This window comes from Pseudomonas haemolytica (genome assembly GCF_009659625.1).
Taxonomy (GTDB): domain Bacteria; phylum Pseudomonadota; class Gammaproteobacteria; order Pseudomonadales; family Pseudomonadaceae; genus Aquipseudomonas; species Aquipseudomonas haemolytica.
Genome location: NZ_VOIW01000008.1, coordinates 1 through 54,754, shown reverse-complemented (window position 1 = coordinate 54,754; position 54,754 = coordinate 1). Strand labels below are relative to the sequence as shown.

The 54,754-nt window shown below is 59.8% G+C and carries 59 protein-coding genes (1 of these 59 cut by a window edge); 26 read left to right on the top strand and 33 right to left on the bottom strand.

Features of this window, described 5'->3' with window-relative positions; all coding sequences use genetic code 11:
• Positions 1-15, bottom strand: partial view of a hypothetical protein gene (locus FRT59_RS24070; RefSeq protein ID WP_153872573.1) — the 5' portion only. Its footprint begins 303 nt before the window's first position; 15 of the gene's 318 nt are visible here — the first part of the coding sequence; the start codon lies at positions 13-15; its stop codon lies beyond the left edge, outside the window.
• A 261-nt stretch (positions 16-276) separates the two neighbouring features.
• Here FRT59_RS24070 and leuS point away from each other — a divergent pair, with 261 nt between their 5' ends.
• The 5 genes from leuS (at position 277) to FRT59_RS24045 (ending at position 6,368) form a co-directional block, all read left to right on the top strand.
• Complete coding sequence (leuS, locus tag FRT59_RS24065) at positions 277-2,883, top strand: leucine--tRNA ligase (RefSeq protein WP_153872572.1); 2,607 nt, start codon at positions 277-279, stop codon at positions 2,881-2,883.
• Positions 2,884-2,972: 89 nt separating this feature from the next.
• Positions 2,973-3,578 carry an LPS-assembly lipoprotein LptE gene (locus FRT59_RS24060; protein ID WP_034117743.1) on the top strand — a complete coding sequence of 202 codons (606 nt, stop codon included), beginning with the start codon at positions 2,973-2,975 and terminating at the stop codon, positions 3,576-3,578.
• Positions 3,579-3,617: 39 nt separating this feature from the next.
• On the top strand, positions 3,618-4,655 hold the full coding sequence (gene holA, locus FRT59_RS24055; protein ID WP_034117742.1) for a DNA polymerase III subunit delta: 1,038 nt from the start codon (positions 3,618-3,620) through the stop codon (positions 4,653-4,655).
• A gap of 161 nt (positions 4,656-4,816) precedes the next feature.
• A complete protein-coding gene (gene arfA / locus FRT59_RS24050) occupies positions 4,817-4,981 on the top strand; it encodes an alternative ribosome rescue factor ArfA (RefSeq protein WP_003176285.1) in 165 nt (54 codons plus the stop codon).
• Between the two features lie 61 nt (positions 4,982-5,042).
• Positions 5,043-6,368 (top strand): lytic murein transglycosylase, encoded by a 1,326-nt coding sequence (locus FRT59_RS24045; RefSeq protein WP_153872571.1) that lies wholly within the window; start codon positions 5,043-5,045, stop codon positions 6,366-6,368.
• A 110-nt stretch (positions 6,369-6,478) separates the two neighbouring features.
• Here FRT59_RS24045 and FRT59_RS24040 read toward each other — a convergent pair whose 3' ends face one another.
• From FRT59_RS24040 to FRT59_RS23980, 13 genes are all read right to left on the bottom strand, one after another.
• Positions 6,479-7,408 carry a S66 peptidase family protein gene (locus FRT59_RS24040; protein WP_153872570.1) on the bottom strand — a complete coding sequence of 310 codons (930 nt, stop codon included), beginning with the start codon at positions 7,406-7,408 and terminating at the stop codon, positions 6,479-6,481.
• Between the two features lie 118 nt (positions 7,409-7,526).
• On the bottom strand, positions 7,527-8,528 hold the full coding sequence (gene lipA / locus FRT59_RS24035; protein ID WP_161793250.1) for a lipoyl synthase: 1,002 nt from the start codon (positions 8,526-8,528) through the stop codon (positions 7,527-7,529).
• A gap of 25 nt (positions 8,529-8,553) precedes the next feature.
• Positions 8,554-9,201, bottom strand: a complete 648-nt coding sequence (gene lipB, locus FRT59_RS24030; protein WP_153839459.1) for a lipoyl(octanoyl) transferase LipB — start codon at positions 9,199-9,201, stop codon at positions 8,554-8,556.
• A complete protein-coding gene (locus FRT59_RS24025; protein ID WP_034117737.1) occupies positions 9,201-9,476 on the bottom strand; it encodes a DUF493 domain-containing protein in 276 nt (91 codons plus the stop codon). Before FRT59_RS24025 ends, lipB begins: the two co-directional genes overlap by 1 nt.
• An 85-nt stretch (positions 9,477-9,561) precedes the next feature.
• Positions 9,562-10,719, bottom strand: coding sequence for a D-alanyl-D-alanine carboxypeptidase family protein (locus FRT59_RS24020; RefSeq protein WP_034117736.1), 1,158 nt, complete (start codon positions 10,717-10,719; stop codon positions 9,562-9,564).
• 182 nt (positions 10,720-10,901) lie between these two features.
• Positions 10,902-11,906, bottom strand: a complete 1,005-nt coding sequence (locus FRT59_RS24015) for a septal ring lytic transglycosylase RlpA family protein (protein ID WP_153872569.1) — start codon at positions 11,904-11,906, stop codon at positions 10,902-10,904.
• Positions 11,906-12,916, bottom strand: a complete 1,011-nt coding sequence (gene mltB, locus FRT59_RS24010) for a lytic murein transglycosylase B (RefSeq protein ID WP_153872568.1) — start codon at positions 12,914-12,916, stop codon at positions 11,906-11,908. Before mltB ends, FRT59_RS24015 begins: the two co-directional genes overlap by 1 nt.
• A 17-nt stretch (positions 12,917-12,933) precedes the next feature.
• Positions 12,934-14,037 carry a rod shape-determining protein RodA gene (rodA, locus tag FRT59_RS24005; RefSeq protein ID WP_052224527.1) on the bottom strand — a complete coding sequence of 368 codons (1,104 nt, stop codon included), beginning with the start codon at positions 14,035-14,037 and terminating at the stop codon, positions 12,934-12,936.
• A gap of 31 nt (positions 14,038-14,068) precedes the next feature.
• Positions 14,069-15,967: a penicillin-binding protein 2 gene (gene mrdA / locus FRT59_RS24000; protein WP_153872567.1), complete on the bottom strand. Its 1,899-nt coding sequence runs from the start codon at positions 15,965-15,967 to the stop codon at positions 14,069-14,071.
• Positions 15,968-15,982: 15 nt separating this feature from the next.
• On the bottom strand, positions 15,983-16,450 hold the full coding sequence (gene rlmH / locus FRT59_RS23995) for a 23S rRNA (pseudouridine(1915)-N(3))-methyltransferase RlmH (RefSeq protein ID WP_003176297.1): 468 nt from the start codon (positions 16,448-16,450) through the stop codon (positions 15,983-15,985).
• Between the two features lie 9 nt (positions 16,451-16,459).
• A complete protein-coding gene (gene rsfS / locus FRT59_RS23990) occupies positions 16,460-16,954 on the bottom strand; it encodes a ribosome silencing factor (RefSeq protein WP_003176298.1) in 495 nt (164 codons plus the stop codon).
• A 66-nt stretch (positions 16,955-17,020) separates the two neighbouring features.
• A complete protein-coding gene (nadD, locus tag FRT59_RS23985; protein WP_034117731.1) occupies positions 17,021-17,665 on the bottom strand; it encodes a nicotinate-nucleotide adenylyltransferase in 645 nt (214 codons plus the stop codon).
• Positions 17,665-18,930 (bottom strand): glutamate-5-semialdehyde dehydrogenase, encoded by a 1,266-nt coding sequence (locus FRT59_RS23980; RefSeq protein ID WP_034117730.1) that lies wholly within the window; start codon positions 18,928-18,930, stop codon positions 17,665-17,667. The genes nadD and FRT59_RS23980 overlap by 1 nt, the downstream gene beginning before the upstream one ends.
• 174 nt (positions 18,931-19,104) lie before the next feature.
• Between FRT59_RS23980 and FRT59_RS23975 the strand changes: the two genes are divergently transcribed.
• On the top strand, positions 19,105-19,788 hold the full coding sequence (locus FRT59_RS23975) for a DNA-3-methyladenine glycosylase (RefSeq protein WP_153839461.1): 684 nt from the start codon (positions 19,105-19,107) through the stop codon (positions 19,786-19,788).
• A 75-nt stretch (positions 19,789-19,863) separates the two neighbouring features.
• Complete coding sequence (locus FRT59_RS23970; RefSeq protein ID WP_153872566.1) at positions 19,864-21,180, top strand: bifunctional DedA family/phosphatase PAP2 family protein; 1,317 nt, start codon at positions 19,864-19,866, stop codon at positions 21,178-21,180.
• Here FRT59_RS23970 and FRT59_RS23965 read toward each other — a convergent pair.
• The 4 genes from FRT59_RS23965 to FRT59_RS23950 form a co-directional block, all read right to left on the bottom strand.
• Positions 21,174-21,389 carry a hypothetical protein gene (locus FRT59_RS23965; RefSeq protein WP_034117926.1) on the bottom strand — a complete coding sequence of 72 codons (216 nt, stop codon included), beginning with the start codon at positions 21,387-21,389 and terminating at the stop codon, positions 21,174-21,176. The two genes, FRT59_RS23970 and FRT59_RS23965, sit on opposite strands and share 7 nt — an antisense overlap.
• A gap of 99 nt (positions 21,390-21,488) precedes the next feature.
• Positions 21,489-22,079: an LON peptidase substrate-binding domain-containing protein gene (locus tag FRT59_RS23960; RefSeq protein ID WP_034117727.1), complete on the bottom strand. Its 591-nt coding sequence runs from the start codon at positions 22,077-22,079 to the stop codon at positions 21,489-21,491.
• A gap of 21 nt (positions 22,080-22,100) precedes the next feature.
• A complete protein-coding gene (locus FRT59_RS23955) occupies positions 22,101-22,817 on the bottom strand; it encodes an LrgB family protein (protein WP_034117726.1) in 717 nt (238 codons plus the stop codon).
• A complete protein-coding gene (locus FRT59_RS23950) occupies positions 22,814-23,167 on the bottom strand; it encodes a CidA/LrgA family protein (RefSeq protein WP_153839463.1) in 354 nt (117 codons plus the stop codon). Before FRT59_RS23950 ends, FRT59_RS23955 begins: the two co-directional genes overlap by 4 nt.
• Before the next feature lie 185 nt (positions 23,168-23,352).
• Here FRT59_RS23950 and FRT59_RS23945 point away from each other — a divergent pair, with 185 nt between their 5' ends.
• The 3 genes from FRT59_RS23945 to FRT59_RS23935 all read left to right on the top strand — a co-directional run bounded on the left by FRT59_RS23945 (position 23,353) and on the right by FRT59_RS23935 (position 26,303).
• On the top strand, positions 23,353-23,808 hold the full coding sequence (locus tag FRT59_RS23945) for a MaoC family dehydratase (RefSeq protein ID WP_034117724.1): 456 nt from the start codon (positions 23,353-23,355) through the stop codon (positions 23,806-23,808).
• A 105-nt stretch (positions 23,809-23,913) separates the two neighbouring features.
• Positions 23,914-25,632, top strand: coding sequence for a C13 family peptidase (locus tag FRT59_RS23940; protein ID WP_153872565.1), 1,719 nt, complete (start codon positions 23,914-23,916; stop codon positions 25,630-25,632).
• 29 nt (positions 25,633-25,661) lie between these two features.
• A complete protein-coding gene (locus FRT59_RS23935; RefSeq protein ID WP_153872564.1) occupies positions 25,662-26,303 on the top strand; it encodes an oxidoreductase in 642 nt (213 codons plus the stop codon).
• A 68-nt stretch (positions 26,304-26,371) separates the two neighbouring features.
• On the opposite strand, the gene FRT59_RS23930 is transcribed toward FRT59_RS23935, so the two are convergent.
• The 5 genes from FRT59_RS23930 to FRT59_RS23910 form a co-directional block, all read right to left on the bottom strand.
• Positions 26,372-26,656 (bottom strand): YceK/YidQ family lipoprotein, encoded by a 285-nt coding sequence (locus FRT59_RS23930; RefSeq protein WP_034117721.1) that lies wholly within the window; start codon positions 26,654-26,656, stop codon positions 26,372-26,374.
• Positions 26,649-27,278, bottom strand: a complete 630-nt coding sequence (gene ubiX / locus FRT59_RS23925) for a flavin prenyltransferase UbiX (RefSeq protein WP_034117720.1) — start codon at positions 27,276-27,278, stop codon at positions 26,649-26,651. Before ubiX ends, FRT59_RS23930 begins: the two co-directional genes overlap by 8 nt.
• Entirely contained in the window at positions 27,275-28,624 is a 1,350-nt protein-coding gene (mpl, locus tag FRT59_RS23920; protein WP_034117719.1) for a UDP-N-acetylmuramate:L-alanyl-gamma-D-glutamyl-meso-diaminopimelate ligase, read from the bottom strand. The genes ubiX and mpl overlap by 4 nt, the downstream gene beginning before the upstream one ends.
• A gap of 246 nt (positions 28,625-28,870) precedes the next feature.
• Positions 28,871-29,965, bottom strand: a complete 1,095-nt coding sequence (locus FRT59_RS27320; protein ID WP_233094245.1) for a hypothetical protein — start codon at positions 29,963-29,965, stop codon at positions 28,871-28,873.
• A gap of 340 nt (positions 29,966-30,305) precedes the next feature.
• Positions 30,306-32,219, bottom strand: a complete 1,914-nt coding sequence (locus FRT59_RS23910; RefSeq protein ID WP_153872563.1) for a sigma-54-dependent Fis family transcriptional regulator — start codon at positions 32,217-32,219, stop codon at positions 30,306-30,308.
• 272 nt (positions 32,220-32,491) lie between these two features.
• Between FRT59_RS23910 and exaC the strand changes: the two genes are divergently transcribed.
• From exaC to FRT59_RS23865, 9 genes are all read left to right on the top strand, one after another.
• Positions 32,492-34,012: an acetaldehyde dehydrogenase ExaC gene (exaC, locus tag FRT59_RS23905; protein WP_034117717.1), complete on the top strand. Its 1,521-nt coding sequence runs from the start codon at positions 32,492-32,494 to the stop codon at positions 34,010-34,012.
• 142 nt (positions 34,013-34,154) lie between these two features.
• Complete coding sequence (gene eat, locus FRT59_RS23900) at positions 34,155-35,588, top strand: ethanolamine permease (RefSeq protein ID WP_153872562.1); 1,434 nt, start codon at positions 34,155-34,157, stop codon at positions 35,586-35,588.
• A 64-nt stretch (positions 35,589-35,652) separates the two neighbouring features.
• A complete protein-coding gene (locus tag FRT59_RS23895) occupies positions 35,653-37,047 on the top strand; it encodes an ethanolamine ammonia-lyase subunit EutB (protein ID WP_153839467.1) in 1,395 nt (464 codons plus the stop codon).
• The gene (gene eutC / locus FRT59_RS23890) at positions 37,044-37,880 is read left to right on the top strand and encodes an ethanolamine ammonia-lyase subunit EutC (RefSeq protein ID WP_153839468.1); all 837 of its coding nucleotides are present in this window, start codon (positions 37,044-37,046) and stop codon (positions 37,878-37,880) included. The genes FRT59_RS23895 and eutC overlap by 4 nt, the downstream gene beginning before the upstream one ends.
• Positions 37,881-37,969: 89 nt before the next feature.
• Positions 37,970-38,428: a GNAT family N-acetyltransferase gene (locus FRT59_RS23885; protein ID WP_034117713.1), complete on the top strand. Its 459-nt coding sequence runs from the start codon at positions 37,970-37,972 to the stop codon at positions 38,426-38,428.
• 306 nt (positions 38,429-38,734) lie between these two features.
• Entirely contained in the window at positions 38,735-39,391 is a 657-nt protein-coding gene (locus FRT59_RS23880; protein WP_003194521.1) for a DedA family protein, read from the top strand.
• Positions 39,392-39,397: 6 nt separating this feature from the next.
• On the top strand, positions 39,398-40,213 hold the full coding sequence (locus FRT59_RS23875; protein WP_153872561.1) for a M90 family metallopeptidase: 816 nt from the start codon (positions 39,398-39,400) through the stop codon (positions 40,211-40,213).
• 108 nt (positions 40,214-40,321) lie between these two features.
• Positions 40,322-40,849: an inorganic diphosphatase gene (ppa, locus tag FRT59_RS23870; protein WP_003176323.1), complete on the top strand. Its 528-nt coding sequence runs from the start codon at positions 40,322-40,324 to the stop codon at positions 40,847-40,849.
• Between the two features lie 213 nt (positions 40,850-41,062).
• Entirely contained in the window at positions 41,063-41,836 is a 774-nt protein-coding gene (locus tag FRT59_RS23865; protein ID WP_153872560.1) for a LexA family transcriptional regulator, read from the top strand.
• Between the two features lie 300 nt (positions 41,837-42,136).
• Here FRT59_RS23865 and FRT59_RS23860 read toward each other — a convergent pair whose 3' ends face one another.
• Positions 42,137-42,373: a hypothetical protein gene (locus tag FRT59_RS23860; protein WP_153872559.1), complete on the bottom strand. Its 237-nt coding sequence runs from the start codon at positions 42,371-42,373 to the stop codon at positions 42,137-42,139.
• A gap of 347 nt (positions 42,374-42,720) precedes the next feature.
• On the opposite strand from FRT59_RS23860, the gene FRT59_RS23855 reads away from it, so the two are divergent.
• From FRT59_RS23855 to darG, 3 genes are read left to right on the top strand one after another with little or no spacing between them, the layout of a single operon-like run.
• Positions 42,721-43,293: a DarT ssDNA thymidine ADP-ribosyltransferase family protein gene (locus FRT59_RS23855; protein ID WP_153872558.1), complete on the top strand. Its 573-nt coding sequence runs from the start codon at positions 42,721-42,723 to the stop codon at positions 43,291-43,293.
• Positions 43,290-43,934, top strand: coding sequence for a type II toxin-antitoxin system toxin DNA ADP-ribosyl transferase DarT (gene darT, locus FRT59_RS23850; protein WP_153872557.1), 645 nt, complete (start codon positions 43,290-43,292; stop codon positions 43,932-43,934). Before FRT59_RS23855 ends, darT begins: the two co-directional genes overlap by 4 nt.
• Positions 43,931-45,019: a type II toxin-antitoxin system antitoxin DNA ADP-ribosyl glycohydrolase DarG gene (gene darG, locus FRT59_RS23845; RefSeq protein ID WP_153872556.1), complete on the top strand. Its 1,089-nt coding sequence runs from the start codon at positions 43,931-43,933 to the stop codon at positions 45,017-45,019. The genes darT and darG overlap by 4 nt, the downstream gene beginning before the upstream one ends.
• 89 nt (positions 45,020-45,108) lie before the next feature.
• Here darG and FRT59_RS23840 read toward each other — a convergent pair whose 3' ends face one another.
• The 8 genes from FRT59_RS23840 to FRT59_RS23805 all read right to left on the bottom strand — a co-directional run bounded on the left by FRT59_RS23840 (position 45,109) and on the right by FRT59_RS23805 (position 51,139).
• Complete coding sequence (locus tag FRT59_RS23840) at positions 45,109-46,266, bottom strand: glutathionylspermidine synthase family protein (RefSeq protein ID WP_153872555.1); 1,158 nt, start codon at positions 46,264-46,266, stop codon at positions 45,109-45,111.
• An 11-nt stretch (positions 46,267-46,277) separates the two neighbouring features.
• On the bottom strand, positions 46,278-46,991 hold the full coding sequence (locus FRT59_RS23835) for a DUF1190 domain-containing protein (RefSeq protein WP_153872554.1): 714 nt from the start codon (positions 46,989-46,991) through the stop codon (positions 46,278-46,280).
• An 18-nt stretch (positions 46,992-47,009) separates the two neighbouring features.
• The gene (locus FRT59_RS23830) at positions 47,010-47,438 is read right to left on the bottom strand and encodes a DUF350 domain-containing protein (protein ID WP_034117708.1); all 429 of its coding nucleotides are present in this window, start codon (positions 47,436-47,438) and stop codon (positions 47,010-47,012) included.
• A 15-nt stretch (positions 47,439-47,453) separates the two neighbouring features.
• Complete coding sequence (locus FRT59_RS23825; protein WP_153872553.1) at positions 47,454-48,128, bottom strand: DUF2491 family protein; 675 nt, start codon at positions 48,126-48,128, stop codon at positions 47,454-47,456.
• Positions 48,115-49,149, bottom strand: a complete 1,035-nt coding sequence (locus tag FRT59_RS23820; protein WP_153872642.1) for an ion channel — start codon at positions 49,147-49,149, stop codon at positions 48,115-48,117. Before FRT59_RS23820 ends, FRT59_RS23825 begins: the two co-directional genes overlap by 14 nt.
• Before the next feature lie 72 nt (positions 49,150-49,221).
• A complete protein-coding gene (locus tag FRT59_RS23815) occupies positions 49,222-49,734 on the bottom strand; it encodes a rhomboid family intramembrane serine protease (protein ID WP_052224538.1) in 513 nt (170 codons plus the stop codon).
• Between the two features lie 107 nt (positions 49,735-49,841).
• Positions 49,842-50,540, bottom strand: a complete 699-nt coding sequence (locus FRT59_RS23810; protein WP_034117704.1) for a PspA/IM30 family protein — start codon at positions 50,538-50,540, stop codon at positions 49,842-49,844.
• 17 nt (positions 50,541-50,557) lie between these two features.
• On the bottom strand, positions 50,558-51,139 hold the full coding sequence (locus tag FRT59_RS23805; RefSeq protein WP_153839485.1) for a YjfI family protein: 582 nt from the start codon (positions 51,137-51,139) through the stop codon (positions 50,558-50,560).
• A 367-nt stretch (positions 51,140-51,506) separates the two neighbouring features.
• Between FRT59_RS23805 and ycaC the strand changes: the two genes are divergently transcribed.
• Positions 51,507-52,139 carry an isochorismate family cysteine hydrolase YcaC gene (ycaC, locus tag FRT59_RS23800; RefSeq protein WP_034117703.1) on the top strand — a complete coding sequence of 211 codons (633 nt, stop codon included), beginning with the start codon at positions 51,507-51,509 and terminating at the stop codon, positions 52,137-52,139.
• Between the two features lie 61 nt (positions 52,140-52,200).
• Here the strand turns inward: ycaC and FRT59_RS23795 are convergent, their stop codons facing one another.
• The gene (locus FRT59_RS23795; RefSeq protein ID WP_153872552.1) at positions 52,201-53,232 is read right to left on the bottom strand and encodes a PDDEXK nuclease domain-containing protein; all 1,032 of its coding nucleotides are present in this window, start codon (positions 53,230-53,232) and stop codon (positions 52,201-52,203) included.
• A 183-nt stretch (positions 53,233-53,415) separates the two neighbouring features.
• Between FRT59_RS23795 and FRT59_RS23790 the strand changes: the two genes are divergently transcribed.
• From FRT59_RS23790 to FRT59_RS23780, 3 genes are all read left to right on the top strand, one after another.
• On the top strand, positions 53,416-54,060 hold the full coding sequence (locus tag FRT59_RS23790; RefSeq protein WP_153872551.1) for an NAD(P)H-dependent oxidoreductase: 645 nt from the start codon (positions 53,416-53,418) through the stop codon (positions 54,058-54,060).
• Positions 53,999-54,379: a MerR family transcriptional regulator gene (locus tag FRT59_RS23785; RefSeq protein ID WP_153872550.1), complete on the top strand. Its 381-nt coding sequence runs from the start codon at positions 53,999-54,001 to the stop codon at positions 54,377-54,379. Before FRT59_RS23790 ends, FRT59_RS23785 begins: the two co-directional genes overlap by 62 nt.
• A gap of 135 nt (positions 54,380-54,514) precedes the next feature.
• A partial coding sequence (locus tag FRT59_RS23780; RefSeq protein ID WP_153872549.1) for a hypothetical protein occupies positions 54,515-54,754 on the top strand: 240 nt, incomplete at its 3' end.

The following is a 54,754-nucleotide window of genomic DNA, read 5'->3' as shown; positions in this document are numbered from 1 at the left end:
CTGCGATTCACCCATCCCCTCACCTCATTGAAGAAATACTTGCTCCCCAATAAACAGCGTAGCCCCCGTTGCTGCACCTGCCCGGCGCCGCGACAGACGGCCCTTGCCGCGCAATCAGGGTTTCCCTCGATAGAGTGGGGTCATGTATGCTACGGCGCTTCCTGTAACTCCACTTCCCGCAGGGTTTGGGCACGGACGCGCCGCTTTTTGGTGTCGAACAACCCGGACAATGCACAGAAGAGGATTAGGCCACCCTTATCCAGTTCAAAAGTAGCCATGCACGAACAATATCAGCCCCGTGAAATAGAAAATGCCGCCCAAACCTTCTGGGACGAGCAAAAGTCCTTTGAAGTCAGTGAACAGCCAGGCAAGGAGACTTTCTACTGCCTATCGATGTTCCCTTACCCCAGCGGCAAGCTACACATGGGGCACGTGCGTAACTACACCATCGGCGACGTGATTTCTCGCTACCAGCGCATGCTCGGCAAAAACGTCCTGCAACCCATGGGTTGGGACGCCTTCGGCATGCCGGCAGAAAACGCCGCGATGAAAAACAACGTGGCGCCCGCCAAGTGGACCTACGAAAACATCGCCTACATGAAGACCCAGCTGCGCAGCCTGGGCCTGGCGGTGGACTGGTCCCGCGAAGTGACCACCTGCAAGCCGGATTACTACCGCTGGGAACAATGGCTGTTCACGCGCCTGTTCGAAAAAGGTGTGATCTACAAAAAAAGCGGCACTGTGAACTGGGACCCGATCGACCAGACCGTACTGGCCAACGAGCAGGTCATCGATGGCCGCGGCTGGCGTTCCGGCGCGCTGATCGAAAAGCGCGAAATCCCGATGTACTACTTCAAGATCACCGCCTACGCGGATGAGCTCTTGTCGAGCCTCGACGACCTGCCGGGCTGGCCTGAACAGGTCAAGACCATGCAGCGCAACTGGATCGGCAAGTCCAAGGGCATGGAAGTGCAGTTCCCGTACAACGTCGATTCCATCGGCGAAGCCGGTGCGCTGAAAGTCTTCACCACCCGTCCGGATACGCTGATGGGTGCCACCTACGTCGCCGTCGCTGCCGAACACCCGCTGGCCACCCTGGCCGCCCGGAACAACCCCGAGCTGCAGGCGTTCATCGCTGAATGCAAAGGCGGCAGCGTGGCTGAAGCCGACGTCGCCACCCAAGAGAAAAAAGGCCTGCCGACGGGCTTGTTCGTCGAACACCCGCTGACCGGCGAGAAGCTGCCGGTGTGGGTCGCCAACTATGTGCTGATGCACTACGGCGACGGCGCCGTCATGGCCGTGCCGGCCCACGACGAACGCGATTTCGAATTCGCCACCCAGTACAACCTGCCGATCAAGTCGGTCGTGCGCACCAGCTCGGGCGACACCAACCCGGCCCCGTGGCAAGACGCCTACGGCGAGCACGGCACCCTGATCAATTCAGGTGAGTTCGATGGCCTGGACTTCGCCGGCGCCTTCGACGCCATCGAAGTCGCACTGATCAAGAAAAACCTCGGTGCCTCACGCACCCAGTTCCGCCTGCGCGACTGGGGCATCAGCCGCCAACGCTACTGGGGCTGCCCGATCCCGATCATCCACTGCGATACCTGCGGTGACGTGCCGGTGCCGGAAGATCAACTGCCCGTCGTCCTGCCGGAAGACGTGGTGCCGGACGGCGCTGGCTCGCCGCTGGCGCGCATGCCCGAGTTCTACGAGTGCAGTTGCCCGAAATGCGGCGCACCGGCCAAGCGTGAAACCGACACCATGGACACCTTCGTCGAGTCCTCGTGGTACTACGCCCGCTACGCCTCCCCGCACTATGAAGGCGGCCTGGTGGAAAAATCCGCGGCTGACCACTGGTTGCCGGTGGACCAGTACATCGGCGGCATCGAACACGCCATTCTCCACCTGTTGTATGCGCGCTTCTTCCACAAGCTGATGCGCGACGAAGGCCTGGTGAGCTCCAATGAGCCGTTCAAGAACCTGCTAACCCAAGGCATGGTGATCGCCGAGACTTACTACCGTCGTGAAGCCAATGGTGCCTACACCTGGTTCAACCCGGCGGACGTCGAGCTCGAACGCGACAGCAAAGCCAAGGTCATCAGCGCCAAACTGAAATCCGACGGCCTGCCGGTGGAAATCGGCGGCACCGAGAAGATGGCCAAGTCGAAGAACAACGGCGTTGATCCGCAGTCGATGATCGACCAGTTCGGCGCCGACACCTGCCGCCTGTTCATGATGTTCGCATCGCCGCCTGACATGAGCGCCGAATGGTCCGACTCCGGCGTCGAAGGCTCGCACCGCTTCCTCAAGCGCGTCTGGCGCCTGGCCCATGCTCATGTCAGCCAGGGCTTGCCGGGCAAACTGGACGTCGCGGCCTTGAACGACGAGCAGAAAGCCATTCGCCGCAGCACCCACCTGGCCATCCGCCAGGCCAGCCAGGACGTAGGGCAGAACCACAAGTTCAACACCGCCATCGCCCAGGTGATGACCCTGATGAACGTGCTGGAAAAAGCCCCACAGGCTACTGAACAAGATCGCGCGCTGATCCAGGAGGGCCTGGAAACGGTTACCCTGTTGCTCGCGCCGATCACGCCGCATATCAGCCACGAACTGTGGAGCTGCCTGGGCCACAGCGGTGCCGTCATCGATGCCGGCTGGCCGGTGCAGGATGACAGCGCCCTGGTACAGGACACGCTGCAACTGGTTATCCAGGTCAACGGTAAACTGCGCGGCCAGATCGACATGCCGGCCAGCGCCAGTCGCGAAGACGTGGAAGCGGCTGCACGTATCAACGAGAACGTGCTGCGCTTTACCGAAGGCCTGACGATCCGCAAAGTGATCGTGGTGCCCGGCAAACTTGTCAACATCGTCGCCAGCTAAATCGGATCGGGCGCGGGGCTTGGGCCCTGCGCCGAACTAAACCTTTAGGGCCTCGAGAAGGCCCACATGGTTTCAAGGGGAGCAACAAAATGATCAAACGCAATCTGCTGGTTATGGGCCTTGCCGTGCTGTTGAGCGCTTGCGGCTTCCAGCTGCGCGGTACCGGTACCAATGAGTTGTCGCTCAAAGAGCTCGACGTCAGCGCCCGCAACGCCTACGGCGAGACCGTCACCCAGCTGCGCCAGACCCTGGAAAACAGCGGCGTGCACGTCTACAACGGCGCGACCTACAAACTGATCCTGACGGATGAGAAAGAAACCCAGCGCAATATCAGCTACGCCAGTGCCGGTCGTGCGTCCGACATCGAGTTGAACACCGCGCTCAACTTCGAAGTGCAAGGCCGCGATAACTTGCCGCTGATGGGTGACAAGATCCAGGTGCAGAAAGTGGTGAGCCACGATGGCAACAACCTGGTAGGTTCGGACTCAGAGACCATCCAGGTGCGCAAGGAAATGCGTCGTGAGCTGATCCAGCGCATGATGACTCGCCTGCAAATGCTGACCCCGGAAAAGCTGGCCGCCCTGCAGCAAACTGCCGACAACAAGGCCAAGGCTGACGCCGATGCCCTGAAAGCCGCGCAAGAGTATGAAGACAACACGCCGAAACAATCGCCTGTTGAAGTCCCTGTCGAGTAAGCCAGACGGGGCGCCCCTGGCGCCCCGTTCGACCCGCCTATGAAACTCGCCCCCGCCCAACTCGCCAAACACCTGCAAGGTGGCCTCGCGCCTGTCTACATCGTCAGCGGCGATGACCCGTTGCTGTGCCAGGAAGCGGCCGACGCTATCCGCACCGCCGCGCGCCAGCAAGGCTTCGATGAACGCCAGGTCTTCAGCGCCGACGCCAGTTTCGACTGGGGCACGCTGTTGCAGGCCGGTGCCAGCATGTCGTTGTTTGCCGAAAAGCGCCTGCTGGAACTGCGCCTGCCCTCGGGCAAGCCTGGCGACAAAGGTGCGGCGGCGTTGATGGAATATTGCTCGCGCCCTGCCGAAGACACTGTGTTGCTGGTCAGCTTGCCCAAGCTCGACGGCAGCGCGCAGAAAACCAAGTGGGGCAAGGCGCTGGTAGAAGGCCCGCAAACCCAGTTCATCCAGATCTGGCCAGTGGACAGCAACCAGCTGCCGCAGTGGATTCGCCAGCGCCTGTCACAATCGGGGCTGGCGGCGACACAAGATGCGGTAGAGCTGATCGCCGCCCGGGTCGAGGGCAACCTGCTTGCCGCCGCCCAGGAGATCGAAAAGCTCAAGCTGATGGCCGAGGATGGGCAGATCACCGTCGAAACCGTGCAAGGCGCAGTGGCTGATAGCGCTCGCTTTGATGTGTTCGGGCTGGTCGACGCAATCCTCAACGGTGAACCCGCCCACGCCCTGCGCATGCTCGAAGGTTTGCGCGGCGAAGGCGTGGAACCGCCAGTGATTCTCTGGGCCCTGGCCCGGGAGTTGCGAGTGCTGGCGAACATTGCCCTGCAATACAGCCAAGGCACACCGCTGGACAAATGCTTCAGCCAGGCCCGCCCTCCGGTGTGGGACAAGCGCAAACCGCTGATGAGCAAAGCCCTGCAACGGCACTCGGCGCAACGCTGGGCGCAGCTACTGCTGGAAGCGCAGCGCATCGACGCGCAGATCAAGGGCCAGGCCACCGGTTCGCCCTGGATGAGCCTGAGCCGTTTGTCGCTGTTGATGGCTGGTCAGCGCCTGTCATTGCCCGCCGAATAACCCCCCTTTCAAAAACACCACAGACCCAATGTGGGAGAGGGCTTGCTCCCTCCCACACTTTGACCGCGTACCTTTCCTACACGTCGTCGGGCTTTACAGCCGCTCAACTTCGGCAGATCATTTGCCCCGCTCCACCTCCCCCCCAAACGAGAAATTCGACCATGAGCAAAAAGCCATCCAAGCATGGCCCCAACAAGGCCAAATCCATCATCGCCCAGCCATTGTTCCGTAGCCGCCAGGAACGCGCCGGCAAGGGCAAAGGCAGCTACCGCCGCGAAGCCTTCCAGTCTAATAGCTGGGAGGCTTCTTACTTTCTGGCTGCCTGAAGGCAAGCGCCCCTCTGGCATGATAAGGTCTGTACCTGATTTGTAACCTCTGGACCTGTGCATGCCCTCTAGTCTTTCTCGTCATTGGCACCTTCGCCAATTGATCGCTGCCTCCAGCCTCATTCTGCTTGTCGCCTGCGCGGAAAAACCGACCGCCGCGGACGCTCAACCCCTGCCCAAGCTCCAGACCGCACCGGCTGTCGCACCTGCCGTAATTGCCCCTTTGGCGGTGGACAATCTCGACATCCAGCCGACCCAGACCTTTGCCGAATGGCAGGCTGGCTTTCGTGCGCAGGCCCTGCAAGCCGGGATCCCGGCGGCCGTCTTCGATAATGCCTTTGCCGGCGTCACCCCCGATATGGCGGTGATTCGCGCCGACCGTAGCCAGCCTGAATTTTCCCGCCCGGTGTGGGAATACATCGATGGCGCCCTGTCGCCGCTGCGCGTGCGTAATGGCCAGGCTTCGCTGATCAAGTACGCCGATATCCTGCAACGCATCGAGGCGCGTTATGGTGTTGATCGCCAGGCGCTGGTCGCGGTGTGGGGCATGGAAAGCAACTTTGGCCAGTTCCAGGGCAATAATTCAGTGATCCGTTCCCTGGCGACCCTGGCTTACGAGGGCCGTCGTCACGCATTTGCACAGGCGCAGTTGCTGGCGGCGCTGCAGATCATCCAGAATGGCGATATCCAGGTCGAGCAGATGAAAGGCTCCTGGGCCGGCGCGATGGGCCAGACCCAATTCATCCCAACCGTCTACAACGCCTACGCCGTGGACTTCGACGGTGACGGTCGCCGCGATATCTGGAACAGCCCAGGGGACGCCCTCGCCTCCACCGCAAACTACCTGCAAAGCTCCGGCTGGCAGAAAGGCCAGCCGTGGGGTGTTGAAGTGCAGCGGCTGCCCTCGGGCTTCGATTACAGCCTGGCCGATGGCAGTACACGCAAAACCGTCGCTGAATGGCTGCAACTAGGAATCCAGCTGCCGCCCAGCGTGAGCCTGCCCGCCAATGTCGAGCAACTGTCCGCCGCCTTGCTGTTGCCGGCCGGCTACCGTGGCCCGGCGTTCCTGGTGCTGGATAACTTCCGCGCGATTCTCAAGTACAACAACTCGTCGTCCTATGCACTGGCGGTTGGCCTGCTGTCGGAGCGGTTTGGCGGCGGCGGCGTGATTCGGGGCAATTGGCCAAAAGATGAGCTGCCGCTGAGTCGTTCGCAACGTGTCGACCTGCAAACGGCGCTCAGCGCCAAGGGTTACGACGCAGGCAAACCGGACGGGATCATCGGCGCCAATACGCGTAAAGCAATTCGGGCGGCGCAGCAGTCGTTGGGTTGGCCGGCAGATGGATATCCGACGGTGAAGCTTTTGGAGTCGTTGCAGAGCCGATAGATCGCTTTAGGGCGGCTATAGCTTTCGCGAGCAAGCCCGCTCCCACATTTGGAATGCATTTCAAAATGTGGGAGCGGGCTTGCTCGCGAAAGCGGCCTGACAGGCGACAACTATTTAAAGACCACATCCTGCTCCAGCACCACCCGCTGCTCCCCCGCATCCAGGCGCACCAACGCGCCCATCGGCAACGTCAGGTTCGGGTCGCAATGCCCACTGCGCCAGCCGGACAACACCGGAATGCACAGCGGCTCGAAGGTCTGCTTCAGCAGCCGCTCCAGTGCAACGTTATCCACACCCGCCACATCCCCCACCAGCACACCGGCGACTTGGGCCAGCTTGCCTGCCAGGCGCAGATGGGTCAGCAGGCGGTCAATGCGATAGAGCGGCTCATTAACGTCTTCGATAAACAGGATGATGCCTTCGGCGTCGATTTCGTACGGCGTGCCCATCACCGCCGCGATCATCGACAAGTTACCGCCCAGCAAACGCCCGCAGGCAATACCTGGCTCGATGGTGGTCAACGGGTAGGCCACCGGGTGCACAAGCACACTGCCGGCGCCCAGTTGGCCACGCAGCAGGCTGAACAAGGATGACTCGGTGGGTTGTTGCTTGCCGCCAAGCAGGTCAGCATTGAGCATCGGCCCATGGAACGTCACAAAGCCAGCATAGCGGTTGATCGCCAGGTGCAAGGCGGTGATATCGCTGTAACCCACGAATGGCTTGGGGTTGGCGCGCAACAGGTCAAAATCCAGCGCGTCGAGCAAACGAGGCGTGCCGTAGCCGCCGCGCAGGCAGAGGATGGCATCGATTTCGGGGTTGGCGAAGGCGGCGTGCAAGTCGCGCAGGCGCACTTCATCGCTGCCGGCCAGGTAGCCGTCGCGTTCGTATACCCCGGGGTAAATGCGCAGTTCGTAGCCACGGGCACACATCCATTGCCCGGCTTTTTCAACATCCAGCGCAGCAGGGCCAGCAGGGGCGATCAGGCCGATTACACCTTTGGCAGGCAGGGCGGGTACGGCAGCGGCGAGTTGAGTGGTCATCCATGGTTCTCCGTGGCTGGATTACCCAGGCACTCTAGCCACTGATGGTTGCAAACAGAAGAGGGGAAAAGCGACGGCACCTGTAGGAGCGAGCAAGCTCGCTCCTACAACGGCACACTTAGGAAACCAGGCTAGCCTTGACCAGCTTGGCCTGCTCATCGGCGTGGTACGAGGAACGCACCAACGGGCCGGATGCCACGTTCTTGAAGCCCATCTTGTAACCTTCCTCGGCGAACCAGGCGAAGGTGTCCGGGTGCACGAAACGTTGCACCGGCAAGTGGCTGCGGGACGGTTGCAGGTACTGGCCCAGGGTCAGCATGTCGATGTCGTGTTCGCGCATGCGCTTCATGACTTCGATCACTTCTTCATCGGTCTCGCCCAGGCCGAGCATCAAGCCGGACTTGGTCGGGATGTGCGGCATCATCTGCTTGAATTTCTGCAGCAGGGTCAGCGACCACTGGTAGTCCGAACCCGGACGCGCAGCCTTGTACAGGCGCGGCACGGTTTCCAGGTTGTGGTTGAACACATCCGGCGGCTCGGCAGCGGTGATTTCCAACGCGACGTCCATACGCCCACGGTAGTCCGGCACCAGGGTTTCGAGCATCACGTTTGGCGACAACTTGCGGATCTCGCGGATGCAGTCGGCAAAGTGCTGGGCACCGCCGTCACGCAGGTCGTCGCGGTCTACCGACGTGATCACCACATACTTGAGCTTCAGGTCGGCGATGGCGATGGCCAGGCTTTCCGGCTCGTTGACGTCCAGAGGCTTCGGACGACCGTGGCCCACGTCGCAGAACGGGCAACGACGGGTGCAGATGTCACCCATGATCATGAAGGTGGCGGTGCCACCGGAGAAGCACTCGCCCAGATTCGGGCAGGAAGCCTCTTCGCACACGCTATGCAGCTTGTGTTTGCGCAGCAGTGCCTTGATACGGTCGACTTCCGGCGAAACCGGGATGCGCACGCGAATCCAATCAGGTTTCTTCGGCAGTTCGGTGGTCGGGATGATCTTGACCGGGATGCGTGCAACCTTCTCGGCGCCGCGCAGCTTGACGCCGGCTTCCACCTTGACACGCGGGGCCGGGGCTGGACGCTCAGTGATGTCCAGCGTCGGGATCATGGTTTGCACAACATCAGTAGTCATATCAATCGATTCCGCCCGTCAGGGTCGTCTGCTCTGCATAGTCGAGGTGTTTGACGAGCTGCGCGCGCAGCCGGGCACTTACCTCGGCAAATTCTATGGATGTTGCATGGTCGCTCAACTGGGTCATCGCCAGCCCGGCATACCCGCACGGGTTGATGCGCCGGAACGGCGCCAGGTCCATGTCCACGTTCAAGGCCAGGCCGTGAAAGGAACAACCGTGGCGAATGCGCAGCCCCAGGGAGGCGATTTTCGCGCCATCCACGTACACACCGGGTGCATCGGGCTTGGCCGTCGCGGTCACGCCGTAACTGGCCAACAGCTCGATCAGGCAAGCCTCCATGCGGCTGACCAGGTCACGCACGCCAAACCCCAGCTTGCGCACGTCCAGCAGCAAGTAAGCCACCAGTTGACCGGGCCCATGGTAAGTCACTTGGCCACCTCGGTCGACCTGCACCACCGGAATATCACCCGGAAGTAGTAGATGCTCCGCCTTGCCGGCCTGGCCCTGGGTGAAGACCGGCGGGTGTTCCACCAGCCAGATTTCATCCGGGGCCGAGGTGCCGCGCTCGTTGGTAAAGCGCTGCATGGCGTGCCAGACCGGCTCGTAGGCCATCCGGCCGAGCTCGCGAAAGCCCAGGACCTGTGACATCACAACACCATGTGCACGAAGCCGGTAGCCCGCAGTTCGCTGTTGATGTTGTAGAGCTGGTCCTGGTCGGTCGCAACGATGTGCAACTGGATCGTGGTGTACTTGCCGGTGGAGCTTTGACGCTCGTCCACGCGGTTGTCGTTGATCGTGGCATGTTTGCGCACGATCTCGAGAATCTTGTCCTTGCGGCCCACGCCGGTATCGCTGATCACCTTGACGGGATAATCCGTCACCGGGAATTCGATCTTTGGCGCCTTTACTTCTTTATCGGTCATGGCGTAACGGCCTCGTAAGCGGTAAGCCGTGGCGACGGGCAAAGCCCCGCGTCGGATCAACGCGGGGCTTTGCAGGTGCACACAATCAGTTGAACAAGCCGTAGAAGAATAGACGGATGCTATCCCATACGCGGCGGAAGATACCACCTTCGTCGACAGCGTCCAGTGCGATCAGGTCGGCGCTGTGCACCACCTTGTCGTCCAGCTTCACTTCGACTTTACCGATCACGTCACCCTTGGCGATTGGCGCAACCAATTGCGGGTTCAGGGTCATGCTGGCAGCAAGCTTTTTCAGCTGGCCCTTAGGCATGGTCAGGGTCAGGTCATCGGCCAGGCCGGCCTTGACTTGCGAGGTCGCGCCCTTCCATACCGGCGCGGTCGCCAGCTCAGCACCCTTCTGGTAGAAGGTCTGGGTTTCGAAGAAGCGGAAGCCGTAGGTCAGCAGTTTTTGCGTCTCGGCCGCACGGGCCTGCTCGCTGTTGGTGCCGAATACCACGGCGATCAAGCGTTGGCCATCACGCACGGCGGACGACACCATGCAATAGCCGGCTTCGTCGGTGTGGCCGGTTTTCAGGCCGTCGACGGTCTTGTCGCGCCACAGCAACAGGTTGCGGTTAGGCTGCTTGATGTTGTTCCAGAAGAACTCCTTCTGGGAGTAGATCGCGTAGTGCACCGGGTCAACACGGATGATTGCGCGCGCCAGCACGGCCATGTCGTGAGCCGACGAGTAGTGCTCGGGGTTCGGCAGGCCGGTCGGGTTCATGAAGTGGCTGTTGGTCATGCCCAGGTCGGCGGCAGTCTTGTTCATCACGTCGGCGAACGCATCTTCGCTGCCGGCGATGTGCTCGGCCAGGGCGACGCTGGCGTCGTTACCGGACTGGATGATGATGCCGTGCAGCAGGTCGCTCACGGTGACTTGCGAGCCCACCTTGATGAACATCCGCGAACCGCCTGTGCGCCAGGCGTTTTCGCTGACGGTCACTGGATCGTTTTCGCCGATCTGGCCGCGACGGATTTCCAGGGTCGCGATGTAGGCGGTCATCAGTTTGGTCAGGCTGGCCGGTGGCAGGCGCTGGTCACCATTGCTCTCGACCAGCACGTTGCCACTGGCGGCATCCATGAGGACCCAGGACTTGGCGGCCAGTTGCGGGGAGGCCGGCACCATTTCAACCGCCCAGGCGGCCGGGGTGATGATCAGCGAGATAAGCAGGCACGTACGTTTGGCTAAGGTGGTGATGTTCATCCGTCTCTCGAAATTGCTTATGGAAACTTGCCCTCGCGGGCAAAACTATTCAGACAGCCCGCTTCCAGACTGTCACGTGTTCGGTTGCCCGCTCACCCCTTGCCCCTGGGTTTTTATTGTTCACGAGCCAACAACCAGGGTTCAAGCGCGCATGCGCACCTGAGCCATCAAACCGTTACTGCTTATTCTGCGGTGACCACGCTGGGTTGCCCCAGGTTAGCCAGGCGTACGCTGTTCTGAACTTGCGCCACCTCGCTGGGCGAGCCGATCGGGCCCATGCGTACACGGTGCAAGGTTTGCTGGTTACGCACGATGGAACTGATGAAGACTGGCGCGCTGACCATGCCGCTGAGCTTGGACCTTAACAGTTCTGCCGCATCCGGGTTGGCGAAAGCGCCGACCTGCAGGTACTGCCCACCAATAGTAGAAGCCCCCGGTGCTGCATGAGGAACCACTACGGTATCCGGCGCATGCTGCGCGGGTGGTGGCGTCCATTGTTCGATCTTGCCGGTCGAGGCCGTCACTTGCGGTTGCGGGGTTTGCGGTTCGTTGAGCATCAACGGCGCCGGTTTGCCACGCTGGGCCCAGTACTGGGCCGGGTCGATACCTTCGACTTTCACCCGTGCGGTACCGGTTTCGGCATAGCCGAGTTTCTTCGCGGCGGCGTAGGACAAGTCGATGATCCGGTCCGAATAGAACGGCCCACGGTCATTGACCCGCAGGATCACCGTGCGGTTGTTGTCCAGGTTGGTCACACGCACATAGCTGGGCAGCGGCAGGGTCTTGTGGGCCGCGCTCATGCCATACAGGTCATACACTTCGCCGTTGGCGGTGTTCTGCCCATGGAACTTGGTGCCATACCAGGACGCAGTGCCCGATTGCACGTAGGTCCTGGATTCCTGCAGCGGGAAGTAATTCTTACCCAGCACGGTATAGGGGTTGGCCTTGTACGGGCCGGTGTGCAGGGTCGGTGTGGCATCCGGGATCTTCGACACATCCACATCCCACCACGGCGCGCCATCTTTGTGGGCGCGGTTGATGTCCAGGCCCGGCTGGGCACGAACCACCGCGCCACCGGCCTTTTTGGCAGGCGCACGGTTAGGGCTGGTGGAGCAGCTGGCGACCAGCAGGCACAACGCGGTGAACGCCACCAGCTTGAGCGGTTTTTTGAACGGCGATACCCGCATTACTTGTTGCCCCGTGCTTGGACCAGCTCTTCTGACAGCTGATGCACGGCCATGGCGTACATCACACTGCGGTTATAACGCGTGATTGCGTAGAAATTCTTCAGGCCCATCCAGTATTCCGGGCCGTTTGCGCCTTCCAGGCGGAATGCCGTTACCGGCATGTCATCGCGTGGCGCATTCTGACTCGACCAGCCCAGCGCTCGCAACTCCCCGACGGTCTTGACCGGTTCGATACCTTGGGTCAGGCCTTCGTCGGCGCGCTCACCCGAGACATCGGCGCGAATCACCACCGGCTCGCCGGACACCCAGCCATGGCGCTTGAAGTAGCTGGCAACGCTGCCAATGGCATCGTCGGGGTTGCTCCAGAGATTGATATGCCCGTCGCCGTCGAAATCCACCGCGTAGGCGCGAAAGCTGCTCGGCATGAATTGCGGCAAGCCCATGGCCCCGGCGTAGGAGCCCTTGAGGGTCAGCGGGTCGACCTGCTCTTCGCGGGCCAGCAGCAGGAACTCACGCAGCTCCTTGCGGAAGAACTCGGCGCGGGGCGGGTAATCGAAGCCCAGGGTCGACAAGGCGTCGATCACCCGGTAGCTGCCGGTGTTGCGCCCGTAGAAGGTTTCGATGCCAATGATCGAGACGATGACCTGCGCCGGTACGCCGTACTCCTGCTCGGCGCGGGCCAGTACCGCCTCGTGCTGGCGCCAGAAGTCGACGCCACGGGCCACGCGGGCGTCGGTGAGGAACATCGGGCGATACTCCTTCCACTGCTTCACGCGTTCGGCGGGTCGGGAGATGGCGTCGAGGATCGCCTGCTTCTTCTGGGCTTCGCGGAACACGCCCATCAGTTGCTCACCGGCAAAACCGTAGTCGCGGGTCAGCTCACCGACAAATTCGGCGACCTGGGGTGAACCATCGTAGTCACCGGCCTGCGCCTCTTGCGTTGCCCCCAGGAGCCCAATCAGGCCCATCCAGGTCGCATGCCGAGTCGCCCAGCCGCGCATTACTTGCATTGACATCTTCACCTTATTCAAACTTGTGCGATCCATTTGCGATGCGTATGAATCGACATCAAAACCCCAAACGCTGACAGCAATGTCACCAGCGAAGTTCCGCCGTAGCTAATGAATGGCAACGGCACCCCAACCACCGGTAGCAGGCCACTGACCATACCGATGTTGACGAAAACGTAAACAAAAAAAGTCATGGTCAGGCTGCCGGCGAGCAATTTGCCGAACAACGTCTGCGCCTGGGCAGTGATCACCAGGCCGCGACCAATCAACAGCAGGTAAATCAGCAACAGTGCGCAAATGCCCACCAGGCCGAACTCTTCGCCCATCACCGCGATGATGAAGTCGGTGTGGCTTTCAGGCAAAAAGTCCAGGTGCGACTGGGTACCCAGTAACCAACCCTTACCAAATACGCCGCCGGAACCGATGGCCGCCTTGGACTGGATGATGTTCCAGCCGGTGCCCAACGGGTCGCTCTCCGGGTCGAGGAAGGTCAAGATCCGTTGTTTCTGGTAGTCGTGCATGAAGAAGAACCACATGGCCACGGCTACAGGCACGGCGGCCGCCAGCACGCTGAGGATCCAGCGCCAGCGCAAGCCGCCCATAAACAGCACGAAAGCGCCGCCGGCGAGAATCAGCAACGAGGTGCCGAGGTCCGGCTGGCGCACAATCAGAATAAAGGGCACGCCAATCAGGATCAGGCTGATGCCCACATGCTTGAGTTGGGGCGGCAAGGTGCGCTTGGACAGGTACCAGGCAATGGTCGCTGGCATGAGGATCTTCATGAATTCCGACGGCTGGAAGCGAATCACCCCGGGGATGTTGATCCAGCGCGTCGCGCCCATGGCGTTGTGGCCCATGACATCCACCACCACCAGCAGTAACACGCCGGCGACATAACCCAGGGGCACCCAGCGGGCCATGAAGCGCGGCTCAAGCTGGGCGATGACCACCATCGACAACAGGCCCAGGCCGAACGAAGACGCTTGCTTGATCAGCAGGTCCCAGTTCTTGCCGCTGGCCGAATACAGCACGAACAGGCTGCCGGCCGCCAGGGTCAGCAACAGGATCAGCAACGGCCCATCAATGTGCAGGCGTTGCAGCAACGTCGCACGGCGACGCATCACGTCCTCACTGGAGAGGATGCGGTCAAAATTACTCTTCACGGGCCGTAACCTCGGGGCTTGAAGGGGGGCCGCCATACTCGGGCTTGAGCTTGCCATCGTCAGCCAGCAGCCAGGCATCCATGATCTGGCGCACCACAGGCGCGGCGACGCCGGAGCCGGACTCACCGTTCTCGACCATCACCGCCACCACGATTTTCGGGTCCTCGGCCGGGGCAAAGCCGACGAACAAGGCGTGGTCACGATGACGCTCCTGAACCTTGGAACGGTCATATTTCTCGCCCTGCTTGATCGCGACCACCTGGGCCGTACCACTCTTGCCGGCAATGCGGTATTGCGCGCCGGCTGCTGCTTTGCGTGCGGTACCGCGCGCGCCGTGCATCACTTGCTGCATACCGTGGTTGACCTTGGCCCAGTCGGACGGGTCGCGCAGCACAATGTCGGGAATCGGGTTTTCATCCAGCGGTTTCTCGCCTTCGATGGTCTTGGCCAGGTGCGGACGGTTCCAGATGCCCTTGTTGGCCACCAGCGCCGTGGCCTGGGCCAGTTGCAGCGGCGTGGCCTGCATATAGCCCTGGCCGATCCCGAGAATCAGGGTTTCGCCCGGGAACCACGCCTGACGGCGGGTCGCACGCTTCCATTCCCGCGACGGCATCAAGCCGGGGGATTCTTCGAACATGTCCAGGGAGACTTTCTGACCGAGGCCGAACTTGCCCATGTAGGCAGACAGGCGATCAATCCCAAGCTTATGGGCCAGGTCGTAAAAGTAGGTGTCGTTGGAGCGCATGATCGCGGTATCCAGGTCGACATAGCCGTCACCGGAGCGGTTCCAGTTACGGTATTTGTGGTCATAGTTGGGCAGCATGTAGTAGCCCGGGTCATAGACACGGCTGGAGGCGGTGACCACGCCGGAGTCCAGGCCGGCAATCGCCACCGCCGGCTTGATGGTCGAACCTGGCGGGTACAAGCCACGCAGCACCCGGTTGAACAGCGGCCTGTCGATGGAATCGCGCAGCTCGGCATAGGCCTTGAAGCTGATCCCGGTGACGAACAGGTTAGGGTCGAAACTCGGCTGGCTGACCATCGCCAGCACTTCGCCGGTCTTCGGGTCCAAAGCCACTACCGCGCCGCGCCGCCCACCCAGAGCCATCTCGGCCGCTTCCTGCAACTTGATGTCCAGGCTCAGCACGATGTCCTTGCCCGGTACCGGGTCGGTGCGCTTGAGCACGCGCAATACGCGGCCGCGCGCATTGGTCTCGACCTCTTCGTAACCCACCTGGCCGTGCAGCTCGGGCTCGTAGAAACGCTCGATGCCGGTCTTGCCGATATGATGGGTGCCGCTGTAATTGACCGGGTCGAGGGTTTTCAGCTCTTTCTCGTTGATCCGCCCCATATAGCCGACCGAGTGGGCAAAGTGTGGCCCTTGCGGATAGTGCCGCACCAACTGCGCCACCACCTCCACACCCGGCAAGCGGAATTGGTTTACCGCAATACGGGCAATCTGCTCTTCGGTCAGCTCGAACAGGATCGGCACCGGCTCGAATGGCCGGCGCCCCTGCTTCATGCGTTTCTCGAAGATCACCCGGTCTTCCGGCGTCAGTTGCAACACCTCGACGATCACATCGAGCACCTGCTGCCATTCGCCGGAACGCTCGCGGGTCATGCTCAGGCTGAAACTGGGACGGTTATCCGCAACCACCACGCCATTGCGGTCGAAGATCAGCCCGCGTGTCGGCGGAATCGGCTGCACATGCACCCGGTTGTTTTCCGACAGCGTGGAGTGATAGTCGTACTGGATCACCTGAAGGAAATACAGGCGCGCAATCAGCACGCCCAGCAACACCACCACCAAAATGGCACCGAACACGACCCGCGCGCGTACCAGACGTGCGTCTTTCTCGTGGTCCTTGATGCGGATCGGCTGGGTCATCGGGGGCGGCGCAGACTATTTGTGGTAAGGGTGCCCGGACAGGACTGTCCAGGCGCGATACAGCTGTTCACCGATCAGAATCCTTACCAACGGGTGCGGCAACGTCAGGGCCGACAGCGACCAGCGCTGGTCGGCCCGCGCGCAGACTTCCGGCGCCAGCCCTTCCGGGCCACCGACCATGAAATTGACCGTGCGCGAATCCAGGCGCCAGCGGTCCAGTTCCACCGCCAGTTGCTCGGTGCTCCAGGGTTTGCCGTGCACCTCGAGGGTGACGATGCGCTCGTTGGGGCCGACCTTGGCCAACATGGCTTCGCCTTCCTGACGGATAAAGCGCGCCACGTCGGCATTCTTGCCCCGGGTATTGAGCGGTATCTCCACCAGTTCCAACGACAGCTCGGCGGGCAGACGCTTGGCATACTCGTGCCAGCCTTCTTCCACCCACTTGGGCATGCGTGAACCGACTGCAATCAGACGCAGGCGCACAGCCGTTCCTTATTCCTGGTCTTTGTTGAGCTTGTCGAAGTGCGCGTGGCCCACTTCCGGGCTGTGGTGCTTGCCATCGGCGGCACGGCTCTGCTCGGCGCCTTTCCACAGACGCTCCAGGTCATAGAACTGGCGAGCGTTGGAAGTCATCATGTGAACGATCACGTCGTCCATGTCCAGCAGCACCCAGTCGCTGTCGCCCTTGCCTTCTTCACCCAGTGGCTTGACGCCTTGGGCTTTGACGGCTTCGCGAACCTTGTCCAGCATCGCGCCGATCTGGCGGTTGGAGGTACCGGTGGCGATGATCATGAAGTCGGTGATGCTTTGCTTGTCGCGTACGTCCAGCACCTGGATGTCCTGGGCTTTAACGTCTTCCAGGGCGGCCACGGCCACTTTTACCAGCTCTTCGCCAGCCAGTTCCGGGCCAACGTGGGCTTCAACCGGCAGCGGCGCGCTTTTGAAGGTGCCTTTGCGCTTAACTTTGCTTACGTCTTTGTTCGTCATATAAAACTCGTTTTGCTCGTATGTTCGGGCGCTTGCTGCACGAGTCGTGCGTTCAAGCGCGCCTTTTCAGTTCGACGCACGGTAAAGCCCGTGCGCATCGATGTAGGCCAGGACCGCGTCAGGCACCAGGAAACGTACCGACTTCCCGCTGGCCAGCAGTTGACGGATCTGGGTGGCGGACACCGCAAGCGGGGTCTGCCAGACGAATGCAATATTCCCGTTCGGCCCGGTCAGGGCCAAGGGGTCACTTACCGACCGCGCAGCCAGCAGGTTGCGCAAGGCATCCGGCGGTTCGCTGTCGGCATCCGGGCGTTGCAAAACCAGGATGTGGCAATGCTGGAGGAGTTCTTCCCAGCGGTGCCAAGAGGGCAGGCCGCAAAATGCGTCCCAGCCCAAAAGCAGAAACAACTGGTCATCTGCGGCCAACTCGGCGCGCATCAGTTCCAGGGTGTCGACAGTGTAGGACGGTTTATCGCGCTTGAGCTCGTGATCATCCACCACCAGCGGCGCTATACCGTCTACAGCCAGGCGTACCATTTCCAGGCGCTGTTGCGCAGACACCTGCGGCGTGTCGCGATGGGGCGGCCGCGCGTTGGGCATCATGCGCACTTCATCCAACCCGAGCGCATCCGCGACTTCCAGGGCGCTGCGCAAATGGCCGATGTGCACGGGGTCGAAGGTGCCACCGAGCAGCCCGATGCGTTTAGCCATCAAGTGCGCACATGCCCGTCACCGAACACCACGTACTTCTCGCTGGTCAAGCCTTCGAGGCCAACCGGGCCGCGTGCGTGGAGCTTGTCGGTGGAGATACCGATCTCCGCCCCCAGGCCGTACTCGAAGCCGTCGGCAAAACGCGTCGAGGCGTTGACCATCACCGAAGCAGAATCTACCTCGTTGAGGAAACGCCGGGCATCGCTGAAATGCTCGGAAACAATGGCGTCGGTGTGCTTGGAGCCGTACGTGTTGATGTGTTCGATGGCCTGGTCCAGGTCGTCGACAATGCGAATCGACAGGATCGGCGCCGTGTACTCGGTGTACCAGTCTTGCTCCGTCGCCTCGATCACGTCGGCACCGAGCAATGCACGGGTACGCTCGCAGCCGCGCAGCTCCACGCCCTTGTCACGGTAGATGGCAGCCAGTGGCGGCAGCACGCGCTCGGCAATGCCGACGTGCACCAACAGGGTTTCCATGGTGTTGCACGGTGCGTAGCGATGGGTCTTGGCGTTGTCGGCGATGCGGATCGCCTTGTCGAGGTCGGCGGCGATGTCGATAAACACGTGGCACACGCCGTCCAGGTGCTTGATCACCGGCACCTTGGCATCGCGGCTGACGCGCTCGATCAGGCTCTTGCCGCCACGGGGAACGATAACGTCGACAAATTCCGGCAGGGTGATCAAGGCGCCCACGGCGGCGCGGTCGGTGGTTTCCACCACTTGCACCACTTCGGCCGGCAACTCGGCCACCGCCAAGCCTTGCTGGATGCAGGCGGCGATGGCGCGGTTGGAATTGATCGCCTCGGAACCGCCACGCAGGATGGTGGCGTTGCCAGACTTGAGGCACAGGCTCGCAGCGTCGATGGTCACGTTCGGACGCGACTCATAGATGATGCCGATCACGCCCAGGGGCACGCGCATCTTGCCTACCTGGATGCCGGACGGCAGGTAGCGCATATCGCGGATTTCACCGATGGGGTCAGGCAGCTTGGCCACCTGACGCAGGCCTTCGATCATGTCGTCGATACGTGCCGGGGTCAGCGCCAGGCGATCCAGCAGCGCTGGCTCCAGGCCATTGGCGCGGCCGTTGGCCAAGTCCAGTTCGTTGGCAGCAGTCAACTCGGAGCGCGAAGCATCCAGAGCATCGGCAGCCGCCAGCAGCGCACGGTTCTTCTGCGCAGTGCTCGCACGGGCGATCAACCGCGAGGCCTGACGGGCAGCGCGACCCAGGCGGGTCATATAGTCAAGAACGGACTCAGTCATGGTCAGGGAGTCTTGGCAAAGAGGAAAGCGGCAGATTATAGCTGTGACGCCGCCCGACTGACAGCGGTGAGGGGCGGATGGTCGAAATGAACTGTAAAAACCTGAGGTTCAGGCGTAATTAAGGTGGGAGTTGTTATTATTCCGTCACATTTAGCCGTAATAACCCTGAACGCCATGCCCGGTTTTAACCCCCAGTTCCCCGCGAGCGCCCTGCCCGACTGCTTCTTCGACCGTGATGCACAACTGCTCGCGCGCGAGTTGCTTGGAAAAGTCATACGCCATCGTGTCGGCGATAGTTGGCTTTCGGCACGCATTATTGAAACAGAAGCCTATTACGTGGCCGAAAAAGGCAGCCATGCGTCCCTCGGCTACACAGAAAAGCGTAAGGCTTTGTTTCTGGATGGCGGCCATATCTACATGTACTACGCCCGTGGTGGTGATTCGCTGAACTTCAGCGCCCATGGCCCGGGCAATGCCGTATTGATCAAATCGGCCTACCCATGGGTTGATGAAATCTCCGGCCCGGCCAGCCTGGCCCAGATGCTGTTGAACAACCCGAACGCTGATGGCAGCCCACGCCCCACGCAAAAGCTGTGCGCCGGCCAGACCTTGCTGTGCAAGGCGCTGGGCCTGAAGGTGCCAATGTGGGACGCCAAGCGCTTCGACCAGGAGCGGCTGTACGTCGAAGATGTGGGCCAGCAGCCCACACAGATCATCCAGACCACACGGCTGGGCATCCCCAGTGGGCGTGATGAGCACCTGATGTACCGCTTTGTCGATGCGGGCTATGCGCCCTATTGCACACGGAACCCGCTGCGCCGGGGGCAGGTCGAAGGCCGCGATTATTTCTTACTTTGAATTGATTGAGACGGCTGCTCCCACAGTTGATCTTCACCGTTTCAGATTATGTATTGCATACATGGAGTGGATTGTATGGGCCAATGGCTCGATAGCATCACCGGCTGGCTGACCCTGAACCCGCAATGGCTGGCAGTGGCGGTGTTTATCGTCGCGTGCGTGGAGTGCCTGGCCATTGCCGGGCTGATCGTACCCGGCACGGTATTGCTGTTTGCGATTGCTGCGCTGGCCGGCAGCGGTGCGCTGTCACTGAGTGAAACCCTTTTGCTGGGTTTCCTCGGCGGCTTATTGGGCGATGGGGTTTCCTACTATCTGGGCCGGCATTTCCATCAGAACATCCGGCGCCTGCCCGGCCTTCGCCACCATCCTGAATGGATGAATGGAGCGGAAACCTACTTCCACAAGTACGGGATCGCCAGCCTGCTGGTCGGGCGTTTCATCGGCCCGTTGCGCCCCATGCTGCCAATGGTCGCCGGCATGTGCGACATGCCCTTCCCGCGTTTTGCCGCCGTGAGCATCATTGCCGCAGCAGGCTGGTCGGTGGCTTACCTGATGCCAGGCTGGGCCGCCGGTGCCGCTTTGCGCCTGCCACTGCCAGAAGGTTTCTGGCCGGAAGCAGCCATTGTCGCGGCCTGCCTCGCGGTCCTGCTGGCGCTGAGCCTGCACAGCAGCCTACGCGGCCATCGTCGCGCCACCCTGTGGATCGGTTGTGCCAGCCTGGTCTTATTGATTGCGCTGTTTATCGGCTATCCCCACCTCAACGACTTCGACCAGGGCCTGAGCGCACTGGTGCAGGAACATCGCAGCCCGTGGCTGGACGAGGTGATGGTGCGGGTCACCCAACTGGGTGAGTTCAAGAAGATGTTTTTCGCCAGCGCGATATTCACTGGCTTGCTGCTAGTGGCACGGCAATGGCGCCATGCGGTGTTTGTCGGCGCCACGCTCGCCGGCGCGGCGGTGATCAACACAGGCACCAAGCTGTTTTTCGCCCGTGGCCGCCCGGAAATCCTCACAGACCCGCTGACCAGCTTCAGCATGCCCAGCGGCCATGCCTCCGGTGCCTTTGCGTTCTTCCTGGCGCTCGCGGTATTGGCCGGCCGCGGCCAACCCACGCGCCTACGCCTGACCTGGATGTTGCTGGGCTGTATTCCCGCCGCCTTCATTGCGCTGTCGCGGGTCTACTTGGGTGCTCATTGGCCCACGGACATCCTGGCCGGCACGCTGCTGGCGATGACCGTGTGTGCATTCAGCCTGAGGGCGAGCGAATACCGCAGCCCATTGCCGGCGATGTCGCAAAAAGCCTGGTGGCTGGTGTTGCCCGCCGTGGTAGCCGTGCTCGGCTTTATCGCCTTTACCGGCACGCCCCACGCACTGCTCAGGTACGCCTATTGACCCTTGGCCGGGCCGATCCAATCCACGGTAGCGGAGCGGCGCTCAACACAGCGTTCGCGTCGCTCCAGGAGCATCTCATCGGCCACTTCGGCGGCGCGCTCGGCGATGTATTCCGGGCCCCGCTTTGCATCCTGCTGGAGTAATTGCGTGGTCACGCTGACAAAGTACGCGTCCCAGGCGACTTGCTCCGATGGTGTCAGACGAATCATGGTCATCCCCGATCATTGTTGTGTGATCAGAAAATATTGCAGGTGGCGCAGCTGAGACGACCAAGCAAAGTCTGAAAACTCCGTCAGGCAAATCCGAATCTAGGTGAACAGCTCGCCCTGCAACTCATCGAGCAACATTTGGATCGCATCCAGCCGTTGCTGCGGATCATCGAGTTGCAGCAAGTCGATCTTGTCGGCCTCGGTGAAGGGCAGCAAATAGGCCAACTGATTGCCCAGGGCTCGCTGGCCGTCGGCATGGGCGCCCATGTCCAGCGAAGCGACCATCGGGTGCTCGGCCAATGCCTGGAGCAACGCGAGCAGGTCGGCGTCCTCTTCTTCCAGCGCGCGGTCCGGCGGCTCTTCCAGCCACTGCACTTCAGCCACCAGCAGTTGGTCCTTCTGCACGCCGGCGTCACGCACGCGGAAACGCCGCCCACCTTCGACACGAATCCCGAGCAGGCCGTTGTCCTGTTGCTTGAAGTCGCGAATCAGCGCTTCACAGCCAATCAACGCGTAGCCGTCCGGGGCCATGCCGACTTCCTTGCCATCGAGGATGCACACCACGCCGAAGCTTTCGCCCTTTTTCATGCAGCGGCTGATCATGTCCAGGTAACGCGCCTCGAACAGTTGCAAATCGAGGGTGCAGCCTGGGAACAGCACAGTATTGAGCGGGAACAGCGCCAGACTCATAAAGGTTTCCTTAAACCTGGGTTAAACAATTACCGACACGGCCAGCGGCAGGAACACCGCCGTGGCCACGCCCATCAGACTCATGGCCAGCGCCGCAAAGGCGCCACATTCTTCGCTTTCCTGCAGGGCCACCGAGGTACCGACGGCGTGTGCGGTCATGCCCAGCGCCATACCGCGCGCCTCGGGGCTGTGCACACCCAGGCGCGACAAGTACGCCGGGCCGATCATCGCGCCGACCACCCCGGTGATCAGCACAAACACCGCCGCCAGCGCCGCCACGCCTCCGATCTGCTCGGCGACCAGCATGGCAATCGGCGACGTCACCGACTTGGGCGCCATAGTCATCAGCATCATGTGCTCGGCCCCGAACCACCACCCCAGCAATACACACAGGCCAGTGGCCAACACCCCGCCTACCACCAGCGTAGTAAAAATCGGCCAGAACAATTGGCGAATTCGTCGCAGGTTGAGATAAAGCGGCACCGCCAGGGCCACGGTCGCGGGGCCGAGCAGGATGCCCATGATCTCGGTGCTCTTGCGGTATTCGGCGTAGCTCAGGCCACAGGTGAGCAATACGCCAATCACCAGCAACATGGACACCAGCACCGGCTGCAGGAAAATCCAGCGGGTTTTCTCGAACCCCGCCAACACCAACTGATAGGCGCCCAATGTGACACCGATGCCGAACAACGGATGGTGAATGACCGCCGTCCAGGCGCCCTGCCAGTCGAGGATCATTGATCCTTCTCCTTGCGCTTGACCATCTGCTGCATCAACACGCCGACAAAGCCCATGGCGATCACCAATGACAACACCAGGGCACCGACGATGGCCCAGAAGTCCGCGGCGATATCCTTGGCGTACACCATCACGCCCACGGCCGGCGGTACCAGCAGCAGCGGCAGATAACGCAACAGGCTGCCCGCCGCCAGGCTCAGAGGCTCGCCGACTTCACCGCGCCAGACCAAAAAGCCCAGCATCAGCAACAGGCCGATGATCGGCCCCGGCAGCACCGGCAACAGCAAATGATTGATCGCCGTGCCGATCAATTGAAACAGCACCAGCCAGGTCAGGCCCCGTAACAGCATGCGTTCTCTCCCCCCTCAAAGCTCGCCGGCATTATAAACACGCCAGCGCTATGCTCTGGCATTCGCCAACCGCAGGGTCGCTTGACCGTGCGGGGCGCTCATGATGATCTACATTGGTTCTCTGTAACCCATAAAAAACGCCCCTGCCCGGGCGGATAAGAAACGATGAACCAAGGAGAGACGCAATGCCCTATGTACCCGTAGCGCAGCTCAAAGATTATGTCGGCAAGGAACTGGGACGTTCCGAATGGCTCACCATCGATCAGGCCCGTATCAACCTGTTCGCAGAGGCCACTGGCGATCATCAGTTCATCCACGTCGACCCGGTCAAAGCCGCCAAGACGCCCTTCGGCAGCACCATCGCCCACGGTTTCCTGTCGCTGTCGCTGATGCCCAAGCTGATGGAAGACATCCTGATCATGCCCGAAGGCTTGAAGATGGCAGTCAACTACGGCCTGGACAGCGTGCGCTTTATCCAGCCGGTGAAGGTTGACTCCAAGGTCCGCCTGAACGTCACCCTTACCGACGTCACTGAGAAAAAACCGGGGCAATGGCTGTTCAAAGCCACCGCTACCCTGGAAATCGAAGGCCAGGAGAAACCTGCTTACATTGCCGAGTCGTTATCACTCTGCTTCGTGTAAGGCCCCGACTGTGGTGAGGCGATAAACCTTGCCACAGTGTATGTAAATTTATGTATGAATCCTGCGGCTGCGGCATACTCGGCGCTCAATTACCCGGATCCCGCTATGCGCCCACTCGCCCCCCTCGCCCTTGCCCTGTTGCTCACCGCTTGTGGAGACGGCGAATCGCTGTTGCCGCCCGATGCGCGCCTGCCCGATGGCGGCCGTTACCGGGGCGATGTGGTCAACGGCCTGCTGCAAGGCCAGGGTCGCGTGGACTACCCCAACGGCAGTTGGTACGCCGGCCAGTTCGACAAAGGCCAGTGGCACGGCCAGGGCGAATGGCATGGCAGTAATGGCGAAGTCTATAAAGGCGAGTTCCAGCAGGGCCTGTTTGATGGCCAGGGCAGCCTGACTACCGCGGGCAGCAGCTACGTCGGCGGTTTCAAGAACGGTCGACGCAACGGCGAAGGCACCCTCAAAGAGGGGCAGATGACCTATCGCGGTGAATTCAAGGACGACCAGTACTCCGGCCTCGGCCGCCTGGAACTCCCCGATGGCAGCCAATACCAGGGCCAATTCGCCCACGGCAAGCCCAACGGCGAAGGCCAGCGCAATGACGACAGCGGCAATCAGTTCAGCGGCCGCTTTGTCGATGGGCAGTTGGAAGGCAACGGCACCTTCAACAGCGCTGAGGGCGATATCTATGTCGGCCAATTCAAGCAGAGCCAGCTCAACGGCAAAGGCCGCTACGAAAACGCCGACGGCGACGTATGGATCGGCCAGTTCAAGGAAGGCGCCCTGACCGGCCAAGGCGAATTGATCGGTGTCGATGGCAGCCACTATGTCGGCCAGTTCAGCGATTGGCGCTTTACCGGCGAAGGCCGCCTGAACCTCACCGATGGCAGCTTCTATATCGGTGGCTTCGACAGCGACAACTACCAGGGCCGCGGCACACTCGTCCTCGCCGACGGCGCCGTACAGGCTGGCACCTGGGTCAATGGCCTGCGCGTGCGCGACGCCGATGGCAAGCTGCTGCCAGACCCACTGGAAATCGGCGTGCTTGCCCAAGGCCGCTTACTCAATGACGCCCTGGCCGGCGTGCCCCCGTCCACCCCGGCCGTCGAGCTGTACACCTTGGTGCTGGCTGGTGATGGCAAGCAAAGCGTGTTCCTGCGCGAAGCCGATTACGTCAGCAACCTGCTCGCTACCCGCTTCGGCGCGCGCGGGCAGGTGCGCCTGGTCAACCACCGCGATCATATCGCCGACCGCCCCCTGGCCACCCGTGAAAGCCTGCGACGCTCCGTACAAACCCTGGCCGAACGTACCGGGCCGGAAGACCTGGTGTTCATCTATATGACCAGCCATGGCACCCACGAACACGAACTGGTGCTCGACCAGCCGCGCATGGAACTGGCCGACCTGCCCGCCGATGAGCTGGCCGCCGTGTTGGCACCGTTGAAAAACCGCGACAAGATCATCGTGATTTCCGCCTGCTACTCCGGAGGGTTCATCCCGGCACTGAAGGATGAGCGCACCCTGATCATGACCGCCTCCCGTGCAGATCGCGTGTCGTTCGGTTGTTCCGAAGAAGCCGACTTCACCTACTTCGGCGATGCCCTTTTCGCACAAGCCTTTAATCAGACGGACGATTTGCAGCACGCCTTCAAACTGGCACAACTGCAGGTGGCGGAGCGCGAACAGGCGGACAACTTCGAAGCCTCCGAACCGCAGATCTGGGCCCCTAAAGGCGTGATCGCCCATTGGCAACTATTACGCAAACAGCAGGCACGAAAGGCGCTCGAAAGCGTCTCAATGAATAGCAAGGAAGCCATAGGCAACTAAGCTGTAACCTGTACCAAGGGGGAAACACCATGTACCTGACACCTCAGCACATCTTGCTGGCCGGGGCCTCCGGGCTGACTGGCGAGCACCTGCTCGACCGCCTGCTCAACGAACCCACGGTGACCCGCGTACTGGCACCCAGCCGCAAGCCGCTGGCTGAACATCCACGCCTGGAGAACCCCGTGGGCGACCCGGCAGTGTTCCTGCCGCAACTGAGCGGCCAAGTGGATATTGCCTTCTGCTGCCTGGGCACCACCATCAAGCAGGCGGGTTCCGAAGCGGCGTTCCGCGCCGTCGACCTGGACATGGTCGTGGCGTTCGCCAAGCGCGCACGGGAACTGGGTGCGCGACACTTGATCGTTATCAGCGCCATTGGCGCCGACCCGAAATCCTCGATTTTCTACAACCGGGTCAAAGGGGAAATGGAACAGACACTCAAGGCCCAGGACTGGCCGCAACTGACCATCGTGCGGCCCTCGTTGCTGCTGGGGGAACGGCTGGAACCGCGCCTGGCCGAACAACTGGCCGGGCCGTTGTCGCGCTTGATTCCAGGCAAGTACCACGGTATCGAAGTCTGCGAACTGGCCCGCGCCATGTGGCGACTGGCGCTGGAAGAGCAGGATGGGGTGCGGGTGGTGGAATCGGATGAGTTGCGCAAGCTCGGTAAATAACCCGGTTCAGAGTCCTGACACAGATCAAAAATGTGGGAGCGGGCTCTAGTCGCCGAAAAGATCGGGGATCAGAGCCCGCCCGTGGCGTTGAAGCCGACGCCCAGCACGGTCAATAACGACAATGGCAACAACAGCGTGTCGAGCAACGCACTGGCCGGCAGGTCAATATGGGGATAACTCGGCGCCTCGGCGCCAAACCTGTCCTTGGCGCAACACCCCCCATTAATCGCGTACAGATCCAGGCGTGTGCCGGCATACACCACCGGCGCGCCCGGTTGCGCGGCATCCAGCGTACGCGCCGTGGCGCAGCCCGTCAGTTGCAACACCAGTAATACCAGCAGCGCTTTATTCATCGCCGCCCAAATGGTGTTCGCCCCAACGCGGCAGCATGTCCTGAGGAATATTCAGCAGGTTGAGAATGCGTGCCACCACAAAATCCACCAGGTCATCGATGGTTTGCGGCTGGTGATAGAAGCCCGGCGACGCCGGCAAAATGGTCACGCCCATGTTCGATAACTTGAGCATGTGCTCCAGGTGAATACTTGAATACGGCGCTTCACGCGGCACCAGGATCAACTGGCGACGCTCCTTCAACGTCACGTCCGCCGCCCGTTCGATCAGGTTGTTGCAAGCCCCCGTGGCAATCGCCGACAGGGTGCCGGTGGAACACGGCACCACCACCATCGCAGCCGGCGCACCGGAACCGGAAGCCACGGGCGACATCCAGTCTTCCTTGCCGTAGACCTTGATCTGGCCCGCCGCTGCGCCGGTGTACTCGGTGAGGAACGCTTGCATCGTCTGCACTTTCGGCGGTAACGCCACATCGGTTTCAGTCGCCAGCACCAACTGCGCTGCCTTGGAAATCAGGAAGTGCACCTCCCGGTCTTCACGCACCAGGCAATCGAGCAGACGCAGGCCATAGGGCGCGCCGGATGCGCCGGTCATCGCCAGGGTGACGCGTTCCGGCCCGCTCATTTCAACGCCTCGGCCAACTTGCCATGCAAGCCGCCGAAGCCACCGTTGCTCATGATCACCACATGGGTGCCCGGCTTGGCCTGATGCTTGACGTGCTCAATGATGGCTTCCAGGGAATCACACACTATCGACGGTACCGTGCACAACGCCGCAATCGCCGGCAGGTCCCAGCCGAGGTTGGCCGGTGCATACCACACCACTTGGTCGGCATCGTTGACGCTTTCGGGCAAACCGTCACGGTGCGCACCCAGCTTCATGGAGTTGGAGCGCGGCTCGATGATCGCAATGATCTGGGCATCGCCAACGCGCTTGCGCAGGCCATCCAGGGTGGTGGCAATCGCCGTTGGGTGGTGGGCAAAGTCGTCGTAGATGGTAATCCCATTCACGTCAGCAACTTTCTCCATGCGCCGTTTCACGCTTTTGAATGCGCTCAATGCCGCAATGCCCATGGCAGGCACCACACCGACATGCCGGGCGGCCGCCAGGGTCACCAGCGCATTGGCGACATTGTGCTGGCCAGTCATGCCCCAATCGACGATGCCTTGGGCCTCGCCTTCGAACAGCACTTCAAATCGAGAACCGTCGTCGCTGAGCAATTTGACTTGCCACTGGCCGCCCGTGCCGGTGGTCTGCACCGGAGTCCAGCAGCCCATGTCGATCACCCGCTGCAAGGCTGGCTCGGTGGTCGGATAAATGACCAGGCCTTCGCTTGGGATGGTACGCACCAAGTGGTGAAACTGCCGCTCGATGGCGGGCAGATCGGGGAAGATGTCGGCGTGATCAAACTCGAGGTTATTCAGGATCGCCGTGCGCGGGCGGTAGTGAACGAACTTGGAGCGCTTATCAAAAAAGGCACTGTCGTATTCATCCGCTTCAATCACGAAAAAGGGCGTATCGCCCAGGCGCGCCGAGACCGAGAAGTTCTGCGGCACGCCGCCAATCAGGAAGCCCGGGCTCATGCCCGCATGTTCCAGCACCCAGGCCAGCATACTGCTGGTGGTGGTCTTGCCGTGGGTGCCGGCCACCGCGAGTACCCAGCGACCTTGCAGCACATGGTCCGCCAGCCACTGTGGGCCGGAGACATAAGGCAAGCCTTTATTCAGTACATACTCGACCGCCGGGTTGCCGCGGGACATGGCATTGCCAATCACCACCAGATCGGGGGCCGGGTCGAATTGCGCCGGATCGTAGCCCTGAGTCAGCTCAATGCCCTGGGCCTCGAGTTGCGTGCTCATGGGCGGGTAAACGTTGGCGTCGGAGCCGGTGACATGATGGCCCAGCTCTTTGGCCAGGACCGCCATCGAGCCCATGAATGTGCCGCAAATACCGAGAATATGAATGTGCATAGTCGACCTCGTAAAACATCGAGGCAGGTTAGCGCAGGGAGGGGGAAATCGCACTCTTTTAGCGATTAGCGCGGTGTCTTTACCGACGCGGTCGCGGCTATCGTGCACCCACGATCGGGGATTCCCCCCAACTCTTTTTCTGCCAATCAATCAACGGCAACCAAGCCCGGTGTCAGGCCGTTTCGGTACAACACCGGGCTTGGTACTTTGCACTCAGACGACCCAATAACACCCGACAGGCGTCTTTCAAGCTATCGATTGATTGTCCTGCACCTCTAACATCCGAATAGCCGTTATTCTGCCAATACCTTTATTGATCGTGTCGTTCCTTTTATCAAGCGCACTCAAACGCTCAGTGACACTTTTGGGCGTAGCCGCAGACTCATCTTTATAGGGTTTGAAAACAAAATCATTTTCCTCGGCAAACGCTGCCAGGTTGTTCTCTGCAGCCATGTATTGTTTTTCAATAGTGTCCAGGCGTGCATTGATTTCAGTTGGCCAGTTCGGATGTTTACCAAGAGCATTGCCCTCTCCTCCCTCAACCAGCGCCTGAATCGTATTCACCGCAAACACCATTTTCAGCTCAGCATTATCCAAACGTAAGTTAATGATTTCGGCATCCTGCTCACCCGTCCGATCTTGCCCTGCCGTAACACCATTGGTTTGCTGGCTCGGGGCCGGTTGGTGGGCCGGGGGTAGCAAGGGGGTATTGGCACTGAAGCTGCCTTTGATGTGCTCGCCAGACCAAACCGAGCCCGCGTACGTACCGATACTCAGCGGCGTGCTGACCAGCCCGTTTACAGAAGCGTTCACAAACGCATCACGCGTAACGGTTTTCAACGAGGAGTCAGTTTTAAACACACCGGCCTTGACCAAGCGATCAGCCGCCACCAGGTTGGTTGCCACATCACCGAACGTCGAGGGTTTGGTCACCACAGGTTTGACTGGCCCACTGAGTGGTGAGCCCGGATGCTGCGTCCTGAATACAAGGTTCCTGAAATTACTGATCGCATTGCTGTTCTGGCTGCCATCGACCGGGCGCGTGGGAATCGTTGGCTTGGGCCTGAATATACCAGTGGTGCCGTTTGGAACATCGATCTTCGGTGGCTTTGGCCGCGGGAAAATCCGTGGAAAGCCCGGAAGTTTTATCCCCCGCTTAACACGCGCAGAACCCTCAGGCGAATTTTCGCCAGCCGTGTGTGCATCGCTGGGCGTCTGGGCAGTCGGGTTATTCAGGTCTGACGTACTTTCCGTACTTTTGGGTGCCGGCGGGTTGTGTGCGCCGACTATTGGATTAGTTACATGCAAAGTGGCTGAAACAGGAAAACCTGAAATACTCATATCGTCACCTTTTATTATAGAAACATCACAAACACATTAACTCACCACTAACATCAAACTCCTTGAGTTACCGAGCTTCCTTCCCTTCTAAGTATTAAATAACCCTAATCCAGTTCCACTCGGCACACAAACACAAACAACCAGCCACTACACCCCTGAAAACCAAACAATTTCCAACGATGACACAACTGCCAAACTTATAAAAACAGAATAAGGATATTAAACAGTATGACATCTGTTCAATGCGCCGCGATTCGCCCCGCCCTCTCATACGAAAAGAGCGGAACAAGCGAATGATTTGGTAAAGCCGTAAAAGAGAGGGCAGTGCCCATGAGACTACTCAGCCGGCTGAGCGCAAAGCGATTCCATGCTTACGCAGCTTGCGGTACAGGGTGTTGCGGCTGACGCCTAACTGCTCCGCTGCGAGGGTCATATGCCAACGTTGCTGCTCCAATGTGGCAAGCAGTGCCAAACGCTCGGCATCTTCCAACGGTTGCTTGCCCCGTTGCAGGGAAATGGGCGCCTGGTGGAAAGCGTGGCGAATCATCGCGGGTAAATCGATCAATCCTACCCGCCCCCCCTCACACAGTGCAGCCAAGGTGCGCAACACCGTACGCAATTGTCGGACATTACCCGGCCAGGAAAACTCAAGCAGGGCCTGACGCGCATCGGCCTCCAGCACGACCGCCTGCCCTTGTGCTTCTTGTGCCAGTAGAAAATCCAACAACTGAGGTTTGTCACTGCGTTCACGCAGCGCCGGCAAGGTAACTTCCAGGCCGTTGAGACGGTAGTACAAGTCTTCACGGAAGGCGCCGCTGGCAACTCGCGCCAGCAAATCACGGTGGGTCGCGCTGATGATGCGCACGTTCACCGATTGCGGTTCGCCGCCGATGGGCACCACAATCCGGTCTTCCAACACCCTTAACAAGCGAGTCTGCAAAGCCAGGGGCATATCGCCAATTTCATCGAGGAACAAGGTGCCGCCGTCAGCCTGCTGCAACTTGCCACGCATGCCTTCTTTGAGAGCGCCGGTGAAACTGCCCCCACGGTAGCCAAACAACTCACTCTCGATCAGGCTTTCCGCAATGGCGGCGCAGTTGAGCGCGACAAAGGGCTTATCGGCACGTTGGCTGGCTTGGTGCACGGCCTTGGCGAAGGCTTCTTTGCCAGAACCGGTTTCACCGTTGACCAGCAGCGGAACGTCACGCTCGAACACCCGCAACGCCTTGCGAAACTCATTTTGCAAGGCGGGGTCACCCAGGCAGATTCCTGGCAAGGGTGATGCTTCGGGCAACGGGGTCACGACTGGCGACACGCTGCGTGGCTGACCGCGCAGCGCAGCGAACAAATGCCGACCATCGAGCGTACGCAACGGCCAACTGGCCGTAGCATTGGCACTGGCACGACCGAGCAGTTGGTCCAGGGAGCAATCGAAAAACGCCTCCACCGGTTGCCCCAGCAAACCACCACGCAGCTGCCCCAACAAGTTCAGTGCACTCTGGTTGACCGCGCAGATGCGCCCTTCACCATCAAACGCCAGCAGCCCCTCACTGAACAGGCCCACCGACTCGGCCTGCAGGTGAAAACGCAGCATCCAATGATGCTCAAAATGGCGCAGGAAGTAGCAACTCTCGATCATCTTCGCCGACAGGTTCACCAGCGCCATGGTGTGGAACTGGCTTTGGCGCGATACCGCTTCGCGCGCCGACGATACGTCCAGCACAGCCAGCAGTTCACCGTGCGGGTCGAACACCGGGCTCGCCGAGCAGGTCAGCCCGGTATGGCGGCCGCGAAAATGCTCATCACGGTGAATGGTCAAGGATTGGCGTTCCACCAGGCACGTGCCGATACCATTGGTGCCTTCGCAGGCCTCACTCCAGTCCGCGCCCAGCCACAGCCCGGCACGCTCGAAGATTTTGCGCTCGGAGGGCGCGGTGACACAGTTGAGTATCACGCCCCGCGCATCGGTGAGCAGTACCGCATGGCCGGCGCCCGAGAGCTGTTGATGCAGGCTGTTCATCTCGCTGCCGGCGATCTGCAATACTTGCCGCAGGCGTTCGCGGCTTTCCAACAGCCGACCATGTTCGAGCACAGTGGGAGCGATGGTCTGAGCAGGGTCGAGGTGGTAGTCCTCCAGGCAGCGCAGCCAGGAACGGGCGATGGACGGATCGCTGCCAGGCCCTTGGGAAAGCTCTTGCCCGCGGGTGACGGTCAAGACCTGCTGGGCATGGCGACTGAAATGATCGTTATGCATGTTCTTATTATTCTCTCTGCGTGAGAACGCCCAGCATCCCCCAGCCATCCCACCATTGCAATCCCGGGCCGACCCGCCGGTCACAGGCCGTAGCGTTTATGGCACAAACTGTCACACCGACTGTATCGCAAGGGTGACAGCAACGCCTTGCAACAAAGCCCAACCCCTTGATTTACCTAGCCTGCACAGCAGTGGCCCGGCCCTTGCTCTACGCTTTATAACGCGCTTGCCGCGCTGTACTCCAATAAACATAAAAGCAGGAGATGCCCACCATGCGTTATGCACACCCCGGTACTGAAGGCGCCATCGTTTCGTTCAAGGCCAAATACGGCAACTATATTGGCGGCGAATTCGTCGCACCGGTCGATGGCAACTATTTCACCAACACCTCGCCGGTCAACGGCAAACCCATCGCAGAATTCCCGCGCTCCACCGCCAAAGACATCGACAAAGCGCTGGACGCCGCCCACGCCGCGGCTGACGCCTGGGGCAAGACCTCGGCTCAGGATCGCTCGCTGGTGCTGCTGAAAATCGCCGACCGTATCGAACAGAACCTTGAGCTGCTGGCGGTCACCGAAACCTGGGACAACGGCAAGGCCGTACGCGAAACCCTCAACGCCGATATCCCCTTGGCCGCCGACCACTTCCGCTACTTCGCCGGCTGCATCCGTGCCCAGGAAGGCAGCAGCGCCGAAATCAACGAGCTCACCGCCGCGTACCACTTCCACGAGCCGCTGGGCGTGGTCGGCCAGATCATCCCGTGGAACTTCCCGCTGCTGATGGCCGCGTGGAAACTCGCCCCGGCCCTGGCCGCCGGCAACTGTGTGGTGCTCAAGCCCGCCGAGCAAACGCCGCTGGGCATCAACGTACTGATGGAACTCATCGGCGACCTGCTGCCGCCGGGCGTACTCAACGTGGTACACGGTTTCGGTAAAGAAGCCGGTGAAGCCCTGGCCACCAGCAAGCGCATCGCCAAGATCGCCTTCACCGGCTCCACACCTGTGGGCTCGCACATCATGCATGCGGCGGCCGAGAACATCATTCCGTCCACGGTCGAGTTGGGCGGCAAGTCGCCGAACATCTTCTTCGCCGACATCATGAAAGCCGAACCGCAATTCATCGAAAAGGCCGCCGAAGGCTTGGTGCTGGCGTTCTTCAACCAGGGTGAAGTGTGCACCTGCCCATCCCGTGCGCTGGTGGAAGAGTCGATCTACGACGACTTCATGAAAGTGGTGATGAAGAAGGTCGAGTCAATCAAACGTGGCGACCCGCTGGACACCGACACCATGGTCGGCGCCCAGGCGTCCGAGCAGCAGTTCGACAAGATCCTGTCCTACCTGGAAATCGCCAAGGGCGAAGGCGCGCAGCTGCTGACCGGTGGCAAGGTCGAGAAGCTCACGGGCGACCTCGCCACCGGCTATTACATCCAGCCGACCCTGCTCAAGGGCACCAACGAAATGCGCGTGTTCCAGGAAGAAATCTTCGGCCCGGTAGTGAGCATCACGACCTTCAAGGACGAAGCCGAAGCCCTGGCGATCGCCAACGACACCGAGTTCGGCCTGGGCGCCGGCCTGTGGACCCGCGACATCAACCGCGCCTACCGCATGGGCCGGGCGATCAAGGCCGGCCGCGTGTGGACCAACTGCTACCACCTGTACCCGGCGCATGCCGCGTTTGGCGGTTACAAGAAGTCGGGCGTGGGGCGTGAGACGCACAAGATGATGTTGGATCACTACCAGCAGACCAAGAACTTGCTGGTGAGCTACGACATTAATCCGTTGGGTTTCTTCTAACTAACGAGCCGCTCCCACATTTGAAATGCAATCAAATGTGGGAGCAAGCCCCCTCCCACATTTGGATCTTCATCAGTATTTGCGATGCGCATTCGGCACACAGAGGCCGAGTTAAAACAATAAGAATGAAAGGTACTTTCCCATGCCTAGCGAACCCACAAGTTCATCTGTCGACTTCGAAAAAGTCGGCACCGACTACTTCCAACAACGCGAACTGAAAAAAGGTGCCGCCGGCTGGGTGCTGCTGGTTGGCCTTGGCGTTGCCTACGTGATCTCCGGCGACTACGCCGGCTGGAACTTCGGCCTGGCCCAAGGTGGCTGGGGCGGCATGTTCCTCGCCACATTGCTGATGGCGACGATGTACCTGTGCATGTGCTTTTCGCTTGCCGAACTGTCGTCCATGATCCCGACCGCTGGCGGTGGCTACGGTTTTGCCCGCAGTGCCTTTGGCCCTTGGGGCGGGTTCCTCACGGGCACTGCGATCCTGATCGAATATGCCATCGCTCCCGCCGCCATCGCAGTGTTTATCGGCGCCTACTGCGAGTCGCTGTTCGGCATCGGCGGCTGGATGATCTACCTGGCGTTCTACATCATCTTTATCGGCATCCATATCTTTGGCGTCGGTGAAGCCCTGAAGCTGATGTTCGTGATTACCGCCATCGCCGCGATTGCCCTGGGCGTGTTCCTGGTGTCGATGGTGCCGCACTTCAACGTCGCCAACCTGCTGGATATTCCGGTGACCGAAGCCAAGGGCGCCAGCAGCTTCCTGCCGTTCGGCTACGTCGGTGTGTGGGCCGCGATCCCCTATGCCATCTGGTTTTTCCTCGCGGTTGAAGGCGTGCCCCTGGCCGCCGAAGAAACCAAGAACCCGAAACGCGACCTGCCCCGCGGCCTGATCGGCGCCATTGTGGTGCTGACCAGCTTCGCCCTGTTGATCCTGGTGATCGCGCCGGGCGGTGCGGGCACCTACGCGCTGATCAAATCAGGCAACCCATTGGTTGAGGCGCTGGCGTTGTCCTATGGCGGTTCGACCTGGATGGGCAGCTTCGTCAACCTCGTGGGCCTGGCCGGTTTGATCGCGAGCTTTTTCTCGATTATCTACGCCTATTCGCGGCAGATCTTCGCCTTATCTCGCGCTGGCTACCTGCCGCGCAAACTGTCCGAAACCAACAAAAGCAAGGCGCCTGTGCTGGCGTTGGTGATCCCCGGGATCATCGGCTTCGGCCTGTCGCTGACCGGCCAGGGTGACTTGCTGATCCTGGTGGCGGTGTTTGGCGCGACGATTTCCTACGTACTGATGATGGCTGCGCACATCACCCTGCGCATCCGCCGCCCCAAAATGGACCGTCCTTACCGCACGCCGGGCGGCATCTTCACCTCGGGCGTGGCCTTGGTATTGGCCTGCGTGGCCGTGGTGGCGGGCTTCCTGGTGGATCCACGCGTGGTGATTGGCGCCGCGATCATCTATGGAGTATTAATTGCTTACTTTGCTTTCTACAGCCGGCATCACTTGGTAGCAGGCACGCCAGAAGAAGAGTTCGCGGCGATCCAGGCCGCAGAGGCCGCCTTGCACTGATTGCCGAAAACCTCGACGCGGGCACCTCGCGCACAGCGTGCCCGCGCCACCAAGGAGACACTGTATGGCAAGCTTTTCCCACGCGGTGGGTGCACACACCTACCGCTTCGACGACCTCAAGGACGTGATGGCCAAGGCCAGCCCGGCACGCTCCGGGGACTTCCTCGCCGGTGTCGCCGCACAGAACGACGGCGAACGGGTAGCCGCGCAGATGGCGCTGGCGAATATCCCGCTCAAGCACTTCCTGCAGGAAGTGCTGATCCCTTATGAAAGCGATGAAGTCACCCGGCTGATCATCGACACCCACGATAAACAGGCGTTTGCGCCGGTCAGCCACCTCACCGTCGGCGGCCTGCGTGACTGGCTGCTCAGCGATGCGGCCGATGAACAATCCCTGCGCGCATTAGCGCCAGGGCTGACACCGGAAATGGCTGCCGCCGTGTCCAAGATCATGCGCGTGCAGGATTTGGTGCTGGTGGCGCAAAAGATCCGCGTGGTCACCCAGTTTCGCGGCACCCTGGGCCTGCGCGGGCGTTTATCCACGCGCTTGCAGCCCAACCACCCCACCGACGAACCGGCGGGCATTGCCGCGAGCATTCTCGACGGCCTGCTCTACGGCAATGGCGACGCCATGATCGGCATCAACCCGGCCACCGACAGCATCGCCTCGATCTGCGCCATGCTGGAAATGCTCGACGCGATCATCCAGCGCTACGAGATCCCCACCCAAGCGTGTGTGCTGACCCACGTCACCACCTCCATCGAGGCGATCAACCGTGGCGTCCCGCTGGACCTGGTGTTCCAGTCGATTGCCGGCACCGAGGCCGCCAACGCCAGTTTCGGTATCAGCCTGAGCGTGCTGCAAGAGGGGTACGACGCCGGCTTGAGCCTCAAGCGCGGCACCCTGGGCCAGAACCTGATGTATTTCGAAACCGGCCAGGGCAGCGCCTTGTCGGCCAATGCGCATTTTGGCGTCGACCAGCAAACTTGCGAAACCCGTGCGTACGCGGTGGCCCGGCACTTCAAGCCATTCCTGGTGAACACCGTGGTCGGTTTTATCGGCCCGGAGTACCTGTACAACGGCAAGCAGATCATCCGCGCCGGCCTCGAAGACCACTTCTGCGGCAAGTTGCTTGGCGTGCCCATGGGTTGCGACATCTGCTACACCAACCACGCCGAAGCCGACCAGGACGACATGGACACCCTGCTGACCCTGCTGGGCGTGGCCGGCATCAACTTCATCATGGGCATCCCCGGCTCTGACGACATCATGCTCAACTACCAGACCACCTCGTTCCACGACGCCTTGTACGCCCGGCAAACATTGGGTTTAAAACCGGCACCGGAGTTTGAACAGTGGCTGGCGAAAATGGGCATCTTTACGCAAGCCGACGGCAAGGTGCATTTTGGCAACAGCCTGCCGCCAGCGTTTCGCCATGCCTTGGCGCAATTGGGATGAAGGAGCCGACTGTGCAACCAGAACTGCCTGACAACCCCTGGCTGGAATTGCGCCGCCTGACCCCGGCGCGCATTGCCCTGGGCCGCACTGGCACCAGCATTCCCACCAACGCCCAGTTGGACTTCCAGTTTGCCCACGCCCAGGCGCGGGACGCGGTGCACCTGCCCTTCGATCACGCCGGGCTCAGCAGCCAATTCGCCGAACGCGGCCGCGACAGCCTGTTGCTGCACAGCGCCGCCGTAGACCGGCATATGTACCTGCAGCGCCCGGACCTTGGGCGGCGCCTGAGTGATGAGTCGGCCCAGACTTTGCGCGACTACGCGTTGGCACACCCCGGTGGCGTGGACTTGGCCATCGTGGTCGCCGATGGCCTGTCGGCGCTGGCCGTGCATAAACATACCGCGCCATTTCTGGCGCGCCTGGAGGAACAGACCCACGCCGAAGGCTGGTCCTTATCGCCAGTAATTCTGGTGGAACAGGGCCGCGTGGCGGTGGCCGATGAGATCGGCCAACTGCTGGGAGCCAAGATGGTGGTGATCCTGATCGGCGAGCGGCCGGGGCTCAGCTCGCCGGACAGCCTGGGCCTGTATTTCACCTACAACCCCAAGGTCGGTCTCACCGACGCCTATCGCAACTGTATCTCCAATGTGCGGCTCGAAGGCTTGAGTTACGGCATGGCGGCTCATCGCCTGCTGTACTTGATGCGAGAGGCGTGTCGGCGGCAGTTGTCGGGGGTCAACCTTAAGGATGAGGCGCAGGTTCAGACCCTCGAATCCGACGATCCGGACCTGATGAAGGGCAATTTCCTGCTCAGCCCACCGGATGACCAATAGCGGCACGATTGCGCTTTTTGGCGTCATTAGGCAGCATCAAGTCACGGCCGCTCGTGTGGTCATACCCCATTTGGAAGTTGAGGCCTGGCATGCGGATTACTCAAGCGACCCTGGAACACCTGGACCTGCTGACCCCGTTGTTCGTCAAATACCGTGAGTTCTACGGGGCCCTGCCGTTCCCGGACTCATCCCGGGCGTTCCTGGAAAAGCGCCTGCGGCGTAAGGAGTCGGTGATCTACCTGGCCCTGGCCGACGATGATGACAAGCGGCTGCTGGGATTTTGCCAGCTGTATCCGAGCTTTTCTTCGTTGTCGCTTAAACGGGTGTGGATCCTCAACGACATCTATGTGGCCGAGGACGCGCGTCGGCAATTGGTGGCCGACAACCTGATGCGCACGGCGAAGAAGATGGCCAAGGAAACCCATGCGGTGCGATTGCGCGTGTCCACCAGCAGCGACAATGACGTGGCGCAGAAGACCTATGAGTCCATAGGCTTTCGTGAAGACACCGAGTTCAAGAACTATGTGTTGCCGATCAACGAAGAGTGACCCAATCCCCCCAAACACTTCAGATCCCCTGTGGGAGGGGGCTTGCTCCCGATTGCGGGGTGTCAGTTAACGAATTTGTCCCTGACCCACCGCAATTGGGAGCAAGCCCCTTCCCACAAAAAACCAATCCCGACCGCTTCACACTTTCGCGACACTCCCCGCTACAAAAGCAACACGCTTTTCACCGTTCAATCCGTATAATGCCGACCTTTCAGGGTTGTAAGAACCGCGACAATTACTTGTAGCCTTATTGCCCGAGCTTCCGCACAGGCCTGCTGAGCCGGGCCATTCACACAGGTGCCATCCATGGATTTCAACCCGCTAGACCTTATCCTGCATCTCGACGTCTACCTCGACATGCTGGTAACCAATTACGGTCCGTGGATCTACGCCATTCTGTTCCTGGTTATTTTTTGCGAAACCGGCCTGGTGGTCATGCCCTTCCTGCCGGGTGATTCCCTGCTGTTCATCGCCGGTGCCGTAGCGGCCGGTGGCGGTATGGACCCGGTATTACTGGCAGGCCTGCTGATGCTGGCAGCGATCCTTGGTGACAGCACCAACTACGTCATAGGACGAACGGCCGGCGAGCGCTTGTTCAGCAACCCTAATTCGAAGATTTTCCGTCGCGATTACCTGCAAAAAACCCACGACTTCTACGACAAGCACGGCGGCAAGACTGTGACCCTGGCGCGCTTCCTGCCGATCCTGCGCACCTTCGCGCCGTTCGTCGCCGGCGTGGCCAAAATGCCGTATCCGCGCTTCTTCGGTTTCAGCGTGCTGGGCACCATCCTCTGGGTTGGCGGCCTGGTGACCCTGGGTTACTTCTTCGGCAACGTGCCATTTATCAAGAAAAACCTGTCGCTGCTGGTGGTGTTCATCATCCTGCTGTCGCTGGTGCCGATGATCATTGGCGTGGTGCGCAGCCGCTTTGGCCGCACCTCCTCCGAAGCCAACCCGCACTGACCGCCAATGTGGTCCCTGAGCGCCTGGCGTCGCCGGCGCCTGCTGGCCAAGCACCCGATTGCCGATGACACCTGGCAGCGGGTGCGCCAGCACCTGACCTTCCTCGACGGCATCAGCGCCGAGCAAGACCAGTGGCTGCGCGAAGCCTGCGTGGTGTTCCTCGCCGAAAAACACCTCACCGCCCTGCCCGGCGTCGAATTGCACCAGGAACAACGCCTGCTGCTCGCCGCTCAAGCGCAATTGCCATTGATGAACCTCGGCGACCTCGACTGGTACCAGGGTTTCCATGAAATCGTGCTGTACCCCGACGACTTTCTCAGCCCGCAACGCCATCGCGATGCCAGCGGCGTCGAACATGAATGGGACGGCGAACACAGCGGCGAAGCCTGGCAACAAGGCCCGGTGATCCTCGCCTGGCCGGGCGTGCTCGGCAGCGGCCAGTGGGAAGGCTACAACCTGGTCATCCACGAACTGGCGCACAAGCTGGACATGCTCAACGGCGACGCCAACGGCCTGCCGCCGCTGCACCACGACATGCGCGTGCAGGAATGGGCCAGCGTGATGCAAGGCGCCTTCGATGACCTCAACCGCCAGCTCGACGCCAACCCGGACGCCGAGACAGCGATAGACCCCTACGCTGCGGAAAACCCGGCGGAATTCTTTGCCGTCACCAGCGAGTATTTCTTCAGTGCCCCGGATCTGCTGGTCGACAGCTATCCACAGGTGTACGCCCAACTCAGCCGCTTTTACCGCCAGGATCCGTTGGCGCGCCTGAATCAACTGCAAGCCAGCGACCCACGTTATCAGCCACACGGCGAATGACCGTACGACGCTTGGCGCATGGCATCGGCGTCAGAATATGCCTATAATCGCCGCCACTTTTAGGCCAATCCGGCCATGTCATATGGTCAACTACGGGGGCAACGCCCAATGAGCTACAGCAAGATTCCGGCGGGCAAAGACCTGCCGAACGACATCTACGTCGCGATCGAAATTCCGGCCAACCACGCGCCGATCAAATACGAAATCGACAAAGACAGCGACTGCCTGTTCGTTGACCGTTTCATGGCCACCCCGATGTTCTACCCGGCCAACTACGGTTTTATCCCTAACACCCTGGCTGACGACGGTGACCCCCTCGACGTACTGGTCGTGACCCCTTACCCGGTTACTCCAGGCTCGGTTATCCGCGCACGCCCAGTCGGCATCCTGAACATGACCGACGACGGCGGCGGCGATGCCAAAGTCATCGCAGTGCCACACGACAAGCTGTCCCAGCTGTACGTGGACGTGAAAGAATACACCGACCTGCCGCCACTGCTGCTGGAACAGATCAAGCACTTCTTCGAGAACTACAAAGACCTCGAAAAAGGCAAATGGGTGAAGATCGACGGTTGGGGCAACGCAGACGCCGCCCGCGCCGAGATCATGAAGTCGGTTGCCGCCTACAAAGGCTGATACCCGCGCCTCATTGCCACGGCAAACAAAAAAGCCCCGATCATTCGGGGCTTTTTTATGCGCAAGATTAAACATCAAGTTCAATGTTTATTTGAAAACGTTTAACTAAGGCGTACACCTGAAAGATCAGGCCACAACTAAGCCAAATCCTACATATGCAATTCAACGCATGGTTTATTTGATTAGACTTTCCGGCCAGTAAACTCTGCGTTTATGAATACATCAGGTGATCGTTTAAAAGCGCTACTTCGGGAAGTTCATCTTTCCGCCTCCGACTTCGCCAAGAACCGCGGCGTCACGCCTCAACACGTGAACAACTGGTTCAAACGCGGCGTCCCCATGGGCCGACTCAACGAGATCGCAGAACTGCTGTGCGTCTCCAGTCGCTGGCTAAGCGACGGCCGAGGCCCCAAACACCCGCCCGCCAACTACCTGTTGGAAGGCCCCGATGCAAGGAAAGCACTCGCCACCCGCGAAGACACTGGCAAATACCTCACAGGCCCCGCCTGCCGCCCGGAAAAAACCGACGTGGAGATCCCCCTCCACCCCACCTTCACCTCAACCGAACGCATCCGCCTCTCGCTGCACACCCTCGAAACCCTCAACGTAAACCCCAACCGCGCCGTAGGCGCCTACATGGTCGACAACAGCATGACCGACATCATCCAACAAGGCGCCACCCTCGCCATCGACCGCGGCCGCACCCAAATCATCGACGGCGAAATCTACGCCGTCGAACACGACGGCATGCTACGCATCAAATACCTCTACAACCGCCCCGGCGGAGGCCTGCGCATGCGCAGCCACAACGCCGCCGAACACCCGGACGAATACCTCAACCACGAAGAACGCTTCGAACAAAGCTTCAAGATCGTCGGCTGGGTATTCTGGTGGTCCACCCTCAACAACCGCCGCCCGCCCGTGCCGCTGGATGAACACCTGTTGGGCTGGGAAGGCTCTAAATCGGAACCGGAGGTGGGCAATTGAGGTGAATGTGGGTAGAATGCGCCGCACATTTGGCAGGGGGATGGCTTAGCTATTTGCCCTGTCAGGCGATGCGGAGGAGTTCCCGCGGATGCCCCTACTATTCAGCCTGACGCAATGTGGGCTGAGCGATTTGAAGGCTGGTGAGGTTTGTCAAAAACAAGCTGAGGCAGTCCCCGAGAAGCCGGCCACAAGCCGGCTTTTTAATGCCTGTAAGAATACAGTTCAATTGTCCAACAGCTGCTGGACAATTGAATGATCGAAAAGGCGGGCACGTATCGCCCCGCCTGCGTTCTATCCGCGTCACTTAGGCTGCAAACACTCCACAGCCCGGTCCGCCACCATCTTCGCCATCTCCACCAAATGCATCACCGCCCTCTGCGGCGCACCCAGCGGTTCCCCAAGCACCTGCGAAGTAGCCACTGCACGCTGCAGCAACTCAGCCACACGCACCCAAGCATCCTCGAAGCTCAGCTCTTCATTAACAGTAAATGGGTTAGGCCCACGCGAAGAAGGCATATCTGAAACAACGTTTTCCATGGCACAACTCCAATAAAAAGTGTGTACCAATCGAATCCGAGCGACTAAACCCGATCACTGGATGTGCAGTGACGATCCGCAGCCTAGTCGTGCATTTCCGCAGGCGCAAGCGGCTGGGATTCTCTAGGAAATGTCCCGCAAATGAAAGGTATCTAACCTGCTCGCACAACGAATTCGAGAACGCGGCAGGACTGCTGACTCATATGATTTTTCAGCCGTCCTCCATAAAAGGATGGCCATTGCGACCCAAGCTGATATCACAATAGAATCACTTATCTCATCCTGCCAACTGATGAGCGAGCAGGAATGAAATAACTTCAGCTCATACGTAGGTCAAGGAGACCGATATGCCGGATATCAAGGAACAAAAACTTCTCTATCACCTCACTTCGCTAGAAAATCTGAGCAGTATTTTTCAAAACGGGCTAAAACCGCGAGCGCAGCTCAGGGCGTTCGAAGACGTGGCTGATGCCGAGATTCTGAAAAAACGACAAGGTCTCGCACTAGAGCAGTACGTACCTTTCCACTGGTTTGCCGCAAACCCGTTCGATGGAAGCGTTCAGCGCAGAAGGTCTGACGCCCAGTTTGTTGTGATTACGGTTCGTCGAAACGTTGCAATCAGAAAGCAATGGAAGGTCATTCCCCGCCATCCATTGGCTAACGATGCCATTCAGTTGCTCGATTATGCTGAGGGCTTCGAGGCCATCAATTGGGACGTCATGAATGCCAGGGACTACCATGACCCACAATGCAAAAGCATCTGCATGGCGGAGTGCCTATCACCCGATGTAGTTTCGCCTAACGATTTCTTCAAGATTTTTGTTTCTAATGCCGAAGTAGAAGCCCTCTGTGAGTCTAAAATGCGCGAGGCCGGTGTTAATGTACAAATCGGAGTGAATCGGGGAATGTTTCTTAGATGATTTATAACAACCTGAATCCTGAAAAGGCTCTGATCTGGCGGATCGTTCATCGCGACAATCTGCCCTGGATTCTGGACAACGGCCTGCACTGCCCCAGCTCCGAGGTGCAGGCTGCGCAGTATGTGAACATAGGCAATGTTGATTTAATCGACAAACGCCGCACGCGCTATGTCCCCATTGCTCCTGCAGGCTTTTTGTCAGACTACGTACCCTTCTATTTCACACCCTTCTCTGTGATGATGAAAAATATTCACTCCGGGTGGAGCGTGCAGCAGCGCAACAATGACGAAATCGTAATTCTCGTCTCAAGCTTGCACCGCGTCGCCGAGCTTGGCCTACCGTTCGTCTTCACAAACGCACATGCGTACCCGGATTGGACAGACTATTACAGCGACTTGGCGAATCTCCACCAGATCGATTGGTCTATCCTTCAACGACGCGACTTCAAACGTGACCCCGATGACCCTCGCAAAATGGAGCGTTATCAGGCTGAGGCGCTGATTCACCACCACCTACCGATTACAGGACTCCTTGGCATCATGTGTTACACCGATGCAACGAAAAAACGCATAGAACAGGACGTCGTCGCCCGAGGCCTGACGTTGTCCGTTCATGCGCGTCCGGGATGGTATTTCCAATGATCAGATTCACCCAAGGCAACCTTCTGGAAGCCAACACCGAAGCCCTCGTCAACACGGTGAATACCGTGGGCGTGATGGGCAAAGGCATCGCGCTGATGTTCAAAGAGCGCTTTGCAGAGAACTATCGTTTGTACGCGTCGGCCTGTAAGGCTGGCGAGGTAGAAACAGGCAAGGTTCACGTCACTGCGGTCAACGAACTGGAAGGCCCTCGTTGGATCGTTAACTTCCCGACTAAGCGTCACTGGCGATCACCTTCGCAGATGGCATGGATAACCGAAGGTCTACATGATCTACGTCGCTTTCTGATTGAAAACCATGTGAAGTCCGTGGCTGTTCCGCCATTAGGTGCGGGTAACGGGGGGCTGAAATGGCCTGAGGTTCGCGAGCAGATCGTTGATGTGTTAAGTGATCTGAACGTCGATGTGCTGGTATTCGAGCCTTCCAATCAGTACCTGAATGTCGCCAAACGCAGCGGCGTGGAGAAACTCACACCGGCACGCGCACTTATTGCTGAACTGGTACGGCGTTACTGGGTGTTAGGTATGGAATGCAGCCTGCTGGAAATTCAGAAGCTGGCTTGGTTCCTGGAACGTGCTATCGAAAAGCGGCCAGGCCTCAAGAACCCGCTGGACCTTAAGTTTGTTGCTCACAAGTATGGGCCGTATGCCAATCGGTTAGAGCATCTGCTTAACAATTTGGATGGCAGCTATCTGCATTGCGATAAGCGCATCAGCGATGCGGAAATCAGCGATGTCATCTGGTTTGACCAAGACCGTAAAGCCTTTCTCCAAACCTACCTCAACACGGAGGCCAAAGAGTACTCACAAGCTTTGGAGTGCACTGCCGAGTTGATTGACGGTTTTGAGTCTCCATTTGGGATGGAGCTGCTGGCGACAGTCGATTGGTTGCTGAGCCAGAAAAATGTCTCCCCTAGTGTCCCTGCTGTGCGCGAAGCATTGAAACACTGGGAAGGTGGAGCCGGTGCTAGTGCCCGTAAGAACAAGCTGTTCGACGACCAAGCGCTTGAGATTGCACTCAAACGGCTTACACACAACCACTCACATGCTCAGATGGCTATCTGCTAAGCGTCGGGAATCTGCCCGCTGACGCGGGCATTTAGCCAACCGGTTGAGGCGTGTCGGGCCAGTTCTGATTGAGAAGCCAGCAAGCATTTTCAATCCAATATCAAATGCGGCAAAAACCGGCTCGAATCCTTGGTAATCAAACTATCATCCTCCCGCACCCCAATCCCCGCCGCTTGATCCCCAATCACCCAAGACCCGATCAACGTGTAGCTGTCCCCAAACCGCGGCAGTGGCGCAAACTCCTGAAGAATAAACGGCGCATCCGTATAAGGGCCGTCCTCTTTCACAATCAGCCCATCAGCCGTTTGCAGCTCAATGTTGGCCCCTTCCCGCGAGAAAAACGGCTTGCGCACCCAGCCCTTCGGCACGGCTTTACCGGGGTCGATATCCAGGTGTGACGCAAGCAAATTCGGGTGGCCTTTGTTGAATTCCCACAACAGCGGCAGGATGCCTTTATTGGAAATGATGGACTTCCACGCAGGCTCGAAAAACTGCGTGTCACTCTCAGCAATGGCGGCACCAAAGGGTTCGTGGAAGATGAACTCCCAGGCATGCAGTTTGAACAGGTGGGGAATCCAGCGATCTTGAAGGTCGACGAAGCGGCCTTCGCTGGTCAGGCCGATGTCTTCGATGTCGATGTGGCGGGATTCGATGCCGACTTTTTCCGCGACCAGGCGCAGGTAGTCGGTGGTGCCTTTGTCTTCGATCGAGTCTTTCATCGAGGCGAAGTAGAACGGCTGGTTGATCTGCAGTTGGGCGAAGGCCTGGTGCAGTTTGGTGTCGATGCTGTTGAACTGGTCGGCGTGTTTGGGCAGCAGGCCGCGTTCGATGCATTGCTCGAGCCAGCCCCACTGGAATGCCGCGGCCTCGTAGAGGCTGGTGGGGGTGTCGTAGTTGAGCTCGAGCAGTTTGGCGGGGCCGGTGCCGTTGTAGGAGAAGTCCATGCGCCCGTACAGGTGCGGGTGGCCTTCTAGCCATGAGGTGCGGATCATGTCGTAGAAGGGCGCGGGGATGCTCAGGCGTTCGAGCAGTTCTTCGCTCTGGACCACGCGGGCCACGAGGTCCATGCACATGTCATGGATCTCGGTGGTCGGGACTTCGAGGTCGCGCTCGATTTGCTTGAGCGTGAACTGGTAATACGCGCTTTCGTCCCAGTAGGGTTCGCCGTCGATGGTGTGGAACAGAAAGCCGAGGCTGTCGGCGGTCTGTTTCCAGTCATGACGCTCTGCGCAGTGGATCTTCTTCATGGCTGCCTTCCTTAACTGCTCGACCCGCCGCCGCCCCAGCCGCTGCGAGCGCTGGCTTTGCTGCCGAAGCCGCCACGGGAGGTGGCCGATGACACGGAGCTCGACTTGTTGGAGGAGCGCAGCGTGTTGGTGTAATTGCTGCTGCCGTACCGGGCCTGGTTGGAGCGGCCAAAGGTCGCGCCATTGGAGGCGCGCTGGTTGAGCGTGGAGTTGCCGTAGTTGCCGCGATCATCGCGGTAGCGGTACACCGGCTCGGAGCGGTAGCTGTTGCGGTTGTTGCTCAGCATGTTGCCGATCAGCAAGCCGGTCAGCAGGCTGGTGGTGGAGAAGCCTGAGCCGCCGCCGCTGGCCTGAGCGTTGTTGGCTTGAGCATTGGCGGCGTCGACCTGGGATTGGGTCACCTGGCCCTCGGCGGTCAGTTCAAACCCGCCGAGCTTGGGGATGAACTTGCCGGTAGAGTCTTGCTGGCACCAGTCGGCGACAAAGTCGGCATCGCAATCGGCCTGGCTGTCGTACACCGGTGCAATGCGGCGATGCTCGGCCATGGCGGTCATGTAGGCGTCCGAGCAGACGTCCACCGGAAGTTTTTCATCGGCGCATTGTTGAACCGACTGGAAGTTGTACTTCTTTTGCAAATCGTAGGTTTTTTCGGTTGGCCCGCAGCCGGATATCGCCATGGCGACCGACGCTGCCAGCGAAAGCTGGACGTACTTGCTTCGTTTCATCGGGAGCTCCGTGCGCAATCAGTTCTGGGTAGGCGTCATGCACGCGGCATTCAACATGCCGACGCTGATGGCTACGGCGGCCACGTAGATGCCGGCCGCGAGCTCGCCGTTCTTGATGCGCTCGGACGTGCCTTTGAGCACCAGGCTGGTCAGCAGGAATGCCAACAGTTGGACGACGGCTGCGATCACCGACCAGACTACGAAGTCGAGGAGGTTGATGGAGTAGGCAATCACGTTGCTGGCCGGAATGGCGAAACCGACGATGGCGCCGCCCAGGGCAACTGCCGCCGAAACGTTGCCCGCACGGATCAGCTCGAATTCCTTGTGCGGGGTGATGCGGGTGTAGATGAACTGGAACAGCGCAAACAATACCGCAGCCCCCAGGATGTAGATGACAAAGCCGAACACGGCAGCTTTGTTCAGGGAGATGGAGAGAGCTTCTAGCATGGACTTCTTCCTTTTTTAGAGCGCAGTCAGGTCGGTTGTATACAGCGAAATGCCCAGCGACGTGCTCAGGCTGATGGTGCCTTCAGCGTCTTCTTCGACGGAAAACAGCAAAAACTCTCGACGGTCGGTCAGGCCGGTGTCGCGTGCGTATAGCATCGAACGGTGCTCAATGCTGTAGGCGGCCTCCGGGCTGACTATTTGTTCGCTCATCGCCACCAATTCGGTCTGGCCGTCTTCGCTGCCCCACTCGCGGAAAAACTCGACGCCGTCGTGGGTGTAAGTCGGCAGCCCGATCAGGCTCTGTGGGCCGGCCAGCCGGCGCAGTTCCGCCTCGCTGCTGATGGTGACGTAACTGAGGTAGTTGAACAGGATCACCGACTCGACCTGCCCGGCGATGTCGCCCGTGGTGTGCACCTGCAGCCAATAGTCTTCGTCGTTCATGTAATAGCGCGACAGCCAGGTCGACTGCCCGAGGTCAACGGTGCCGTTGGCCCAGATTTCCTGGGAACCGGGGATGACCACCGTGGTTTTCTCATCGAGTAATAATTTAAGGCTCGAGTCGAACATCAGGCCTTTGCCCGGTGCCAGGCCCAATGGCCCGGTGACCGGCAGCGCTTGGTTGGCCGACGCTTTGGAGTCGGTAGTGGAGTTCGGAGCCTCGAGCCCCATCAATTGTTTAAGCCATCCCATGGGAGATTTCCTTGAGCCGGGTGGAGGCGATGTAGAAGAGTTCACCGCCCTCGACACGCGTGGTGCTGGGCGGATTGATCGCTGGTTGCTGAGCACCTTTGGCGCGATAGCCGATGAGGGTGGCGTTGTGGTGTTCTTTCATCCGGGTGTACAGCTCACCGAAGGTTGCCTCAAAGGCTTCGGGCAATTTCATCAGGTATTGGGTGGCGCCCTGCCCTACGCACAGCAGCTCATTGATGACCACGGACGAGCCCGGATCCTGGGAGGCGCGCACCAGCATTTCAATCGCCATACTGGAAGTGCATTCCAGGCGGGGTGCATAGGAGCTGGCGAGTGCGGCAATTTCACTTTCATTGAAGTGGGCGGCCACATGCCCGACGGGGCTCAATTGATTCACCGCCAGCACGGTGGCCAGCGTCAGATCGTCAGACGGGGTTCGCACCAGCACACGCTCGGCGCCGGGAACGCCTGCTCGCTGCAACAACGCGGTGGAAGACAGGCTTTCACCGCGGATGAACGCAGCTTTGCCCGGCATCGGGTTTTCTTCGAGGGTGCAATCGCAAATCACGATCAGGTTGTCGTTCGAGGTTTCGTCTTGAAGCAGCAACTCTATGACCCGCTCGCTGGACGCGCCCTCCCAGCCGATGAGCACGGTATGGCCGACTTTGCCGGTGAAATCGCCTTTGCCCTTCATGCCTTTTCTCCATGCATCAATGACACTGCTGGTGGTTTTGCCGATGGCTGCGGTCAGCAGCGCAATGCCCCCGAGCATGACCCAGGCAGCCACGAAGATTCGCCCCGCCGCGGTCTGCGGTGCGAGATCGCCATAGCCGACGGTCAGTGTGGTGGTGAGATAGAAGTAAACAAACGTCGCGGGGGCGGTGAGGTGCTGCTCGCCCAGAAATACCAGGCCCAGATAAGCCACGCTCAGGTGTACGCCCAAGGCAATGATCAGGCCTGCCCAGCCGAAACGGTGAAAGAGGGAGGAAGCGTACAGGCGCAATAAAAGAAAGATCGACATTTCATCCCTGCTTCCGTGGGTACTGGATTCCTGGCGACGTGATCGCCTCGGCTTCTGGCTGCTCACGTGTGCTCATCCGGCATTAAACCTGCTGCGCGGTGCAGAGAGAAGTACCTTGGCGGCAATAAATCCAGCGAACGCGCCGAAGAGATGACCTTCGAAGGAAACGCCCTGCCGAGGAAGGAAGCCAAAGATCAAGCCACCATACAGTACCGCCACCACACCGGCCGTTATCAGGTTGCTCCAGCTTCTGTGGAACCAGGCGCGCGATAGCAGGTAGGCCCATAGCCCGAATACCCAGCCGCTGGCACCGACATGTACCCCAGAAAAACCGAACAGCCAGACCAGCGCGCCCCCCAGCAGAATCACGATTGCGCTGACGGCAATGAACCGGTTGAGCCCATCGATAATGACCAGGGTGCCCAGGACCAGAAAGGCAATCAGGTTCGCGCTCAGGTGAGCAAAGGAGGCGTGCAAAAACGGTGAGGTGAGGATACCGAACAGCCCTTGCAGCGTCCTCGGGACCAGCCCGAATGCCAAGAGGCTGTAACCGGTCGCTACATTGAGCAGTTGCAGCGCGACCATGAAGAGGGCCAGGCCTGCGATTGTCTTGAAACCCTTCAAGGCGTCCCTCCTCACCTCGGCATAAAAAAGAAGGGCAAAAATGCCCTCCTCCCTTTCGGCGGCGTTGCTTACTCAGCCGACTTTTGCTTCAGACGCTCCAGAATCGCGTTGGCACTGCCTTCGTTCGGCGTGATACCGGCTTCGCGCAGCTTGCGTTCCAGGTCGGTCCCTGTCGATGCTTCAGCCAGCTCATCCTGGGCTTGCAGTTCAGCGGAGCGTTGCTGCTGTTTGGCCTGCAAGCGGTTCAGCGTACCGACGGCCGTTTCCAATTTGCCGTTGGCACCGCCGCTGGCAATGGATGCACTGACCTGGGCCTTCTGCACGCTGTCGCGAGCCTTGGCCATGTCCACTTGCTGGCGCAGGCTTTTAATCCGGCTCTCGGCCTTGGTGATGTCTTTGCGCATGCTCTCGGCGTAGCCACCGAACTCGGTGGTCTGCTTTTGCTCGACGTCGCGCTCGTTGGTCAGGGTCGAGATGGCTTCGGCGACTTCCAGGGCGAGGTCTTCACGATTGGCCTGGATAGCAGCCATCGCCTTGGACTCCAGGTCTTTGATCTTGGCGTCGTACTCGCCGACACGATCAGCCGCCAGTTTGTGCTTGGCCATGATGCTGACCAGCTCACGCTTGGCGTTGGCCAACGCGGTGTCAGCATCGCGAATTTCCTGGTCAAGGATGCGCAGGGCCTGTTGATCGACGATCGATTCGCCGACTTCATTGGCACCGCCACGCAGCGCGGTGAACAATTTGCTCCAGATAGACTGAGTCATTGGATATTCCCGAATAATTAGTTGAAGAAACGTTCGAAGGCTTCGCTGGCGCGCTGCACGTTGTCGACCAGGGTTTTCACCTCGGTCACGATGTTGGTCAGGCTGGAGTCGGAGCTGAGTGCACCGAACATGTTGTAGACCACCTGCCCGTTCGGCATGGACTCGATACCGATCGAAGACAACGGGAACATCTCCCGGCTGCGCAGCACTGCGTCATTGAACTTGGCGACATCGTTGATGGACTCGACGTCGACCAACACGGTGTCCACGATGATCTGCTCGCCCACCACCGCGATGTAAATCGGCAGGCCACCGAAATCGTTCATTTCCAGCTTGATGCTGGAATCGGAACCTTGAACGAGAGAAAGCGTAATGTCATTGGAGGTCACTTCGTCCAGGGCCTGAAGCGCGCTGAAGAGGCGATCGATGTTCCAGTTGGTACCTGCGCTCATGAAATTCTCCGACATGAATGAGCCAGCCAGGATCGGTTGGCGAAGCTGTTTCTCCATCTGCTTGAGCAAGCTTCGGTTTTCGGGAAGCACCCAAGTCTCGTGTTTCACATAACCGGCGGCCGACAGGCCCGCGCGCATCTGCTTCATGTAAAAGCTCGATGGCTTTTTCGCGGACTGTTTCAAGCGCTCTCCCTGAAGGCTGGCTGAATCGGTATCGGGCCCTGCAGCAGGGCTCGATGGAGAGCTGCTTTTCATCGTACTGACCTCGCTGTGAAAAACTCACGCGTGAGAAAATCTACAGGCAATGTTCGCCGTACTCAATAGCTCACGCGTGAGATTTTTCGGATACTTTCCGGCCATGAAACGGACCAGTGCTTGTGACCGCTCCGGCATTGTCTCCTCTGAGTTGACGGTATTACCTATCCCAGCCGATTTATCCTCCAGCAGCCACTCATTAATCTGTGCCCATGTTGAACGCAACGCCCAACCCACCTAAATAAAAAAGGATTCAACCATGAGCACTGCAACCTACAACCGCTTGAACAAAGACGACGCCATCGTTCTGCTGGTCGATCACCAGACCGGCTTGATCTCACTGGTACAGGATTTCTCTCCCAATGAGTTCAAGAACAACGTGCTGGCCCTGGCGGACCTGGCCAAGTTCTTCAACTTGCCAACCATCCTCACCACCAGCTTCGAGCAAGGCCCCAATGGCCCGCTGGTACCGGAGTTGAAAGAAATGTTCCCGGACGCGCCGTACATCGCTCGCCCTGGTCAGATCAACGCATGGGACAACGAGGATTTCGTCAAGGCGATCAAGGCCACCGGGCGTAAGCAGATCATCATTGCCGGTGTGGTGACGGATGTGTGCGTGGCGTTCCCGACCTTGTCGGCGCTGGCGGAGGGGTTTGAAGTGTTTGTGGTGACGGATGCTTCGGGCACGTTCAACACTACGGTGCAGCAGGCAGCGTGGAGCCGGATGACTCAAGCCGGTGCACAGTTGATGAACTGGTTCTCGGTGGCGTGCGAGCTGCACCGCGACTGGCGCAACGACATTGAAGGCCTGGGGAATCTGTTGTCCCAGCGTATCCCTAACTATCGCAACTTGATGAATGGCTATGCGGCGCTGACTGCACAGCAGAAGTAAGTCAGCCGAGTGTGACGATAAGCCTGCCCTGAAAAGCAGGCTTGCGGTGTTTGAGCCGGTTCTACCCCGCCAACTCTCTCTCAATTTGTTCAATGCTGGGCAAACTGGATTGCAGCTCTGCCGGCAAAGACTCCACCAGTTGATATTCCGCCACGCCGATAGGACGGTTGTTATCACGCAGTGCGTATTCAGCCACCACTTCATTTTTACCCTTGCACAACAACAGGCCAATCGTCGGGCCATCCTGTGGGTGCTTCAACTCGGCATCCACAGCCGCGAGGTAAAAGCTCAACTTGCCCAGATGCTCGGGTTTGAACTTGCCCGCCTTGAGCTCGATCACCACGTAGCAACGCAGCTTCAAGTGATAGAACAACAGGTCAACAAAGAACTCGTCGCCGCCTACATTCAGCAGCACTTGCCGACCAACGAAGGCAAAGCCTGCGCCCAACTCCAACAAGAAGTCAGTGACATGTTTGATCAAGGCGTTTTCGATATCGCGCTCTTGCGCATTCAGGCCCAGGCTGAGGAAATCAAAACGATAAGGGTCCTTGAGGGTTTCGCGGGCCAGATCGGACTGAGCCTTGGGCAGGTGGTTTTCGAAGTTGCTGACAGCCTTGCCGCTGCGTTCCAACAGGCGGTTTTCAATGTGCATCACCAGTGTGTTGCGCGACCAGTTGTGTTTGATCGTTTGGGTGATGTACCAGCGCCGCGTCTCGGGCCCAGGAAGTTTGTCCAACAGCGCGATCTGATGGTACCAAGGCAATTGTGCAAGCACCTCTTGCACAAATTCCGAATCCGGCCACGCCTCGGCAAAAGCGCGCATGTACTTGAGATTGCGCGGCGAAAAACCCTTCATGTCGGGAAAGGCCGCGCGCAGATCTTGCGCAAGGCGGTCGATCACTTTACTACCCCAGCCTTGATCGTTCTGACGGGTCAAAATATCGCAGCCGATCTGCCAGTAGAGCAGCACCAGTTCACGATTGACCGCGATTGAGGCGCGCTGCTGTGCGTTATGGATACGGCCTTTGAGGTCTGTCAGCCAATCGCTGTAGCCCTCAGGAGGCGCGGTCAGCCCGATAGCGGTTTCGCTCATGCCTTTTTACTCTTGTGTTTTCAGCAGGCTAGTCAGGCCATCGTGCCGTCACAAGGGCTCATGAATACTCCAGGAAGGGTCCTGCGCACCTTACGGAACGGTCCTGCTGGCACTGGCTGTGGCCCTTGACTCTCCCCTATACGGCACACCCTACCCTGAACGCCCACTTCAGGAGCCTTCAGCATGAGTCAGCGCATCCTGGTCATTCTCGGCCACCCGTCCACCGATAGTTTTTGTTCAGCCCTCGCGCAGACCTATATCCACGCCGCGAAAACGGCAGGCCACGACGTACGCGTCCTGCGCCTGGGTGACCTCAGGTTCGACCCCATCCTTCACCACGGTTATACCCAGGTCCAAACACTGGAACCCGACTTGCTCAGTGCACAAGCCGACATCCTTTGGGCCGAGCACCTGACATGGGTTTTCCCTGTTTGGTGGGGCGGTATCCCGGCACTGATGAAAGGCTTTATCGACCGAGTTTTCCTACCCGGCTTCGCCTTCAAATACCGAGCAGGCAAGGCATTCCCCGACAAACTGCTTAAGGGCCGAACCGCGCACTTGCTAGTGACCCTGGACACGCCGGCGTGGTATTACCGCTGGGTCTACCGCATGCCGGCCATCCACCAGATGCGTCGCACCACGCTGGCGCTTTGCGGCATCACGCTGAGCAAGACGCTGCTGTTCGGACCGGTGCTGGGCTCTACGCTGACGCAGCGGGCCCGGTCGCTGAAACAAGCCGGCGCACTATTTGAAAAAGGGAGTTTTCATGTACATCGGCAAAGCCGCGCAGTTATCCGGCACGACCATCAAGGCGATTCGTCACTATGAGGCGATTGGACTGATGCCCGAGCCTCAGCGTCAGGGCGGTTATCGGGTTTATACGGCCCAGAGCGTCGAGCGGCTGACGTTTATCAAGTGTGCCCAGCAGTTGGGATTCAAACTCAAGGAGTTGCAGGAGATTTTGCTGGGGTACAACGGCGATGCCCTTCCTTGGGACCGGGCGGACCAAGCCATCGCCAACAAGAAGCGCGCGTTAGCCGCGCAAATCGCCGTGTTGCAACGGATGCACGCGGGTCTGATTGAGTTTGAAACCCAACTGAAAGACGCTCAAGGGCACTGTTCGTCAATCAGTAACCTCGCCATTTGAAGTAGCCCTTGCGCATGAGTTAGCGCCGACTTTTGCTAGCCCTTTGTAAGGGCAATCTGATTTTCCAAACCGTTCATCCAGCCGCTTTTCGCTGCGGCAGACTCCGACGCCTTGCCTTCTGCCGAGACGTCATGGATGACCCACGCTGCCCACATCGCCTCTATCGAACATGAGCTGGATGGTTTCCATCAGAGCCTGGTGGACTACCGCCAGCAGATGGGCGCCTGGTATTCGCGGGCGCTGGACTTGGTCAGTCATGCGGCGGATATGCCGTCGTTGCTGGGCATGGACCGGGTGTTGCGGGTTGGGGATTCGCAGCGTTCGGTAAGCCTTAGCGACGCGGATTTTTCCACCGTGGCCCGCTGCCCAGTGGGT

Bases quoted from the DNA above. Each gene is read 5' to 3' on its own strand.
- FRT59_RS23945 (WP_034117724.1), top strand. From the start codon at position 23,353: ATGCCCTATGTACCCGTAGCGCAGCTCAAAGATTATGTCGGCAAGGAA.
- exaC (WP_034117717.1), top strand. From the start codon at position 32,492: ATGCGTTATGCACACCCCGGTACTGAAGGCGCCATCGTTTCGTTCAAG.
- leuS (WP_153872572.1), top strand. From the start codon at position 277: ATGCACGAACAATATCAGCCCCGTGAAATAGAAAATGCCGCCCAAACC.
- rodA (WP_052224527.1), bottom strand. From the start codon at position 14,037: ATGCGTCGCCGTGCGACGTTGCTGCAACGCCTGCACATTGATGGGCCG.
- FRT59_RS23795 (WP_153872552.1), bottom strand. From the start codon at position 53,232: ATGAGCGAAACCGCTATCGGGCTGACCGCGCCTCCTGAGGGCTACAGC.
- FRT59_RS23805 (WP_153839485.1), bottom strand. From the start codon at position 51,139: ATGAAGCAGATGCGCGCGGGCCTGTCGGCCGCCGGTTATGTGAAACAC.
- ycaC (WP_034117703.1), top strand. From the start codon at position 51,507: ATGAGCACTGCAACCTACAACCGCTTGAACAAAGACGACGCCATCGTT.
- FRT59_RS23965 (WP_034117926.1), bottom strand. From the start codon at position 21,389: ATGATTCGTCTGACACCATCGGAGCAAGTCGCCTGGGACGCGTACTTT.
- FRT59_RS23840 (WP_153872555.1), bottom strand. From the start codon at position 46,266: ATGAAGAAGATCCACTGCGCAGAGCGTCATGACTGGAAACAGACCGCC.
- ubiX (WP_034117720.1), bottom strand. From the start codon at position 27,278: ATGAGCGGGCCGGAACGCGTCACCCTGGCGATGACCGGCGCATCCGGC.
- FRT59_RS23950 (WP_153839463.1), bottom strand. From the start codon at position 23,167: ATGCTGTTACGGGGCCTGACCTGGCTGGTGCTGTTTCAATTGATCGGC.
- FRT59_RS23940 (WP_153872565.1), top strand. From the start codon at position 23,914: ATGCGCCCACTCGCCCCCCTCGCCCTTGCCCTGTTGCTCACCGCTTGT.
- mrdA (WP_153872567.1), bottom strand. From the start codon at position 15,967: ATGACCCAGCCGATCCGCATCAAGGACCACGAGAAAGACGCACGTCTG.
- FRT59_RS23815 (WP_052224538.1), bottom strand. From the start codon at position 49,734: ATGGTCGCGCTGCAACTGCTCAATGTAGCGACCGGTTACAGCCTCTTG.
- FRT59_RS23885 (WP_034117713.1), top strand. From the start codon at position 37,970: ATGCGGATTACTCAAGCGACCCTGGAACACCTGGACCTGCTGACCCCG.
- FRT59_RS23980 (WP_034117730.1), bottom strand. From the start codon at position 18,930: ATGACTGAGTCCGTTCTTGACTATATGACCCGCCTGGGTCGCGCTGCC.
- mltB (WP_153872568.1), bottom strand. From the start codon at position 12,916: ATGCAAGTAATGCGCGGCTGGGCGACTCGGCATGCGACCTGGATGGGC.
- FRT59_RS23960 (WP_034117727.1), bottom strand. From the start codon at position 22,079: ATGAGTCTGGCGCTGTTCCCGCTCAATACTGTGCTGTTCCCAGGCTGC.
- lipA (WP_161793250.1), bottom strand. From the start codon at position 8,528: ATGATCCCGACGCTGGACATCACTGAGCGTCCAGCCCCGGCCCCGCGT.
- FRT59_RS23860 (WP_153872559.1), bottom strand. From the start codon at position 42,373: ATGGAAAACGTTGTTTCAGATATGCCTTCTTCGCGTGGGCCTAACCCA.
- FRT59_RS23865 (WP_153872560.1), top strand. From the start codon at position 41,063: ATGAATACATCAGGTGATCGTTTAAAAGCGCTACTTCGGGAAGTTCAT.
- nadD (WP_034117731.1), bottom strand. From the start codon at position 17,665: ATGGCTAAACGCATCGGGCTGCTCGGTGGCACCTTCGACCCCGTGCAC.
- FRT59_RS23975 (WP_153839461.1), top strand. From the start codon at position 19,105: ATGCCCGGTTTTAACCCCCAGTTCCCCGCGAGCGCCCTGCCCGACTGC.
- FRT59_RS23790 (WP_153872551.1), top strand. From the start codon at position 53,416: ATGAGTCAGCGCATCCTGGTCATTCTCGGCCACCCGTCCACCGATAGT.
- lipB (WP_153839459.1), bottom strand. From the start codon at position 9,201: ATGTCACAGGTCCTGGGCTTTCGCGAGCTCGGCCGGATGGCCTACGAG.
- FRT59_RS23825 (WP_153872553.1), bottom strand. From the start codon at position 48,128: ATGGGATGGCTTAAACAATTGATGGGGCTCGAGGCTCCGAACTCCACT.
- FRT59_RS23835 (WP_153872554.1), bottom strand. From the start codon at position 46,991: ATGAAACGAAGCAAGTACGTCCAGCTTTCGCTGGCAGCGTCGGTCGCC.
- FRT59_RS23820 (WP_153872642.1), bottom strand. From the start codon at position 49,149: ATGTCGATCTTTCTTTTATTGCGCCTGTACGCTTCCTCCCTCTTTCAC.
- FRT59_RS24060 (WP_034117743.1), top strand. From the start codon at position 2,973: ATGATCAAACGCAATCTGCTGGTTATGGGCCTTGCCGTGCTGTTGAGC.
- FRT59_RS23875 (WP_153872561.1), top strand. From the start codon at position 39,398: ATGTGGTCCCTGAGCGCCTGGCGTCGCCGGCGCCTGCTGGCCAAGCAC.
- FRT59_RS23810 (WP_034117704.1), bottom strand. From the start codon at position 50,540: ATGACTCAGTCTATCTGGAGCAAATTGTTCACCGCGCTGCGTGGCGGT.
- ppa (WP_003176323.1), top strand. From the start codon at position 40,322: ATGAGCTACAGCAAGATTCCGGCGGGCAAAGACCTGCCGAACGACATC.
- FRT59_RS23910 (WP_153872563.1), bottom strand. From the start codon at position 32,219: ATGCATAACGATCATTTCAGTCGCCATGCCCAGCAGGTCTTGACCGTC.
- holA (WP_034117742.1), top strand. From the start codon at position 3,618: ATGAAACTCGCCCCCGCCCAACTCGCCAAACACCTGCAAGGTGGCCTC.
- FRT59_RS23955 (WP_034117726.1), bottom strand. From the start codon at position 22,817: ATGATCCTCGACTGGCAGGGCGCCTGGACGGCGGTCATTCACCATCCG.
- FRT59_RS23855 (WP_153872558.1), top strand. From the start codon at position 42,721: ATGCCGGATATCAAGGAACAAAAACTTCTCTATCACCTCACTTCGCTA.
- FRT59_RS23830 (WP_034117708.1), bottom strand. From the start codon at position 47,438: ATGCTAGAAGCTCTCTCCATCTCCCTGAACAAAGCTGCCGTGTTCGGC.
- FRT59_RS24045 (WP_153872571.1), top strand. From the start codon at position 5,043: ATGCCCTCTAGTCTTTCTCGTCATTGGCACCTTCGCCAATTGATCGCT.
- darT (WP_153872557.1), top strand. From the start codon at position 43,290: ATGATTTATAACAACCTGAATCCTGAAAAGGCTCTGATCTGGCGGATC.
- FRT59_RS24025 (WP_034117737.1), bottom strand. From the start codon at position 9,476: ATGACCGATAAAGAAGTAAAGGCGCCAAAGATCGAATTCCCGGTGACG.
- FRT59_RS23895 (WP_153839467.1), top strand. From the start codon at position 35,653: ATGGCAAGCTTTTCCCACGCGGTGGGTGCACACACCTACCGCTTCGAC.
- rsfS (WP_003176298.1), bottom strand. From the start codon at position 16,954: ATGACGAACAAAGACGTAAGCAAAGTTAAGCGCAAAGGCACCTTCAAA.
- FRT59_RS24015 (WP_153872569.1), bottom strand. From the start codon at position 11,906: ATGCGGGTATCGCCGTTCAAAAAACCGCTCAAGCTGGTGGCGTTCACC.
- FRT59_RS24040 (WP_153872570.1), bottom strand. From the start codon at position 7,408: ATGACCACTCAACTCGCCGCTGCCGTACCCGCCCTGCCTGCCAAAGGT.
- FRT59_RS23785 (WP_153872550.1), top strand. From the start codon at position 53,999: ATGTACATCGGCAAAGCCGCGCAGTTATCCGGCACGACCATCAAGGCG.
- mpl (WP_034117719.1), bottom strand. From the start codon at position 28,624: ATGCACATTCATATTCTCGGTATTTGCGGCACATTCATGGGCTCGATG.
- FRT59_RS23930 (WP_034117721.1), bottom strand. From the start codon at position 26,656: ATGAATAAAGCGCTGCTGGTATTACTGGTGTTGCAACTGACGGGCTGC.
- eutC (WP_153839468.1), top strand. From the start codon at position 37,044: ATGAAGGAGCCGACTGTGCAACCAGAACTGCCTGACAACCCCTGGCTG.
- FRT59_RS23935 (WP_153872564.1), top strand. From the start codon at position 25,662: ATGTACCTGACACCTCAGCACATCTTGCTGGCCGGGGCCTCCGGGCTG.
- arfA (WP_003176285.1), top strand. From the start codon at position 4,817: ATGAGCAAAAAGCCATCCAAGCATGGCCCCAACAAGGCCAAATCCATC.
- FRT59_RS23970 (WP_153872566.1), top strand. From the start codon at position 19,864: ATGGGCCAATGGCTCGATAGCATCACCGGCTGGCTGACCCTGAACCCG.
- FRT59_RS27320 (WP_233094245.1), bottom strand. From the start codon at position 29,965: ATGAGTATTTCAGGTTTTCCTGTTTCAGCCACTTTGCATGTAACTAAT.
- FRT59_RS24020 (WP_034117736.1), bottom strand. From the start codon at position 10,719: ATGAACATCACCACCTTAGCCAAACGTACGTGCCTGCTTATCTCGCTG.
- eat (WP_153872562.1), top strand. From the start codon at position 34,155: ATGCCTAGCGAACCCACAAGTTCATCTGTCGACTTCGAAAAAGTCGGC.
- FRT59_RS23880 (WP_003194521.1), top strand. From the start codon at position 38,735: ATGGATTTCAACCCGCTAGACCTTATCCTGCATCTCGACGTCTACCTC.
- darG (WP_153872556.1), top strand. From the start codon at position 43,931: ATGATCAGATTCACCCAAGGCAACCTTCTGGAAGCCAACACCGAAGCC.